The following is a 55,423-nucleotide window of genomic DNA, read 5'->3' as shown; positions in this document are numbered from 1 at the left end:
GGTTGGCGGCCTCGACCTGCTCGTCGGCCGCCATGCCGGCAAGGTGGTGCTGGTTGCGGCCGGCAAGCGCGGCGACTCCGGCCTCCACGGCTCGCGTGCCCAGCAGCGCGTCGGTCTCGATGGTGGCGGGTCCGTCTTCTGCAGCCATACCGGCATGGTCGCAGACGGTCCAGCGGGTCGCTCAGCCGGGCAAGCCCGCGTTCCGGGTCGGTTGGTGTCCCTCAAAGGGACACGGGACGCCCCGGACCGCTGTCGAACGCGCGCCGGTCCACGCTCGGCAGACGCGCTCGCGACGCCGCCCGGTCGGCCTCAGCCCGCGTAGATCTCTCGGGCACCCCGCAAGCGCGTGCGCAGCCGCGTCTGCGCCAGCCCGCTGTCCAGCGGGCAGTGGCGTGGACGGTCGGCAGGCGCGGCCGCGCCCCGCAACATCCCCACGTCCAAGCCCGCCGCCCCGACGACCAGCTGCGCAAGCTCCAAGCGGCTCAGGCCGTCCGCCCCACCGACGTGCAACGGACCACCACCATCCTGCGCCGCCAGCTCCAGCAGCGCCGCCGCGAGATCGTCGACCTGGATCGCGGAGCGGATCTCGTCGGTGAAGAACGTGACCTGCTCCTCTCCGCGCGCTGCGGCCAGCGCCAGCGCCTCGTGCGGCGACGGCGCGTGGCCGGGACCGCCGATGAGCAGCGAGGTCCGGACCATCAGGGCAGCGGGGTTCGCCGCCTCCACCGCGACCTCGGCCGCCGCCTTCGTCGCGCCGTAGGCGGTGACTGGCCGCACGATGTCGCCCTCACGCAGGGCGCGATCGCCGTCGCCGGCGAAGATCGCATCCGACGAGACGTGCACCAGCCGCGCGCCTGCCGTCCGCGCAGCCGCGGCGATGTGCCCGGCGCCGGCGGCGTTGACCGCCATCGCCTCCTCGCCGTGCTGGCGATAGGCGGTGTGGATGATCGCGTCGGGCGCGACCGCATCGACCACACCAACAACCGCGGCCGCGTCGCGCACGTCCAGCGCAACCCAGTCCGGATGCGTCAACGCCGTCCCCACCATCTCCCAGCCCGCCGCCGGCCCGGCGGCGACAACAGCCCTTCCGAGAAAGCCCGGGGCGCCGGTGACGAGGAGTCTGGGCACGCCCGACGGCCGCTCAGGCCGGATCGCCGTGGGCGACGCCGTCGCCCTGGCGTGACGCCGCGCCGAGCGTGAACAGCTCCAGCATGGAGGAGAACAGCTCGTCGGGCACCGCGGCGGGCTCGACGAAGCGCTCGAACGCGACGCCGTTGGCCATGGCGAAGATCATCGTCGCGAGCTGGTCGAACGGGACGCCAGGATCGAAGCCACCCGCCTCGGCGCGCGCGCGCAGCACGACGGCCATCCGCTCGCGCATCTGGGCGTAGCGCCGCTGCAGTTGCACGCGGAAGCCCTCGTCACGCGACGCGTGCAGCGCCGCCTCGAAGAACAGCCGGCCCCACTCCGGGTCGCCCGCCAGGTGGTCGATGAACTCGCGGCCGGCGGCACGCGCCTGGACCTCTGGCGACTCGCCGGTGCTCAGCGCGCGGTCCATCTCGTCAAGGCGATTGGCGAAGCGGACGTCGAGCATCGCGAGAAAGAGCTCCTCCTTGGAGCCGAAGTTCGCGTACACCGCCCCCTTGGTGAAGCCCGCATCAGCGGCGACCTCGTCGACCGACGCCTGCGTCAGCCCGCGGCGCGCGAAGACGCGCCCGGCGGCCTCTAGCAGGCAGGTCCGTGTGTGCTCCTGGCGTTGCTTGCGGGTGAGCCGCTCGGGGGCCGAGGTCATGTGGCGATAATCTCGCCACCGCGACCCGGAACGAGCGTGATGACCCGGCGGCCGACCTTCTCGTTCTCCGGACGCGACGGCTTCAAGCGCACGTTGGCCACGATCGCGCCCAGGACCGCGCGCATCTCGGTCTCGGCGAAGCTCGCGCCCAGGCAGCGGCGCACGCCGCCGCCGAACGGGAGGTAGGTGTAGGGGTTGGCCCGCACGCCGAGCCAGCGCTCCGGCTTGAACGCCGCCGCGTCGGGATAGATGTCCTCGCGCCGATGCATCAGATGGATCGACGGCGCCACGCGGGCGCCGGCCGGCAGGTCATAGCCGGCGATCGTCTGCGGCTCCATGAGCTTGCGGCCCACGAATGGGATCACCGGGCGCAGCCGCAGCGTCTCCTTGATCACGCCGTCGACGTACTCCTCGCCTTCGCCCGCGCGCACCTCATCGGTCAGACGCTCTAGCGCATCCGGATGGCGCACCAGCCGCTCGAGCGCCCACGCCAGCGCGGTCGCCGTCGTCTCGTGGCCGGCGACCAGGAGCGTGACGAGCTCGTCACGCAGCTCGACGTCGTCCATCGGCGAGCCGTCCTCATGACGCGCGAGCAACAACATCGACAACACGTCGTCGCGCGCTTCAAGGTCGTCGCGACGGCGGTGGTCGGCGATCACGGCGGCGATGATCTCGTCCACGGGGTCGAGCACGCGGGCGAAGACGCGGCGCCGGTCGGCGCGCTGAGGTCCGTAGATCAGCAGCTTGCGCATCTCGCGCTGGTCGGCGGTGGACTCCAGGAAGCTGCGCAGGCGGGTGCGCAGCTCGGCCAGGCGCGGGTCGCCCTCGTCCACGCCGAAGACGATCCGCATGATCACCTCGAGCGTCACGCTCTGCATGTGCGGGTGGACCGCAAACGGGACACCGCGCGGCCAGGACGCGACCTCGCGCTCGGCGATCTCGGTCATCAACTCGACGTGCCGGCGCATCTTCTCGCCGTGGAACGGCGGCAGCAGCAGCCGACGCTGGCTCAGGTGCGGCGCGCCATCGAGCAGCAAGACCGACTTGTGCCCCAAGAACGGGAGCAAGATGATGTTCGACGCGCCGGCGTGAAAGATGGCCGGGTCGCCGGTGAAGACCTGCTTGACGTCGGCCGGGTCGGAGAGCACGACGAACGTGTCGCGCGCGATGTGCATGGTGAACGTGTCGCCGTACTTGGCGCGGGCACGCTCGACGAACTGGAACGGCCGGCTGAGCCAGCCGACGGTCTGCACGACCCGCGGCATGCGCGGGCCGGGCGGCAGGGGCGAGCGCCGTGACAGGCGCGGAACGGGTGCGGTGGTGGCGGCCATCAGATACCCGATGGTATTCGGATACCGATCAGAATGTCAAATGCCGCTAGCCGCCGCCGGGGGCGCTCGGTGCGCCTGGCGCCGGCGCGGGCGCAGGCGGCACGAACTCGACAAGCACCTCGACGACGCGATGCCAATCGCGGCGCAGCGTGCGGTAGACGCGCCGGACGGTGTTCGCGCCCACCCCCGCCGGCTCGACGCGCACGAGCTCGATCAGCCCGGCTCGGTGGAGCGCCCGAACTGCGTACACGACCGTGTCCAGAGGCACATCAAGACGGTCGGCCAACTGCGACGGGCTGAGATGCTCATCGGCCAGCGCCACGAGGATGGGCAGGCGGACGGGATGGCGAATTTCCGCCAGCAGCGACCCCAAGCGCTCCGCCCCAGGATGGTCCACGAAGTGGCGACATTAGGGGAGAGAGACAGGAAAACGGGATTACGGCGCCGGAGTGAATTGCGCCATGTTTTGCAGACATGTCGCTTACGGTTTGCACACGAAAGCGTATTCTATTACGGTGCGGTCCATGCGCTGGGACCATCGACCCTCCGCATTCGCCGCCTGACCTTGCGCACGCGGGTCGGCGCGGCGACTCTTCCGCAGGCTTCGGCGCTCTAGGCCTCCTAGGGCGCCGAGGTCGTTAAGACCGATGTCTCGGTATCGGCGCCCCAGGGTCTCCTGGGGCGCCGATGCCGTTGAGCGGTCAGGCTCCTGCCACCGCCGAGACCGGGCGCGGCGCCGGCCCCACGTACTTCGCGGTCGGGCGGATCAGCCGCGCCTCCCGCTTCTGCTCGAGGATGTGCGCCGACCAGCCGGCGACCCGCGCACAGGTGAACATCGAGGTGAAGAGCTCCGGCGGGACCTGCGCCGTGTCGAGCACGACGGCCGACCAGAACTCCACGTTGGTGGCCAGCACACGATCGGGCCGGCGCGCCTTCAGCTCCGCCAGCGCCGCCTGCTCCAGCGCCTCGGCGACCTCAAAGCGCGCCGAGCCGATGTTCCGCGCCGTCCGACGCAGGACACGGGCACGCGGATCCTCGGCGCGGTAGACCCGGTGCCCGAAGCCCATCAGCCGCTCGCCGCGATCCAGCGCATCCTTGACCCACTTGTCGGCGTCGCCGAGTGCGTCGACCTCGTCGAGCATCTTGAGGACGCGCGACGGTGCGCCGCCGTGTAGCGGCCCGCTGAGCGCGCCGATCGCCGCCGACATCGAGGCCGCGACGTCCGCACCCGTGGAGGCCACGACGCGCGCGGTGAACGTCGAGGCGTTCATGCCGTGCTCGGCCGCGGAGATCCAGTAGGCGTCGACGGCCTTCGCATGATCCGGATGGGCCTCGCCGCGCCAGCGGATGAGGAAGCGCTCGGCAAGCGTGGAGCCCTGATCGACGTCGGCCTGCGGCACCCACGGCTTGCCGAGGCCACGCGCGCTCTGCGCCACGAAGCTCAGGGCCATGACCGACGCGCGGGCAAGGTCGTTGCGCGCCTGCTCGTCGGTGATGTCGATCAGCTGCTGCAGACCCCACTCCGGCGCCAGCGCGGCGATCGCCGCCTGGACGTCAACGCGCGGATCGCCCGAGCGGATCGTCAGCGGATGCTGCTCGGCCGGGCTGAGCCCGGGCGCGAAGCTGCCGTCGACGAGCAGGCCCCAGACCTTCTCGTAGGGCACGGTGCCGACGAGATCCTCGATGTCGACGCCGCGGTAGCGCAGCGCGCCACCCTCCTTGTCGGGCTCGGCGATCTCGGTCGCGAACGCGACCACACCCTCCAGCCCCGACTGCACCCCTTCGATCACGTTGGTCACTCTCTCGCTCCTGTTGCCGTGCTGGTTGAAGGACTTGTGAAGATCAGACGCTTTGGCGCTGACGCTGGCGATGGCGCCGGGCCTTGGCCTCGTTGCCGCAGGTGCGCATCGAGCACCAGCGGCGCCGGCCGGCCGGCGAGCGGTCGAAGAAGCGCCCGCTGCAGGTCTCGCTCGCGCAGATCCGGATCCGTGAGCGCTGGTCGGTGCCGAGCATCGTCGCGGCGTCCAGCGCAATCGTGCCCAGCGCGCGGCGCGGCGAGTCCGACGCGGCGCGCTCGGTCAGCAGCGGGACGCCGCCGGGATCAGCGACGAGCTGTGGGCGTACGCCGGCGAAGACGAGCCAGTCGTCGATCAAGGTGATGGCCTCGGTCGGCGCCGCTGCGCCGCCCTCGATCGCGCCGACCAGCAGCGCGTCGATCGCCTCGCGCAGGTCGATGGCCTGCGCCAGCACCTTCTGGGTCACCGGCGCCGATGCCTCCATCACGCCGGCCCGCACCAGCCAGGTGGCAAGGTCCTCCGGGGTCACCAGCGTCTCGACGCCGCGGCGCCAGCGCTCGCGGTGCGTGTTGACGAAGTCGACCGCCGGGCGCCCGCCGGACCAGTACCACCACGGCTCACCCGTGGCCAGCGGGAGGGCCAGCTCCTCGGGGAGATCGCGGTCATGCATAACCCCATGATAACGAGCCATGTGGTTACGGTCCGGCGCGCGGCATGTGCGTCGCGTTAAGGTCCGCTCCATGTCCACCGCTGCCGGCGCCGATCTCCTCTTTCGCCCCGTCCACGAGCTCGCCGCGCTCGTGCGGTCGGGTCAGCTCTCCGCGCGCGAGCTCGTGCAGGCCTCGCTGGATCGCATCGCCGAGCTCAACCCGACGCTCAACGCGTTCGTCGACGTCTTCGCCGACGAGGCACTGGCCGAGGCGGACGGGATCGGCGCCGACGATCCGCGCCCGTTCGCCGGCGTCCCGATCGCCATCAAGAACAACCGCGCGGTCAGCGGCAAGCGCCTCACGTTCGCGTCGGAGTTCATCGGCGACTTCCTGGCGCCCTACGACCACAACGTGGTCGCACGCCTGAAGGCCGCCGGCTTCATCATCGTCGGGACGACGACGCTGCCGGAGTGGGGCATCCTGCCGACGACCGAGACGCGCCGCTTCGGCGCGACGCGCAACCCGTGGGACCAGTCGCGCACGCCCGGCGGGTCGTCGGGCGGATCGGCGGCGGCCGTCGCGTCCGGGATGGTCCCGATCGCCCACGCCAACGACGGCGGCGGCTCGATCCGGATCCCGGCCGCCTGCTGCGGTCTCGTCGGCTTGAAGCCCCAGCGCGGCCGGGTCTCGATGGCGCCCGAGGTCGGACACACCTTCCTGGTCCAGGACGGTGTCCTGACGCGCAGCGTCCGCGAGACCGCCGAGGTGCTCGACATCCTCGCCGGCGTCGAGCTCGGCGACATGACGTGGGCGCCACCGCCGGCCGAGCCGTTTGCGACCTCGGCCGGCCGTACGCCGGGCCGCCTGCGAATCGCGATGTCGACGCTCTCGCCGGTGCTCGACGCGCCGATCGACCCGGTCGCGATCCAGGCCGTCCAGGACGCCGCGGCGCTCCTGGAGTCGCTCGGCCACGAGATCGTCGAGGCCGACCCGCCGTGGGCCCAGCCCGAGCTGTCGGCGGTCTTCACCGCGTCGTTCGGGCCGGCGGTGTCGACGCAGATCCGGCTGGCGGAGATGATCATCGGGCGCGAGGCGACCGCGCAGGACATGGAGCCGCTGAGCTGGGCGCTCTTCTCGCTGTGCAAGAACATCAACTCGGTCGACGCGCTGCTCGCCGAGTTCCAGCTGCACGGCGTCGGCCGCGCGCTGATCCAGTGGGTCGCGCAGTACGACGCGCTGCTGACGCCCGCGCTGGCCGAGGCGCCGGTGACGCTCGGCACGATCGATCCGCTGGACGAAGAAGACCCGATGGGCGCCTTCACGCGCTCGGGCGCCTTCACGCCCTACACCGCGCCGTGCAACATCAGCGGCCAGCCGGCGATCTCGGTGCCGCTCTACCAGCGCGACGACGGCCTGCCGCTCGCGGTCCAGCTCATCGGCCAGCCGGCCGAGGAGGGCGCGCTGCTCGCGCTGGCCGCCCAGCTCGAGGAGGCGCACGGCTGGGCCGAGCGCCGCCCCGACCTGTAGGCCTTCTTACTGGCCTTCGTCCTGGGCGTCGGGCCCGGCGACGGGCTCGCACTGCGGGTCGGCCTGCCCCGGCCCGGTGCCGGCGCGGCAGTCAGGGTCCTGGGTGGCCGTGGCGCCGCCGGCGTTGGTGGTGGTCTTGGTCGTCGACGTGGTCGTGGTACCGGTCGCGCCGTTGTCGTCGGGCGCCGCGTGGCCGCCGGGGTTGGCCGGGGTGGTGGAGGCCGAGCCGCCCGGGACCGTCGAGGAGGTCGTCTGGGCGCCACCCGAAGGGGTGGTGGAGGTCACGGTCGGCGCCGTGCCGCCGGGCGCGCTTGACGTCGCGGGCGCCGTCGTGGTCGTGTCGGTGATCGCCGGGGTCGTGGTCTCGCCAGCGGGCACCGTCGCCTCGACGCTGTTGGGCACCGTGGCCTCGCTGACGGGGTCCGAGCCGCCGCCGCAACCGACGGCCAAGCCGCCGGCGGTGCCGAGGGCGAGCACCGCGAGGAGAGCGCCGACCCGCGCCTTGGGGGAGGAAGGAAGGGACAACATCACCCTTACCGATAGCAGTTAGAGACCCAGAACCCTGCCCATGGGCTCCGGATCGACGCCGAGCAGGCGGGCGTCGGCGGTGCCGTTCGGGGTCACCATCGAGACCTCCATCAGCTCGGCCTCGTCCCAGGTGGCCGGGGCCTTGGACTTCAGGATCGCCTCGGTGGCGCGCAGGGCGCGGGAGACGATCGGGGTCGGCACGTGGATCAGGCGGCGCGGACGGCCGGCGGCGCGCAACAGCAGCGTGGTGATCTGGGTGTAGTCGAGCGTCTCGGGGCCGGCGAGCTCGTAGCGGACCTGTGGCGACTGCTCGTCGAGCAGCCCCGTCACGCAGCGGGCGACATCCTCGGCCCAAATCGGCTGATAGCGCGCACGGCCCGAGCCGCTGACCGGCACGACCGGCGCCAGCGCCAGCCGGCTCAGCAGCGTCATGAAGACGTCGCCGGGGGCGTAGACGATCGACGGCGCGACGACGACGTGCTCGAGGTCGGAGGCCAGAACGGCCTGCTCGGCCAGCGCCTTGGCGCGCAGAAAGCGCGTGCGGTCGTGCGCGCTGGCGCTCAAGGCGGAGAAGAAGACGAAGCGCCGGACGCCGGCGGCCTCGGCGGCCTGGACCATCCGCCATGTTGCGATTCCGTTGAGCTCCTCGATCGAGGCGCGCGGCTGATCGCGGATCGCGGCGGCGAGGTGGACGACGGTCGTCACGCCGCGCAGCGCGTTGCGAAACGACGGCGGGTCGGCGAGGTCGCCGAGCGCGATCTGCACGCGGACGCGCTCTGGCCCGAGGCGCCGCGGGTCGCGCACGAGGCAGCGGACGGGAACCTGCGCGGCCGTCAGGCGACGCAGCACCGCGGAGCCGACGAGGCCGGTGGCACCGGTGAGCAGCAGCATGCGGCCCGGAGACTACGGACCTGGCCGTCTCAGCCGTGCAGCGCCAGGACCGCGCAGACCGCGATGGCGACCAGGTCGGCCGCCAGCCAGGCCGTGCGGGTCAGAGACCCAGCGCCGTTGGCGCTCGACCTCGATCGTCTTGATGATGGATGGCGTCGACATGGAATCGGGACCGTCATCCTCAGCCACGCCCAGTGTGCGCAGAATCGACAGGGTTCAACCGTCACGTGCCGAAGTGCATGGCTTCTGTCCCCTAGACGCGTCGGAAGCTGCAGTTCAGGTGCCACAATCACCCCAGAGGCGGGCTTTGGCACAATGCCGCGTCCAACCCGTTTGAACCCGCACGAGGATCCCCTTTATGGCGTACGTCATCACCGAGCCCTGCATCGGCACCAAGGACAACTCCTGCGTCGAGGTCTGCCCGGTCGACTGCATTCACCCGACGCCGGACGAGCCCGACTACGACTCGGTCGAGATGCTCTACATCGACCCTGAAGAGTGCATCGACTGCGACGCCTGCGTCGAGGCGTGCCCGGTCGACGCCTGCTTCGCCGAGGACCAGGTCCCGGAGGAGTGGAACAAGTTCGTGCAGATCAACGCGGACTACTTCAAGAAGGTCTAGCCCGCAGCCCCGGTATCAGCCCGCCATCGGCAGGCTGATACCTGAGGGCTTGGCCGCCGGGATGACGTCGATGGTCGGTGCCGGAGCGGCAGCGAGGATCGGCAGCTCGACCGGCATCAGCGCCTGCAGGCCACGGGCGGCCTGACGGATCGCCTGCGACGCCGGATCGTCGGGGTCGGTGCCGACCAGCGGCGAGCCGGCATCGGCCTGCTCACGCAGCGGCATCGTCAGCGGGACCTTGCCCAGCAGTGGCACGTCGAGCTCGTCGGCCAGCTCCTGGCCGCCGCCCTCGCCGAAGATCGGGAAGCGCTCGCCGCTGGGCGTGGTGAAGACCGACATGTTCTCCACGACGCCGGCGACCTCCAGCGAGACCTTGTGGGCCATCTCGGCGGCGCGCCGCGCGACCTTCTGCGCGGTCGGCTGCGGCGTGGTGACGAGCAGGAACTTCGCGTCGGGCAGCAGCTGGGCCAGCGTCATCGAGACATCGCCGGTGCCCGGCGGCAGGTCGACCAGCAGGAAGTCGAGCTCGCCCCAGTCGACGTCCTCCAGGAACTGCGTGAGCGCCTTGTGGAGCATCGGGCCGCGCCAGACCACAGCGCTGTCCTCCTGCACGAAGAAGCCGATCGACATGATCTTCACGCCGTGGGACTCCAGCGGGAGGATCTTGCGCTCGGGCGAGACCGGCGGGCGGTCGCCGCCGAGACCGAACATGCGCGGGATCGAGTAGCCCCAGACGTCGGCGTCGAGGATGCCGACCTTCTTGCCGTCGGCGGCCAGCGCGGCGGCGAGGTTGGCCGTCAGCGTCGACTTGCCCACGCCGCCCTTGCCGGAGCCGATGCAGATGACGTTCTGGACTTGGGCGAGCGCGCCGGTGGGGAGCGCGCCGGCGCGGCCGAGCTTCTTCTGCAGCGCGCCCTTCTCGCTGTCTGAGAGGACGTCGAAGGCGACGCTGACCTTCGTTGCGCCCGCCTCCTGAGCGGCCTTGACGACGGCGGTCTGGAAGTGGTTGCGGATCGGGCAGCCGGCGGTCGTCAGCGAGATGGTGATCGCGACGGCGCCGTCGTCGGCGATGTCGATCGACCGGACCATGCCGAGCTCGACGATGTTCTCGCGCAGCTCGGGGTCGATGACGGCGGTCAGCGACTGGAGGATCTCGTCGCGGGAGGGGAGGGCCATGTGCACCATTGTCGCAAACCGGGTCGGGTCGTTAACGCACGACGGGCCGCACAAGGGCGGCCCGCGGTGGGAGGAGGTCCTGCAGGGGTCAGAGGACGCAGCGGGTGCTACGCGACGGAGGCGATGCGCTCCTGGACCGTCGTCGCAGCCTTCTGGCCGGCGGTGAGGCCGGTCTGCACCAGGTTCTCGACCCGGGCGGTGACGAACTCGGTCTGGAAGGTGACCGGCTTGATCTGCTTGGTGACGTCGGTGCGCAGCGACTTGACCTGCTTGGTGACGTCGGTGCGGGTCTTCTTGGCCTCGCGCTCGAAGCGCTTGACCTCGGTGGAGCCGCGACGCTCAAAGCGCTTGAGCTCAGCCTCGAGGCGGCGGCGACGGAGCTGCAGCTCCTTCTCGACCTTGTCGCGCGAGCTCAGCGAGGTGCGCAGGGAGTCGACGACCTCGGTCACGGCGTCACGGGCGACGAGGGCGGCGCCGACCTGCACGAGCGCGGCGCGCTCGGCGTACTCTTGCACGCGATCGGCGCGGGTCTTGGCGGCGGCAGCGCGAGCGTCGGCGGCCTTCTTGGCGCTGGCGGCGCGCGTCTCAGCAGCCTTCTTGGCGGCGGTGCTGGTGGTCTTGCGCGCCGTGGCGGCGGAGTTGGCGGAGCGCGTGGCGGCGGCCTTCTTGGCGGTCGTCGAGCGCTTCGTGGCGGCGGTCTTGCGGGCGGTGCTGGCGTTCGTGGCCATCTGTGTGGGGCTCCTCGGTCTAAGGAAGTTAGATCTAAGTCGGTGTTCGCCCTTCAGGCTAGCAGCGAACACACGTTTGTAAACCCGACCGTCGACAGGGTTACAGTTCGAACACCGGTTCGTGACAATCTCGGCCGCGAACACGAGATCCGTCACGTTCTCATTGAGCGCAGATGAAGGGTCTGACCCCTGGTGTGCCGGGCCTGTGCCGTTCGTGGATCAGGCGGCGGCCGGCGCGGTGCGGGCCAGCCAGACCAACGGCGCGGCGAGCTCGGCCGAGGTCGGTGCCAGCTCGGGCGCCGCCCAGGCGTCGCGCAAGCCATCCTCGCCACGGGCGGCGACGACCGTGTCGCAGAAGACGCGGCCCTGGGCGTACTGCTTGAGCTTGAGGTCGAAGCCGAGCAGGCGGTCGAGGATCCGCAGCAGCGGCGCGCGGCCCTCGCGGCGGCGGTCCATGGCGGCGCGCAGGCCGTCGACATCACGCAGGACCTCGCCGCCGGCGCGGTCCATCGCCCATTCGGCATGGCCCTCGACGAGGCCCATCGTCCCCTGAACGCGGTCGAGCACCGCCTTGCGCTCGGCGCCCATCACCACGCCGACCAGCCCGCCCTCGCGGACCGACTCGGCCAGCGCCTTGAGATCGTCCATGCCGAGGTTGAGCAGCGCGCGCGGGTCGACCTTGACGTCCATCGCGCCGAGCAGCTCGGTGAGCGCGCCGCCCAGGCGCGGACGCAGCCACTCCACCGCGCCGAACTGCACCGCGTGGGTGACCTCGTGCAGCGTCACCCAGGTGACCAACTCACCGCGGTCGGCGCCGAGCTCGCGCGCGGCGCGATCGAGGTTGGGGCCGACGAGCAGCAAGCGCGGCGGCGACTGCGGGTCGGTGAGGTTCAGCTCGTACTGGCCGAGGACGCGGCGGGCGAAGAGGCCGAGCAGCGCGCCGATCTCGGCGGCGACCACCGCGCCGCCGGCGTTCTGCAGCGCGCCGAGCGGTCCGGATGCATTGGCGCCGGCGCCGCCGGTCGCCTCCTCCAGCACGGGCCCCAGCGTGGAGCGCATCGTCGCGAGGTTCGCGTCGATCCAGGCGCCGCGGTCGACCCATTCGGCCGGCGGCAGCTCCGCGGTCGGCACGAGGCCGGTCGCCGCGACGATCTGCTCGCGGGCGGCCGCGGCGGTCTCGGGCAGGCCGGCAGGCGGCACGGAGGGCATAGCCTCGCCTGCCGCGCTGCGGGCGATCCGGGCCGCCAGTTCCCAATCAACTTGCATATGCGTCTATACCGCCGGCAGCGCGAGCAGCGCCTGCAGGGTCTCGGGCGAGCGCGCCGCCACGACGGGATAGCGCGGCACGAGGTCCAGCGGCGCGGCCAGCGGCCCGCCCTCGGCGCCGGCGAAGGCGACCTCACCGCCGGACTCGCGAACGATCAGCTGCGCCGCGGCGGCGTCGACCGCGCGGCAGCGGGCCAGCGACGCCATGGCATCGACGCGCGTGGCGGCGACCTGGCACATCGAGACGGCGATCGAGCCCATCGCGCGGATCCGGCGCGTCGCGGCGACGAGGTCGTCGGAGGCGAGCGCCAGCCAGCGCGGGTCGGCGGACTCGACCGCGAGCAGCTCCAGGCGGCCGTCGGGGGTGCGCCGCTCCGGCGGCGGGTGGTCGAGCGCGCGATCATTGAGGAACGCTCCCTGGCCGAGGGTCGCACGCCACTCCTCGCCCGGCCCGAGGTCGTAGACGAAGCCGAAGACGACGTCGGCCATCGTGGTCCCCGTCGCGACCGCGACCGACAGCGCGTGGTGCGGCAGCCCGCGCTTGGCGTTCAGCGAGCCATCGATCGGATCGACGACCACCAGCACCTCGTCGGAGCCGAAGTCGACGGTCCCACGCTCCTCGGAGACGACGGTGAAGCGCGCGCCCTCGTCGTGGAGCCGCGCCAGCGCGGAGAAGACGTGCTCCTCGGCCTCGGCGTCGATGACGAGCGTCTTGTCACCGCCCTCGCCGGTCACGCCGGTCTCGATCACGCGCTCCCTGCTGGTCGGATGCTCGCGCAGCACGGCACGCAGCCCTTGCGCCGCCGTACGACACGCGCCCAGCCAGTCATGGTCGAGGGCGGGATGCGACGTCATCAGGGCCATATCCTAGGGTCGTGCCCGCTTCGCCCGGTGCCATCACGCCGGAGGACCGTCCCATCGCCTCGCGCGAACGCGCTGCCAACCATCGCGGCGGGCCGCTGCTTGTCCTGGGCCGCGCGGGGAGCGGCCGGACGCAGTTGCTGGTCGATCGGTTCGCCGCGCTCGTGGCCGGCGGGACCGCGCCGGAGGAGATCCTGCTGCTCACGCGCACCGCGGCCGCCGCCGAGGCGCTGCGCGCTCGCGTGGAGGACGCGCTCGGCGACCGGCCGTTCGAGGAGCTGCCGGTCCTGCCGATCCACGGCATGTGCGCGCGGCTGCTGCGCGACGAGGCGCTGGAGGCCGGCATCGATCCGTTCGCGGTGACCGCCTCACCGGCCGACCGTCTGGCGCTGCTGCTGGATCGCGTCGATGAGCTGCGGCTGCGTCGCCATGATCTGCGCGGCCGGCCGGCGTCGGTCCTGGGCGCAGTCATCACGCGGATCGATGGCCTGAAGGAGGCCGGGATCCGGCCGCGGCGCTTCAGCGAGTGGGCGGCGTCGTTGCCCGAGGATGAGGAGCGTGGTGAGCGCGAGCGCGAGTTCGCGGGGCTTTTCGAGGCCCACGACCGGCTGTTGCTCGAGCAGGGGCTGCTGGACTTCGGTGAGCTGGTGCTGCGCACGCAAGAGCTGCTCGAGCAACGTCCGCATGTGCGCGCGCGTGTCGCGGGCCGCTGGCGCCATGTGCTGGTGGATGACCTGGAGGACGCGACGCCGGCGCAGGTGCGCGTCATCCGGCTGCTGGCCGCCGACCATGGCGATCTGGTCGCCACCGCCGACGACGACCAGGCGATCGACGAGCCGCGCGGCGCGGCGGGCCGGCTGCGCGCGCTGCTGGAGGCGCGGATCGGCGGGCGCACCGTCGAGGTCGTCCGGCTGGAGCGCAGCCTGCGCTGCCCGGAGCGCGTGGTGGTCGCCGCCGAGGCGGTCGTGGCGCCGATCGCCGGCCGGCTGGCGACCGACCCCGCGAGCACCGGCCAGGCCGCGGGCTCCGGCGCCGATGGCGACGTCCGGCTGTGGCGCTGCGCGAGCGAGCGAGCGCAGGCCCAGGGCGTGGCGGCCGCGGTCGAGCGGCTGGTGCGCGAGGGCGTCGCGCCGGGGCGCATCGGCGTGCTGGTGCGGTCGGTGCGCTCCGAGGGCCAGGAGCTGGCGGTCGCGCTGGAGGAGCGTGCGCTGCCGTTCCGGCTGGCGGGCGCCGCGGCGTTCTTCGGCCAGGCCGAGGTACGCGACGTGCTTGCGTGGCTGCGGCTCTTGGTGAACCCTGCTGACGCGGGCGCCGTGGTGCGTGCACTGGCACGGCCGCCGATCGAGCTGCACTCGGTCGATCTGGCCCGCTGCATCCAGATCGCCAAGCGCCGCAAGCTCGACATGGTCACCGGGCTGGTCGCGGCGACCGAGTCGCCCCAGTTGCCGCCGGAGGCGCGCGAGCGCGTCCTGGCGTTCCTCAAGCTCCATCGCGACGCCGCGGCCGTGCTGGACACGACGCGGCCGGATCTCTTCGTGCATCGGTTGATCGAGCGCCTGGGCCTGCGGCGCGCGCAGGTCTTCGCCGCGCAGGCCGATGTCGTCGAGCGGCTGGTGTCGCTGGCGCACGTCGGCGAGCTGGCCGCGTCCTACGTGCGGCGTGCGCCGCAGGCGACACCGCGCGAGTTCGCGCGCTGGTTTGCGGCGGTGGCCGAGGCGGGCGGGATCGGCGACCCCGAGGACGAGGACGGCACGCCGCCGCGCGACGACGCGGTCGCCGTGCTGCCGATGCACGCGGCCAAGGGGCTGGAGTTCGACCACGTCTTCGTCTGCGGGCTGCAGTCGTCGCGGATGCCCGGGGCGCGGCGGGTCTTGGTGGAGCCGATCCCGGCGGAGTTGTTGGAGGAGTCGAACGGCGCTTCGGATTCCCGCGAGGAGCACGTCGCAGAGATGCGGCGCGTGCTGCACGTCGGGATGACCCGTGCGCGCGTTGGGTTGGTGTTGGCCTACGCGGCGCACTCCGAGCGGGGCGCGCCGCAGCATCCGTCACCGTTTGCCGAAGAGGCGCGCGAGGCGCTGGGCGCCGAGTGGGAAGATCTTGAGGAGCAGCTCTTCGGACCGGACGAGGCGCTGCACGCCGCGATCGGCCAGCTGCGCGATGAACTGCTGAGCGATGTTCAGCAGATTGGGGCGCGACTGGGCGAGCTGCGGCTGGACACCGACCTCGACGTCGCCCACGGGGTGACGCGGTACCTGGAGCTGCTGAAGCTCGCCGCGCTGCACGCGCGGCCGGAAGGTCAAGATGTCGAAGATGCCCTGCCGGGCATCAACGCGGCGATCCTGCACGCGGCAACGGGCCAGCAGCGCGAGATCCTGCAGACGTCGTCGTTGGACGATGTCTTGCTGGACGGCGAGCGGGACGCGGGCGTGCGGGCCAAGGCGACCGCAGCACGCCACGAGCCGTCGCTGGCGCCGTTCCTGCCACGCCGCGGCGAGGGCCTGGCGCTGTCGGCCTCCGACATCGAGACCTACCGGGCCTGCCCGTTGAAGTACAAGTTCGCGCGCGTCTTCCGGGTGCCGCAGGAGCCGACGATCAACCAGCGCTTCGGGATCGTCGTCCACCAGGTGCTGGAGCGCTACCACCAATCCGGCGGCCAGTCGATCGACGAGTTGTTGGGGCTGTTGGAGGCCGGCTGGCGGCGCAGCGGCTTCGGACCGACCGACGAGGAGCGCCAGCTGCACGTCAAGGCCGAGAACGCGTTGAAGAAGTACCACGAGCGCTTCCAGGCCGACGACGCCGAGCCGATGTGGTTCGAGAAGTCCTTCAACTTCAAGATCGGCGCACACACGCTGCGCGGGCGCGTCGATCGCGTCGACCGGATGGCCGACGGGCGCTACGAGCTGATCGACTACAAGACCGGCCGCCCGAAGGCGCCGGCGCAGCTGCGCGACGACGTGCAGCTGGCGCTCTACGCGGTTGCCGCGACACAGGCCTGGAACCTCGACTCGTCGGTCCAGTCCTACTTGTACGTCTTGGACGACGAGAAGGTCCCGCTGCCCGACGACGCCAACGACGCCGAGTGGATCGCCGAGACCGTCCGCGAGGTCGCCGACGGCATCCTCGGCCAGGGCTTCGAGCCGACACCGTCCTACGCGGCCTGCTCGATCTGCGACTACCGCATCGCCTGCCCGGCGGCGGAGCACTGATCGGCGAGAGACGATGCTCGTCGCTTTGTGCGGTTATTTACCGCACAAAGCGTCGAGCGTTGCGATCTTGCTGTTGGCCTAGCCCAAGAGCAAGATGAGCAGGGCGAAGGCGAAGAGGACCAGCGCGCCAACGGCGATCCAGGGGCCGGGGCCGCGAGGGGTGGTGGTGTGTGGCGGGGTGCTCTGCGGCGGGACGGGCGCGATCGCCGCGGGCTCGGTGACCGCCGTGCGTGGGCGGCCGCGCTCCTCGGCGAGCTCCGCCCTGAGCACGTTGGTCCCCGACTCGGCGGCCCGCGCGGCCTTCTCGGCTCCCTGAGCGCGCGCCTCGGCGTCGGTGGCGCGCTGCTCAGCGGCGTCGGCGCGCGCTGTCACCTCGGTGAGGACCTGCTCATGGGCGGCGAGCGCCTCATCGCGCGCTGAGACAATCTGTTCGGCAGCTGTCCGGCGAGCCTCGGCGAGCTCCACCTCCAGCACGGTGATGCGGTCGGCGGACTCGGCGAGCGCGCTGTCGCGGGCCGCGAGGACGGCGGCGCCGAGCTCGGCGGAAGTCGCGTCGGCCTCGGCGCGGGCATGTCCGGTCTCGGCCTCGGCGGCCTCCAGCGCGCGGCGGAGGCTGTTGGCCTCGCGTGCGAGCGCGGTCAGGCGGTCGGTGGTGTCGGACTCGTCGGGCGGCGGGAGCTCGAGCAGCGTGCCGCGGAGGCCAAGGGCGAAGCTGGCGCCGGTCAGCGCCTCGGCCGGGATCGCATAGGCGCCGCGCCAGTAGGCGTCGCGCAGCTCCGCGCGGACCGGCGCGAGCTCCAGGCGTGGGCGATCGTCGGCGGCCTCGACCACGAGCACCGGCCGGCGGATGAAGCGTCCGTTCTGGGCGCTGGCCGCAAAGCGTCCCTCAAGCTCTATGACGACCAGCGCGCCGGCAGCCGGCGCCGCCGTGAACGCCAGCAACTCGAACGGCGCACGTTTGCGCGCCTCAGACGTCACGGGCGCTCCGCATCCTCCTCGTCGGGCAAGCCCGACAGCGGCTGCGTCCGCTCGAGGTCGGCGGCGTCGGGGCGCCCGGGCGCGGGCGTGTCGGCGTCCTCCTCCTCGGCGCCGCGGCGGCCGAGCCCGGCGAAGAGACTCGGCACCTCGCGCTCGGTCACCGGACCCTCCGCGTCGGCATCGAGATCGGCGGCCTCGGCGTCCTCACGGTCACGATCCCCACGGCGGTCAACCGCCGCCACCCGCCGGCGCACCTCGCGTTCGCGAAACTGCACGGTCACCGAGATCGCGGCCAGCGACAGTGCGGAGCCGGCGGCCATCAGGAACGCGCCGGCGAGCGCGATCCAGGCGCCGGCTGCCGGGTCGGCCTCACCGGCCGCAGGCGGGTTGTTGACCAGTTGGACGAAGACGATGAACACGGCCGCACCCGGCACGGCCGCCGCAGACCACGGCGGTGCGACGTCGGGCCGAACCGCAGCGACCATCCCGACAACCGACAGCGCAGCGAGCACGAGATCGAGCGCCTCGAACACCTGCCAGCCCGTGACGCCGGTTCCGCCGAGCTTGTACCAATCGGTAAACAGGGAGATCAGGAGCAGCGCAGAGCCGGCAAAGAGCACGGCGCGGCCAAGGTCGATGCGACGAGGCATGACCGACGTCTGCCCGGCGACCGGCCCGCCTAAGCGCCCGCGCCGATGGCGCGGTGGAGGTCATCGACCAAGTCCTCGGGGGCCTCGACACCACAGCTGAGGCGCACGAGGTCGGCAGGAACGGCGGCCGCTGAGCCTTCGACGGACTGGTGGGTCATCGCCTGCGGGACCTCGATCAGCGACTCGACGCCGCCGAGCGACTCGGCCAGCGTGAAGAGCTGCGTGCGCTGCGCGATGCCGATCGCGTCCGGATGCCGGAAGCTCACCATCCCGCTGAAGCCCGGCCAGCGGACGTCCGATACGCCGGGCGCGGAGCGCAGGAAGCCGGCGACCGCTTCGGCGCTGGCCGCGTGAGCCGCCATCCGCAGATGCAAGGTGCGCAGGCCGCGATGGACGAGGAAGCAGTCGAAAGGACCGGGCACGGCGCCGACCGAGTTCTGGATGAACCGCACCTGCTCGTGCACCGCCGGGTCGCGGACGACGACGGCGCCGCCGACCGTGTCGGAGTGGCCGCCGAGGTACTTGGTGACCGAGTGCACGGCGGCGTCGGCGCCGAGCTCCAGCGGGCGCTGGTTGACCGGCGTGGCGAAGGTGTTGTCGACGGCGACGAACGCCTTGGCACCGACACGTGCGATCGCGGCTCGGAGGTCCACGACGTTCAACAAGGGGTTGGTCGGCGTCTCGATCCACACCAACTTGGTCTTGTCCGTCACCGCCTCCGCAAGGGCCGCCACGTCCGTCTGGTCGACCAACGTGTAGGTGATGCCGAAGCGCGCCAGCACCTTGTCGACCAAACGGAAGGTCCCGCCGTAGAGGTCGGACGGCAGCACCAGGTGATCGCCGGCCGAGCAGACCGCGGTGATCAGCGCGTGCGTCGCGGCCATGCCTGAGGAGAACGACGACGCCAGCCCGCCCTCCAGCTCCCCCAGCGCGGCCTCCAAGGCCGAGCGCGTCGGGTTGGCGCTGCGCGCGTAGTCGTACTCCTCCACGAACTCGCCGACCGCGGGCTGCGCGAACGTCGAGGTCTGGTGGATCGCCGGGATGACCGACCGATAGGTCGGGTCCGGCTCGAGGCCGGCGTGGACGGCGCGGGTGGCGAACTTCATCGTGCCAGCGATTCGAGCAGGTCCGCGCGCGTCACGATGCCCGCAGGACGTCCGTCGGCCATGACGAGCAGCGCCTGGCGCTCACCGACGAGCAGCTCGACGGCCTCCCGCACCGGGTCCTCAGCCGAGACCGCGTGCAACGGTGGCTCCATCACCGCGACAATCTCAGCACCGAGCAGCGCGGGCTCGTCAACCGCGCGCGCCAGCAGGCCACGCTCGCCGACCGACCCGACGACGACGCCCGGGTCCTTCGCGCTGACGACCGGCAGCTGTGAGACGCCGTGCTCGTGCAGCAGCGCCACCGCGTCGCGCACCTTCTGGTGGGTCTGGACCGTGACCAGCGATGGCAGCTCGGAGGCGCCGTCGGCCTTGCGGCGCAAGACGTCGCCGACCGCCAGGTCACCCACGCGCTCCAGGAAGCCGTACTGGGTCATCCACGCGTCGTTGAAGATCTTCGACAGGTAACTGCGTCCGCCGTCGGGCAGCACGACGACGATCAGCGCGTTGGGGTCGTCGATCTCCCGTGCCGCCTCCAGCGCCGCCCACAGCGCGGTGCCGCACGAGCCGCCGGCGAGGATGCCCTCCTCCATCGCCAGCCGGCGCGTGGTCAAGAACGAGTCCTTGTCGGTCACGGCGATCCAGCGGTCCACGATCGAGCGGTCAAAGGTCTCCGGCCAGAAGTCCTCGCCGACGCCCTCGACCAAGTACCCCTTGATCTCATCGTCGGACGGCGCGCTGTAGATCGACCCCACCGGGTCGGCGCCGATGATCTGGATCTCTGGGTTGCGCTCCTTCAGGTAGCGCCCGATACCGGTGACGGTGCCGCCCGTCCCCACACCGGCGACCAAGTGCGTGATCTTGCCCTCGGTCTGCTCCCAGATCTCGGGCCCGGTGGTGTCGTAGTGGGCCTGCGGGTTGGCGGGGTTGAAGTACTGGTTGGGCTTGAAGGCGCCCGGGATCTCGGCGGCCAAACGGTCGGAGACCGAGTAATAGGACTCGGGCGAGTCGGGCTCGACGTTGGTCGGGCAGACCACGACCTCGGCGCCGTAGGCGCGCAGGAGGTCGATCTTCTCCTTGGACATCTTGTCCGGCATGACCGCGATCACGTGGTAGCCCTTCAGCCGCGCAGCCATGGCCAGGCCGGTGCCGGTGTTGCCCGACGTCGGCTCGACGAGCGTGCCGCCTGGGCGCAGGAGACCGTCGCGCTCAGCGGCCTCGATCATCCCGACCGCCGCGCGGTCCTTGATCGACCCGCCGGGGTTGAGCGCCTCGACCTTGGCGACCAGCTGCGGCGTGAGCCCCGCGCCTAAGCGCGAGAGGCGCACCAGCGGCGTGTCGCCGATCGCGTCGAGGATCGAGTCGCGGATCGCAGGGAGAGTCCGAACGGCGTGCTCCATAGCGTTCAGTGAAGCACCTGTCCGGCCGCGCCGGAAACGCAGCGCGTGACGCTACGCGCGCAGCGACGCCAGCGACGCGCGCTGGCGCCCCTGCGCGTCGAAGTTCTCCGGCGCCAGCCACGCGGCGAAGCCCGCGGCGACCGTCGGCCACTCGCCGTCGAGGATCGAGAACCACGCGGTGTCGCGGTTGCGCCCCTTGATGACCATGTGCTGGCGGAACACGCCCTCGGCGAGGAAGCCGAAGCGCACCGCGGCGGCCTTGGACCGCGCGTTGGCGTTGTTGCACTTCCACTCGAGCCGGCGATGACCCAGCACCTCGAAGGCGTGGCGCGCGAGCAGGAAGATCGCCTCGGTGGCCTGCGGCGTGCTCTGCAGCGGGCCGCCGAACCAGACGTGGCCGATCTCGATCACGCCGTGGGCAGGCTCGACGCGCAGGAAGCTCACGACACCGGCCGCGTGTGGGTGGGCGGGATCGGTCACATCGACGACGGCGTAGAAGTACGGGTCGGTCGACGCCGCCTGGGACTCCAGGTGCCGCGCAAAGCCGTCGCGATCGTCGGCGAACGGCCCGTAGGGCAGGTAGTGCCAGAGCCGCGGGTCGGAGCCCTCGCCCTGGGCGGCCGCGTAGAGCCCGTCACCGTGGCGGACGGCGTCGAGCCGTTCGAGCACCACGCGCACACCCACGATCGGGGTCGTATCCGGCACGCGCGCCGGCGGCGTGAAGCCGTGAAGGTCGTCGCTCACGTCCGTGCCGAGGCTGGTCGTCGCCGTCTACAGCCCCGCGACGTCAGGCCCCTCGGGCCCGCGCTGACGCAGGAAGCGCTGGAACTCCCGCGCGATGACATCGCCCGAGGGCAGGTCGGTCGGGTCGGCCTCGGCCTCCTCCTCGGCGGCAGTCTTCTCCAGCCGCTCGACGAAGGCCTGGACGTCAGGGTCGCTCTGCACCGCCAGCGACACCTGGCGCTCGTAGTCAGCTGACGCCAGTTCGAGCTCCTCGGCATCGACGGTCACGCCGACCAGCGACTCCAGCTTGCGCACCAGCGCGAGCGCCGCCTTCGGGTTCGGCGCGGCCGCGACGTAGTGCGGGACGCTGGCCCACAGCGAGGCGGTCGGAATGCCCGCCTCCTGGCAGGCGGCGTGCAGGACGCCGACGATCCCCGTCGGGCCCTCGTAGCTGGTGGGCGCCAGCTCGAGCCCGGTGATCAGCGTCTGGTCGCTCGACAGCCCCGTGATCCCCACCGGCCGGCTGTGCGGCACGTCGGCCAGTAAAGCGCCGAGCGAGACCACCATCTGCGTCCCGAGCGCCTCGGCGAGATCGACGACCAGCTGCGTGAACGTGCGCCAGCGAAAGCTCGGCTCCGGACCCGAGAGCAAGATGAGGTCGCGCGGAGCGCGCGGGACCCGCGCCTCGTAGATCTCGACCGACGGCCACTCGAGCTCGCGCGTGTCGCCGTCGACCAGCGTGACCCGCGGCCGCGTGGCCTGGAAGTCGAAGAACTCCTCGGGATCGATCTGCGCAAAGCGCGTGGCGCCGAGCGACGCGCCGAAGAAGCGCAGCGCTGCGGAGGCAGCGTCGCCGGCGTCGTTCCAGCCGGTGAACGCGCAGACCAGCGCCGGGGCTCGGAGGCCATCCGGCCGGCTCTCCCAGATGAGCGGCTGCATCAGCAGGACGGTAGCGTCATCCGCAGCGCCGCCCATCATGGATCCCATCGCCGCACTCCCCGACACCCCCGCACCGTCGGCGCCCTCGGCGCCGACGATCGCCACGCTGCGGGCCGGCGACGAGGTGCAGGGCGTCTACGCCTGCACCCGCAAGGAGCGCCTGATGTCGCGTGCGGGGACGCCCTATCTCGCGGTCGAGCTGCGCGACCGGACCGCCGCGATCCCGGCGCGGGTCTTCCGCGACGCCGACGTCGCCGCGGCGCGCTTCGAGCGCGGCGACCTCGTCCGGATCAGCGGCCGGGTCGAGCGCTTCCGCGAGGAGTTGCAACTCGATCTGCGCGCGATCGCCCGCGCCGCCGAGGGCGAGGCCGACCCCGCCGCATTCCTGCCCGTCGCCTACCGCGATCTCGACGAGCTCGACGGCTTCCTCGAGCACCTCGTGGGCGAGGTCCACGACCCCGGCTACAAGGGCCTGCTCGACCTCTTGCTCGGTGATGGCGCGCTGCGCGCCGCCTGGCGCCGCGCGCCGTGCACCCGCGGCGGCCACCACAGCTACCTCGGCGGCCTGCTGGAGCACACCGTCGCGGTCGGGACGCTCGCGCTCGAAGCGGGCCAGCTGCATCCGCGGCTGAACACGGACCTGCTGATGACCGCCGCGCTCGTGCACGACCTCGGCAAGACGCAGGAGTTCACGTACGGCGCCGAGATCGGCATCAGCGAGCCGGGGCGGCTGCTCGGCCACGTCGAGCTGGGGTTGCGGCTGCTGGACGAGCGCACCGCGCGGATCGGTGCGATGGACGCCGACCGGCGCCTCGCGCTCGGCCATTGCGTTCTGACCCACCACGGGCCGGAAGCGGCGCCGACGCGACGTTTCGGGTCACCGGAAGCGCTCGCGCTTTACCGCCTCAACGCGCTCGACGCCAGCGTGAAGGGCGCGCTCGAGCACGGGTTGGGTCTCGACGGCTAACCGTTCGGGGAGACCTGCCGGCCCACGGTTGCCCTGAGCAGCGCAAACCGATAAGTACCTCCGATGGCAAAGCGCTTTCCTGGGCCAACGCTCGTCGGCGGCCGCCCGCTGCGCAGCGCGCTGCACCTCTGCGCGGCGACGCTCGCGATCACCGCCACCGTTGCGGGCCCGGCGCGGGCGATCCGCCTGGACGCCTACGGCACGGGGGTCGAGGACACCGAGCAGGTCGTCATCGACGACCATGGCAATGCCTACGTGTCGGGAGCGGGGACCAAGATCGGCATCGTCTCGCCCTCCGGCGAGTCGCTCGGGCCGATGACCAACACGTTCGCCGAACACTGGCGCTATCCGGGCCTCTTCGCCGTCGGCAAAGACGGCGCCGTCTGGATGGCGTGCCCTTATGGCCTGTGCCGGATGCAGATGAACGAGCCGTCGACCTTCTGGCCGATCACAATCTCCGGACGGCCGGTCACCGGATCCGACGGCAACCTCTGGTGGATCTCCGCAGACGCGATCAGCCGGCTCGACCTCAAGAGCATGGTCATCACCCCCTTCCCCCTGCCCGCAGACGTCTCGTCGTCGCCCTACCAGCAGCTGTCGCCGGGGCCCGACGGCGCGCTCTGGTTCACGGGCGGCGACCACCTGCTCGGCCGTATCGGCATGGACGGCGTGATCTCCACCGTCGCCGTGCCGCCCACGGTGACGCTGCCTGCGGGGATCACCGTGGGGCACGACGGGGTCGTGTGGGTCATCGCCGACGACGCGGCGACCCGGCTCGACCTGACCGGCCGCGTGCTCGGGAGCGCGCCGCTCGACCCCGCTCCCGGCTGGAGCGGACCGTTCTCCCCGGCGGTTGGCCGCGACGGCAACGCCTGGGTCACCGGAAATCAACGCCTCATGCGGATCACGCCATCCGGTCAGATCAGCGAGTTCAACAGTGACGTCGACTTCAACAAATACCTGCTCGGGGCGGTGTCGGGCGCCGACGGCTCCGTGTGGTTCACCGACCTCGTCGACGGCATGGCCTGGCACGTCACCTTCGACCTGCCCGGCGCGCAGACGGGCGTCGCCGGCGACATCCACGCCGAGCGGGCCGAGCTCCAGGCCGTCGTCGACCCCAACGTCTCGCGCACGGCCGTGCACTTCGAGTACGGCACGACGGCCGGCTACGGGCAATCCACCTCGGCGCAGGACGTCGGCGACGGTGACTCGGCGCTCTTCACCTCCGCTGCGGTGAGCGACCTGCATCCGTCCACCACCTATCACTACCGCCTCGTGGCCACGAGCCTCGTGGGCACCACGGTGGGCGCCGATCAGACCTTCACCACCGACGCCGCCGCGCGGCCACCCCAGCCACCGGTCGTCGCACAATCCGAGCCCGACCAGGACGGAGATGGCTACCCCGACGCGATCGATTGCGATGCCGCCGGCAGCAGCATCCATCCCGGCGCCCGCGACATCCCAGACGACCGCGTCGACGAGGATTGCGACGGCTCCGACGCCGCCTGGCCGCGGCTGACGCCGCACGTCGACGCGCGGTGGAACGTCCGGCGCGGCGCGGTCGTCTTCAGCCGCCTGGCGCTGGATGCTCTGCCCGCGGGGGCGCGGCTGCGCTTGACCTGCCGCGGCCCCGGCTGTCGCGTCTCCAACTGGAGCGTCACCGGCCGCAAGGCCACGGGCGCTCCCAGCCTGCTCAAGCGCCTGCGCGGCTCGCGTCTCCGCCACGGCGCCGTCCTCGAGATCCGTGTTACCCAAGCCGGGCACATGGGTCGGGCGATCCGCTGGACCATCGGGCCGCCGCCGCGCCGGACGATCCTCTGCCTCCCACCGGGCACGGCGAAGACCGTGACCTGCTGAGGCGCCGCTCAGTCCACCGCGCGCCGCTCGAAGCCGCGAACACCGATCGCGCCGAAGACCAGGGTCCAGCCGACGAGCCCCAGCGCGATCCAGCCGTTGCCGAGGTGCGGCGCGTCGGTGACGGCCGCGCGCAGCCCCTCCGACACGTAGGTCAAGGGGTTGATGAGCGTGATCACCTGAAACCAGCGCAGGCTGTCGAGTGCCGCCCACGGGTAGAAGGTCGCGCCCGTGAAGAGCAGCGGCGTCAGCACGACCGCGAAGACCACGTTGATCTGCCGCGCCTCGACCGCGGTGCCGAGCACCAGCCCGACGGCGGCGCCCGCCAGCGAGCCGCACAGCATCACCGCCACGAAGCCGAACCAGCTGATGTCGCCGAACTGCACGCCGCCGGGCAGGATGATCGCGGCCAGCGGCAGGATGATCAGCGCGCCGATGATCCCGCGCACCGCCGCGACGACGACCTTCTGGATGCCGACGAGCGCCGCGGGCAGCGGCGCGAGCAGGCGGTCCTCGATCTCCTTGGTGAAGGAGAACTCGATGACGAGCGGCAGCGACGTGTTCTGCAACGCGGTCAGGAAGAGCGTGAGCGCGATGACGCCGGGCAGCAACTGGGAGCCGTAGCCGTGGCCCGCCGCGCCGATCTCGGGCAGCACGCGGCCGAAGATGAACAGGTAGAAGAGCGGCTGCAACAGCGTCTGGGCGAGAAAGCCGCCGAGCTGGCGGCGGAAGGACACCCAGAAGTCGCGTTCGCAGAGCGCGAGGAATGCGCGGGCCTGCGCTCCGCGGGTCGTGGTGGCCGCGGGCCGCGGCGGCGCGGCCTCGGTCTCGGTCGACGTGCTCATCGCAAGTCCCTCCCGGTCATGTGGACGAACACGTCCTCCAGCGTCCCCTCGATGCGGCGCAGATCCAGGACCCGCGCGCCCGCAGCCTCGGCCGCGCCGATCGCCGCGCCCGGCGCGATCTCGCCGTAGGCGCGCAGCTTCCACGTTCCCTCACCGGCCGCCTCGGACTCGACCTCACCACCAAGCGTGCGCAGCGCGTCGACCGGATCGGCGTCGGCGGCGAGCGTGAGCTCCAGCCCCTCGGCGCCGGGCAGCAGCTTGCGCAGCCCGCGCGGCGTATCGGAGGCAATCACCTTGCCATGGTCGACGATCGCGATGCGATCGCAGAGTCGGTCGGCCTCGGCCATGTCGTGGGTCGTGAGCAGCAGCGTCACGCCACGGGCCTTCAAGGCCTCCATCTGATCCCAGAGGAAGAGCCGCGACTGCGGGTCCAGTCCCGTCGTCGGCTCGTCAAGAAACAGCACGCGCGGGTCGTGCATCAGCGCGCGGGCGATGATCAGCCGCTGGGCCATCCCGCCCGAGTAGTTGTCGACGCGGTCGTCGCCGCGACCCTCGAGGCCGAAGCGCTCCAGCATCTCCCGCGCGCGGCGGTTGCGCTCGCGGCGCCCGAAGCCGAAGTACGCGGCGTGGAAGGTCAGGTTCTCCAACGCATTCAGCGAGCGATCGAGGTTGGGCCGCTGCGGCACGACCGCGATCCGCAGCTTGGCTGCGACGGGATCGGCCACAACGTCGATCCCGTCGACGACGACCCGGCCGCTCGTCGGCCGCACCCGCGTGGTCATCGTGCCGATGGTGGTGGTCTTGCCCGCGCCGTTGGGCCCGAGCAACCCGAAGACCTCGCCCTCGGCCACCTCGAAGCTCACACCGGCGACCGCCTCCTGCTTGGCCTGGGCGTAGCGCTTGTGCAGGTCGGCGACCTCGATCATCGGCACGGCGGTGCAGGATGTCAGATCAAGAAGAAGGTTCCGCCAGCGCGCGGCGCACCATCTGACCGGCGACGTAGAGCATCAACAACGCGAAGAGCACCTCGACCGTCCGCTCGGGGATCGCGTTGACGATCGCCACGCCGGCGACCGCGCCCGGGACCGCCAAGAGGCCGAGGACGATCGCATCGCGCAGCCGCAGGTTGCCGTAGCGCTGCTGGCGGGCCGCGCCCACGAAGGCCACCGGGATGATCGCCAGCAGCGACGTCGCCTCGGCGTCGACCTGCGCGAGCCCGAGGAACAGGACCAACGCGGGCACGAACAGGATCCCGCCGCCGACGCCGAGCATCCCCGCGACGACGCCCGCCAGGAACCCGACGATCAGCGCGCCCTCGGTCATGGGATCAGGAGGGATATCGCGGTGGCCACGAGCAGCGCCGCGAACAGCAGCGAGACCACACGCGGGTCGACGCGCTGCTGCAGCGATGTCCCGACGAGGACGCCGCCGACCGCGGGCACGCCAACCAGCACGCCGTCGCCGACGTGGAGGTTGCCGTAGGCGCCTTGGGCCAGCATCGCCGCGGCGGCGATCAGCACGATCGCGCCCAGCGACGTCCCGGTCGCCTCGCGCGTCCCGTAGCCCAGCCAGAGCACGAGCAGCGGCACGATCACCGTTCCCCCGCCAACCCCGAAGAGGCCGCTGAAGAGCCCGGCGCCGGTGCCGATGACGGCGAGGCGCAAGGTCCGTTGCGCGCCGCCGGCCGGCGGTGGGTCAGGGCGCGGCATGCTGCGATGATAAGTGCGTGACCCCCGCCGCGACCCTCGACGACGTCCTTGCGCCGTTGCTGGCCGATCCGACGCGTGCCGCGGTCCTGCTGGACATCGACGGAACGCTGGCGCCGATCGTCCGCCACGCCGACGATGCTCATGTCCCCGAGCCCACGCGGCTGCCGCTGATCGCCATCGCCAAGCGCTACGGCCTGGTCGCCTGCATCAGCGGACGGCGGGCGACGACCGCGCGCCGGATCGTCTCGCTGGGCTCGATCACCTACGTCGGCAACCACGGCGCCGAGATCCTGCGCGGCGGCCAGACGGTCGCCGAGGTCGAGCCGCAGATCGCGGAGTGGTCGCGTCGCGTGCGGAGCTTCGGCGAGAGCGAGTTGCGCGGCGAGGAGCTCCACCGCCTGCGCGTTCGCGGTGAGGACAAGGATGTGATCTTCGGCTTTCACTGGCGCGGTGCGCCGGACGAGGAGGCGGCCGAGGAGGCGGTGCGCGAGGTTGCTGCACGTGCCGAGGCCGCCGGCTTCGTGACCCACTGGGGCCGCAAGATCCTCGAGGTGCGTCCGGCCGTCGAGCTCAACAAGGGGCTGGGCGTGGCGCATCTGCTGAGCGAGGTCGACGTCGACGTCGCGCTGTACGCCGGCGACGACCGCACCGACCTCGACGCCTTCGACGCGCTGCGCGCCGCGGTCGCGCAGGGCACGCTGCGGGAAGCGATCTGCATCGGCGTCGCCTCCGACGAGACCCCGCCCGAGCTCGAGGAGTCCGCCGACCTGCTCGTCAACGGGCCGCTCGGCGTGCGCACGGTGCTCGAGACGCTGGCGAGCTCCGCGTAGTCGATGCGCTTCGTGGACTTCCTGCGGTCGACCGTGCTGCTCAGCGCCGGCGCCGCCACCACCCTCGGCGTGCTGACGCTCGTCGCCGCCACGCGCGACCAAGATGATCAAGTCGCGCTGTATGCCACCGGCTGGTGGGTCGTGGCGACGCTGATCGGCACCTGGGTCGGACGGCGCAACGCGATCAACCCGCCGATCGCACGTCTGCTGGCCGACGCCAAGGCGGCGACGATGATGCCCGACGTCCGGCCCGGCGCCACGATGATCAACCGGCTGTGGCCGATGCTGCTCGCCGTCATCGTGGCCGGCGCGCTGACGTTCCTGGGCCCGCAGATCCCGGGGATCGCGGCCGGCTTCACGATCATCTGGGCGCTGGCGTGGCGCCGCCAGGAGTCGGCCGTCTCGGCGATCGAGGAGCGCGACGGCGTGACGTTCTTCATCGAGAAGACCTCGCCGCTGCGGCCGATCCAGCTGATGCGGCTGCCGGGCTTCCGGCGCGAGCGCCCGACGATCAACGGCGTCGGGCCGCCGGCGTAGCCCCTGAACGCCTTGTACTTCAGGCGGCGCGGTAGCCCGCGGCCTTCAGCCTGGCAAGGTGCCGGCCGAAGGCCTGCTCGCGACGGCGGACCGTCGCCGACGCAGCGGCGTAGGCCGTCTTGTCCTCCCGGCCAGCCGCGGTGGCAAGTGCCGTATAGGCGCGCGCGATGCCCGCCAGGTCAGCGTGCAGCGCGTCGCGCAGGGCGACATCGGCGGGCCCGGGCGCGGTCGCGGCGAGCGCCTTGGCGGCACGCGTGTAGCCGGCTGCCGCAGCCGTCGCGGCCTGCGCCTGGCGTTGCGGACCGCCGGCGGCGGCGAGCCGTCGACGGGCGGCGTGTCGATCGACGTTGAGACGGCCCATCGCCCGGCCGAGCGCCTGCGCGTAGACCGGGTCTGCGCCGAGCGACATCGAGCGCCCCCGGCGCAACGCGATCGTCCCCGCGACACGCGCACACGCATCGGCCTGAGACGCCGCACCGCCGCAGGCGATCGTCAGGACGCCCTCCGTCGTCGGAGCGGCGAGGACGGTGACCGGACCGTCGACGCCGCGCAGACGAACGTCGCGATAGCGGTAGGCGGGCAGCGCGCCGATCCGCACGCGCTCGGGCGCCGGGAGCGCCCCGACCACCTCACCGGTCGCAGCCACGGCGAGCAGCCCCGGAGTCACCGGCGGCTTGGTGATGCCGGCGTCGAAGGTCGCGCCTGCGTCGGCGGTCGCGAGGCTGATCGGCTCGGTCAGCCGCAGCGCCTCGCCGACGGCGCTCTCGGCGCTCTCGCTCCAGGTCGCCGGGAACCGCACGCGCGCCGCGCCGTTCGATGCCGAGCGGGTGAGCGGGGACGCAGCGGCTGCAGGATGCTGGGCGCCGGAGCGGCCGAACGCCAGCCCCGCCCCGAGGACGGCGACGACCACGACCCCGGCCAGCGACCTGGTCGCGAGCCCGCGGACCGACGGCGCATGGACGGCCGGGGCGGGGACGGTGACCGGCGTCTGACCAGCACTGGCGCCGTCGGCGTTCACCGGCAGGTGGTCGGGAACGCTGAAGGAAGGATCGCTCTCCGGCGGGATCAGCCGACTGCCCGGCGTCATGGTCGGCGGGAACTCCTCGTCGAGCTGCGGCAACACCGGCGCGCTTCCGCCTCCTGCCCCGACGAGCCCGGGGTCCTCGTCTGCCGAAGGAGCGCGCCGCTGCCGCGACCCGCCGCTCTGAGCAGCCAACGCTGCGTAGGCCTGCTCCATCAGCGAGCCGGCGGTCGTGGGCCGCTGCGCCGGGTCCTTGTCCATCGCGCGCGCGATGACGTCGTCGAGGTCACGCGGCAGGTCGTCGCGGACGTCGCTGACCCGCGGGGGCGCACCGCTGACGTGGGCAAACAGGACGGCGGCCTCGGAGTCACGCGGGAACGGCACCCTTCCTGTGAGCGTCTCGTACAGGATCGCACCCAAGGCATAGATGTCGCTCGCCGACGTGGCTGGCGCCCCGCTAATCTGCTCGGGCGAGATGTAGTCGATGGTCCCGACGATCTGCCCGGTACGCGTATAGCCACCGGAGTTCGCCAGCGCCTTGGTCAGTCCGAAGTCCGCGAGGTACGCGTGATCACCCGGCCCGACGAGCACGTTCTGCGGCTTGACATCGCGATGGGTCAGCCCCGCCGCATGGGCGCCGTCCAGCGCCCCGGCGACCTGGGTGAGCAGCCGGATCGCCCGCTGCGCGTCGAGCTCTCCGGAGAGCGCCATGCGCTTGAGCGTCGGCCCGCGCACCAACTGCATGGCGATGAACAGATGACCGTCGACCTCCCCCGCCTCGTGCACGGTGACGATGTGCGGGTGGTTGATCCCGCCCTGGATCCGACCCTCCTGGCGAAAGCGCGCCTTGAAGGCGTCGTCGACGCTGAGCTCCTCGCCGAGGATCTTCAATGCGATGGTCCGGAGCAGCGAGAGCTGGGTCGCCTCGTAGACCGACCCCATCCCGCCGCGTCCGAGAACGCCCTCGATGCGGTAGCCCGCGATCTCGGTTCCGGGAGCGAGCATCCGCTAGCCGCCCAGGGAGTTGCCGCCGCTGGACACGTCGCCGCCGCCCGAGGGCGTGGTCTTCTTCGCCGTGGCCTTCTTGGGCGTCGTCGCCTTGGTCGAGCCCGAGGAGGTCCCGCTCGTCGCCGGCGCCAAGGAGGTGTCGGAAGGGACGCCGGTCACCGTGGTCGACGGGGTCTGCACCGTGTCTGCGGTCGACGCACTCGGCGTGCGCGCACGATGGCGGACGCGCAGGGCCGGGAGCCTGGCGACCTTGCCCAGCACAGGAACCGCGGCGGTCCTCGACACCGCCGGCAGCGTCTCGAGCGTCGCGCCAGCGCCTGCCTCGGCGGCCTGCGGGCGGCTGACGCGGCCGACGGCAAACGCCCCGGCGAAGATCGCAAGGACGCCGAGCAGCAACACCAGGACGAGGCGGGGTGATGACACTGGACTGCATTGGACCATCTCCGGGTGCGCCAGGCAAGCTTGTCACTAGACGATCAGCGAGGACCGTCACTATTTTCCTTGCGCTCACGGACTCCGATCGGTAGGTACCTCAACGCGATGATGATCGGATCCCATGCCCGGCGCCGAGGGCCGCTTCTAGCTGCTCGCGTAGCGCTCTCAGTGGCGGCACTCTTCTTGCTCATCGTTAGCCCCTGCAGTGCGATCATCATCACGGAGTTTCCGACCGCCGTCACCGAGACCGGCGGCATGGCGCTGAGCAGCGACGGCAACATCTGGATCGCCACGGCCACAGGCCTCACGCGGATGAACAAGAGCGGGACGATCACCGGGACGTTCTCTACAGCGACGCCGAGCCACCTGACGGCAGGGCCAGACGGCGCACTCTGGTTCGCCCAGCCCTCGTCGGTCGATCCGACCAAGAGCTCGCTCACGCGACTCCTGCCCTCCGGGCTTCGAACGGAGTACCCGATCGCGACCGGCCCGGCGACGATCGGCGGCATCAGCGCCGGAGCCGATGGGAGCCTCTGGTTCAGCCAGGGCTCTTCCTCACCCACCTCGTTCGAGCCTGTCCGCATGACGCTGCCTGACGGAGCCATCCAGCCGTGGGGAGGCACGACGCAGTCCGGGGCGCTCGCGCTCGGCTCCGACGGCAACATCTGGTTCTCCGACGGGCCGGGGCAGCTCCTTCGGACCGCCGCCGACGGCAACGTGGTCGTGCTGCCGCTGACCGGCTCGGCGCAAGCGCTGGCGTTCGCGCCCGGAAACCCCACCGGCTTCTACCTCTCGACGATGCCGTCCGGGAGCAAGGCGATCGGACGCATCGTCCTCGACGGCGCCGGCGCCGGCGCCGGCGCCGGCGGCGCCACCACAGCGGCCTTCACCGAGGGCATCTCCCTGGGCACGACGCTCGACAACATCGCCGTCGGCGCCGACGGCAACGGCTGGTTCACCGAGACCTCCGGCGGACGGATCGGACGCATCACCACGAGTGGTCGCATCAACGAGTACTTCACCGGCATCCCGTTGCACGGAACCCCATCGGCGATCATCCGCGGACCAGACAAGACGCTGTGGTTCTCCGACCCCTACAACAATCGCGTCGGCAAGATCACGCTGGACCCCCCGCAGGCGCTGACGGGCGAGACCAGCGCGATCACGACGACGGGCGCGACGCTGTCGGCCGCCGTGCTGCCACACGGTGCGGTGACCAGCGTTCACTTCGAGTACGGGACCACGACCGGCTACGACAGATCGACCAGCACCCAGGAGGTGGGCGACGGCGACACCGGCACGCTGGTGACCGAGGCGATCACTGGCCTGACGCCCGGCACCACCTATCACTACCGCGTCGTCGCGACCAACCCGGTTGACACAGCCAGCGGCATCGACCGGACGTTCGCCGCCCCGCTGCCCCTGGTCCAGCCGCCGGTCGACCCACCTCCGGCCCCGGCGCCAGACGGCGATGGCGACGGCTACCCCGACCCCATCGACTGCGGCCCCGGTGACGCGAAGATCCATCCCGGCGCGATCGAGATCCCCGGGAACAAGATCGACGAAGACTGCTCCAACGGCGCAGCGGATTACGAGCGTTTCTTCCCCCGCACGGACGTGAGCTTCGACAACCACGGCCACCGTTTCTCGATCTTCACCAAGATGACGATCAGCGACGTCCCGGCCGACGCGCGGTTCCAGTTGACGTGCACCGGCCGTGGATGCCGGTTCTCGACCTGGACGGGCGCTGCCGGCAAGGCGGTCAAGCGCCTCAACCTGCTTGCGCACCTCAAGCGCTCCCACCTCGCACGAGGGTCGACCGTCGAACTACACATGATGCGCCCCGGCCAGATCGCCACCGTCGTGCGCTGGACCGTCGGGCCGCCGCCGCGGCCGGCGATGAGCTGCCTGTTTCCGGGGACCAAGAAGACGCGACGGTGCCCGAGATGAGGGCACGATCGCTGGTCGCGGGGTCGGTGCTGGCGGTACTCCTCTGCGCCGCCATGGCCGGTCAGGCTGGCGCATTCAACGTGACGAGCTTCACCGGGATGTCGGAAAGCGGCTCCATCACCGCCGACCACGCCGGCAACGTTTACGTCTTAGCCGACGCTGGCGGCCTGCTGAGCTTCACGCCCAGCGGAGCACGCGCCTACGTCCCCTACGAGGGCTCACCAGAGGACGACCCCAACCAGGCACGCGATGTCATCTGGGGCCCGGACGACGCCCTGTGGTTTCGCTGCTCTCGGACGTGGGTCTGCCACATCCGGCCTGACGGCCAGACGATCGGCTTCCTGCGCCTGACGGCAGGTCCCATGGTCGCCGGACCCGACGGCAACGTCTGGTTTCCCGATTCGACGACCAACAGCATCGCGCGCGTCACACCGACCGGCGCGATCAGCCGCTTCGAGCTCCCCGGTGAGAGCCGCAACGCCGGCCGTCTTACAGTCGGAGCCGACGGGAACCTGTGGTTTCCCGAGCCGGGCGTCAACGCGGTCGGCCGGATCACCCCGGCCGGGATCGTCAAGGAGTTCCCGCTCCCGGCGGGCGTGAGCCTGCCGAGCACGAACTTCACCGGCTCGGTCACCGCCGGGCCGGATGGCAACCTCTGGATCATCCTGACTGGGGGCATCGGTCGCATGGACATAGCCGGCCAGCTCACGGGTCAGTACCACGGCGTGGCCGAGACGCCCTTTGCCATCGCCCCGGGCCCGGACGGCAACGTCTGGTTCACCGAACAGCTCGCAAACCGCTACGGGCGCATCACCCCGTCCGGCCGCATCACCGAGTACGACCGAAGCCTCTACTCGGCCAGCCTCCCCTCGGCCCTCGTCACCGCCGCCGACGGAGCGGTGTGGACGTTCGCGTGGAACGACACCAACGTGTGGCGCATCGACACAGACCGCCCTGAGGCCACCACCGGCGCCGCGACGAGCATCGAGACTGACCGTGCCTGGCTCACGGGCCTCGTCAGCCCGCGCGGCGGCCCGACCACCACAACCTTCCAGTACGGACCGACCACGGCCTATGGCTCCGAGACCTCAACCCAGGATGCCGGCGACGGCGACGACGGCGTCCTGGCCACGGCGACCGTCGCCGACCTACGTGCTGCGACGACCTACCACTACCGCCTGGTCGCCCACAACGGCATGCGCACCATCTACGGCGCTGACAAGACGCTAACTACCGCAGCGCCGCCGCCGGAGCCGCCTCCCATCGTCGAGAGCCCGATCGACACCGACCACGACGACTACGCCGACGCCATCGACTGCAACGACCACGACGCCACCGTCCACCCGGGCGCCACCGATCGACCCGGCGACCGCATCGACCAAGACTGCTCCGGCAGCCCCGCCACCTACACCCGCTTCTCACCGTCCACCGAGGCCGGCTGGAGCACCAACCAGCGTTGGACGCAGTTCACGAAGCTGACGATCGGCGCGACCCCCGCCGAGGCCACCGTCACCCTCACGTGCCGGGGCAAGGGCTGCAGGTTTCGGCGCGCCGTCCGCCATCTCAAGGCTGCCACCATGCACACCAACCTGCTCAGTCGGCTCAAGCACGCCCGCCTGCGCCACGGCGCCGTCCTCGAACTGCGCCTCGCGCACCCCGGCGAGATCACCACCATCATCCGCTGGACCATCGGCCCGCCGCCCAAGCGGACCACCGGCTGCCTCGCCCCGGGCGCCCGGAAAACCACGCCGTGCGCGTGAACGGCACGCGATCTCTTAGAAGATCGAGGCGATGCCGGCGATCGCCGGCGCGAAGATGAGGGCCGGCAGGAAGTTCCCCACCTTGACGTCCTGGATGTCCAGGAGCTTGAGCGCGAGGCCGATGATCAGGATCCCGCCGGCGCTGGTCATCGACAGCAGCGCGTCGCTGCCGTCGGTGAGGATGTTGTCGAACAACCCTGCGCCGAGCGTGAGCCCGCCCTGGTAGAGCAGGACGGTGATCGCCGACAGGCCGACGCCCCAACCGAGGCTGGCGGCCAGCGCGACCGAGGCGAAGCCGTCGAGCAAGGCCTTGGTGTAGAGCGTGTCGGGGTTGCCGGTCAGGCCGTCCTGGATCGAGCCAACGACCGCGAGCGCGCCGACGCAGAAGACGAGGCTGGCCGTGAAGAACCCCTCGCTGACGGTCGAGGTGCCGTCGCCACTGGAGAGCGCCTGCTGCGCGCGGTCGCCGACGGCCGAGAGGCGGTCCTCGATGTGCAGCGCCTCGCCGGCCAGACCGCCGAGCAGCACGCCGCCGAGGACGAAGAGCGCGTTGGTGTCGCGCCAGGCCAGCGCGTTGTCGATGCCGATGACCAGCACGACGAGCCCGAGGCCGTGCAGGATCCGGGTCTGCAGGCCCTTGGTGAGGCGGCCACCGACCAGCTCGCCGACGAGGGTGCCGAGCAAGATGGCGCCGACGTTGACGAAGGTTCCGGTCACGCGATCGGGACAATGGCAGGAGATGCCCTCTCTCGACGTCCTGATCGTCGGCCTCGGCGCGACGCACGGGCTGCATGCCGCCGAGGACGAGCTGGCCGGCGCGCTGCTGCGCGCGGGCGCCGACGTGATGCTCACGCGCGCCGTGGCACCGCGCGACGTCCGGACGCTGGCGCTGACCGATCTGGGCTGGGCGCGGGCGGCACGCCGGGCGGCAGTGGAGGCGCTGGCCGCCCACGAGCCGCGCGCGATCATCTACTCGACCACAACCGCGGCGCTGCTGTGGCCGACGCCGGGCGCGATCCGCTTCGACGCGCCGGCCGCGGCGAACCGGCCGGGGCGCCACGGGATCTGGCAGCGGCCGGTGGAGGCGCGGCGGCTGCGGCAGTCCCCGCTGCTGATCCCCCAGGATCCGGGCGCGCTGGTCGAGGCGGGGTCGCCGACGGTGCCGTCGCTGGTCGTGCCGATCCCGGTGGAGCCGTCGGCGGCGAGCACGACCGCCGTGCGCGATATCGCCGCCGTGACCTATGCGACCAACCCCTACAAGAAGGGGCTGGACCGGGTGCTCGCCGCTTGGGACGCGGTGCGCGCGCCCGGCGAGGAGCTCGTCGTCGCCGGCCTGCGCGGGCCCGACCGTGAGGGCCTGCGCTACACGGGGACGCTCGAGCACGAGGCGTTCCGGGCGCTGCTGCGGCAGACCAAGGTGTACGTGACGGCACCGCGACGCGAGGACTACGGGATCGCGCAGCTGGAGGCGCTGGCCGACGGCGCCCGCGTGGTGACGACACCGTCGCCCGGCCCGTACGCGGCGCTGCCGCTACTGCGCCGCGACGACCTCGGCTGGGTGGCCGAGCCGGACACCGCCGCGCTCGGGGGCGCCTTGCGGGCCGCGCTCGACGATCCGACCGACGACGCGATCTACGCCGAGCGCGCGCTGGACGCCATCGCGCCCTTCCGCCGCACCGCGGTCGACGCCATCGTGGCCGGCGACCTCCTCCCGCGCCTCCTCACTCCCTAACGCCTAACGGGGTCAGACCCTTCATCTGCGCTCAACAATCGGTTCGCTGCCAGGAGCAGGCGTTTCGTCGTCGCGGGGTCAGACCCCTTCATGGGGGCTCAATGTGGCGGACGCGTTAGGCTCGCGTCAATGAGCTCACCAGTGGTCCTGATCACCGGCGCGACGCGGGGCATCGGCGCGGCGGCGGCGGTCGAATTGGCGCGGCGCGGCGCCGAGGTGGCGATCGTCGGCCGCGATGCGGACCGGGTCCGGGAGACCGCGGAGGCGGCACGAGCCGCCGGTGGTGCCGCGGCGGTGCACGAGCACGTCGCTGACCTGGCGCGCGCCGACGAGGTGCGGCGGCTTGCCGCCGAGGTTCTGGAGACCCATCCGCGGCTCGACGTCCTGGCCAACAACGCCGGGGCGATGTTCACCGCGCGCCACGTGACGCCCGACGGCCACGAGCAGACCCTGGCGCTCAACCACCTCGCTCCGTTCCTGCTGACCGACCTGCTGCGCGAGCGCCTCGCGGCCGACGGCGGCGGCCGGGTCGTCACGACGGCCAGCGACGCCGCCAGCGCGGGCGAGCTCGACTTCGACGACCTCGAGTTCGAGCGGCGCTCGTTCAAGCCGATGCGCGTTTACGGCACAACGAAGTTGATGAACATCCTCTTCACCCGCGAGCTGGCCAAGCGCGCTGCCGGCGACGGCATCACCGCGACCTGCTTTCACCCCGGCGTCGTCCGGACCGGCTTCGGCAAGAACGACGGCCTCCTCTACCGGGCCGGGCTGACCATCGTCGGCCCGTTCCTGCGCTCGCCCGACAAGGGCGCACGATCGCTCGTCTGGCTCGCGCTCGACCCGGCCGCGGCCGAGCTGTCCGGCGTTTACGTCGTAGACCAGAAGGTCCGCGAGCCCACACCCGCCGGCCGCGACGACGCGCTTGCCGAAGGGCTCTGGGAGCGCTCGGCGGCGCTCACGGGCGTCACCGCGTAGGCGCGTCGAACGGGACGTGCCCTAGGCCCGGGCGCGCGCGTGCTTGCGCAGCGGCGCGAACTCCGCCCAGGGCAGCGTGTTGGCGACGTCGGCGGCGGCCAGGCCGGCGCGGCGCGCGGTGGCGATGCCCCAGCGCGAGATGCCCTGGGTCGAAACGCCGTGGGCGTCGGTGTTGATGATGATGGTGACGCCGGCCGCGTGGGCGGCGCGCGCGTGGACGTCTGAGAGGTCGCGGCGGTCGGGCGCGGAGTTGATCTCCAACATGGTCCCGGCGGCTGCGGCCGCGGCGAAGACCGCGTCGGTGTCGACCTCGTAGGGCTTGCGCCGCTCGATCTTGCGACCGGTGAGGTGGCCGATGCAGTCGATCCACGGATGCTCGATCGCCGCGATGATCCGCTTGGTCATCTCGGCCTGCGACATGCCGAAGCTCGTGTGGACCGAGCCCACGACCCAGTCGAGCTCGGCAAGCAGCTCATCGTCGTAGTCGGGCGAGCCGTCGGGCAAGATGTTGGTCTCGGTCCCGACCAGCACCTCGATGCCGTCGAGCTGCTCGTTGATCCCACGTACGAGCTCGATCTGGCGCTTGAGCGCGTCCGGGCTGACGTCGTTGCCGAAGCCGTGCGTGGCGGAGTGATCGGTGATCACCACGTACTCCAGCCCGCGCTCCAGCGCGCCGCGCGCCATCTCCAGCGCCGTGTTGCGCCCGTCGGAGGCGATGGTGTGGCAGTGCAGGTCGCCTTTGAGGTCGCGCTGCTCGATCAGCGTGGGCACGACGTAGCCGGGCTCCAGCTCACCACGGTCCTCGCGCAACTCCGGCGGGATCCAGGGAAGACCGAGGCGCGTGTAGACCTCCTCCTCGGTCGCGCAGCGCAGCGTGTCGCCGGTCGCGTCGTCGAGGATCCCGTACTCGGAGACGTGCAGCCCCTTGCGCACCGCGCGCTCGCGGATCTTGACGTTGTGCTGCTTGTTGCCGGTGAAGTGCTGCAGCAGGTTGCCGAACTGGTCGGGCGCGACGACGCGCAGGTCGATCGACGCGCCGTTGTGGGTCCGGGCGTGGGCCGCGTTCTCGCCCGAGGAGGAGGCGCTCTCGACGAGGTCGAGCCCGGCGAGGGCGGCAGCCAGTGCCGGCGGGTCGTCCGACGCGGCGACGATGTCGAGGTCCTTGACGCTGTCGGCCAGCCGTCGGACGCCGCCGGCGATCTCGACGCGCACCGCCGCCGGGTGGGCGCGCAGCGCCTCGACGATCGCGTCCCCGAGGTCGGTCGCCTTGTGCAACAGCAGCCGCGGCGCCGCCTTCTCGGCCACACCGGCGGCAAAGGCAGCCAGCACCGTCTCCTCGAACTTGGCCCCGAAGCCCTTGATGCCGCGCAGCTTCTGGCCCTCGGCCGCCTCGCGCAGCGCGTCGAGCGAGTCGACGCCCAGCTCGTCAAAGAGCTTGCGCGCCCGCTTGGGCCCGAGTCCGGGCAGGCGCGTGAGATCGATCAGCCCGGGCGGGAATTTGGCGCGCATCTTCTCGGCGGCCGGGATCGTCCCGGTGTTCAGCAGGGCGTGGAGCTTCTCCTCCAGCGTCTTGCCGATTCCGGGAAGGCTGGTGACGCGCCCTTCGCGCGTCAGGGCGCTCACCGATACCGACGCGTCACGAACGGCCTTGGCCGCGTTGCGGTAGGCGAGCACACGGTGCACGACGGCTCCATCGAGCTCGTAGAGGTCGCCGAGCTCGTCGAAGGCGGCGGCGATGGTCGCGTTGGAGGGGTCGGACATCGTGCTTGCAGCCTACGTCCCTAGGCTGTGCGATTCGCGTGTCCGGTCAGCCCTGGCTCATCCTGCCCACCTTCGACGAGGCCGAGAACATCGAGCTGATCGTCGACGCCGCGCTCGCGGTCCTGCGCACGGCCGCACCGGAGGGCTTTCACATCCTGGTCGTCGACGACGACTCGCCGGACGGGACCGGGCGCATCGCCGATCGTCTCGCGCTCGCGCACGACGAGGTCGAGGTGCTGCACCGCACGGTGCGTGAGGGGCTCGGCCCGGCCTACATCGCCGGCTTCCAGCATGCGCTCACCAACGACGCGGGCTTCGTGTTCGAGATGGACTCCGACTTCTCGCACGACCCCGCGGATCTCGCGCGTCTGCTGGCAGCCGTGCGCGACGGCGATGCCGACGTCGCGCTGGGCTCGCGCTACGTGGCCGGCGGTGCGGTGCGCGACTGGGGCATCGTGCGCCGGATCATCAGCCGCGGCGGCTCGCTGTATGCGGCGACCGTCCTCGGCCTGCCCGTCCGCGACCTGACCGGCGGCTTCAAGTGCTTTCGCGCCGAGGTGCTGCGCGCCATCGACCTGCCGAGCGTCCAGGCGCACGGCTACGCCTTCCAGGTCGAGCTGACCAACCGCACGATCCGCCGCGGCTTCCGGGTGGTCGAGGTGCCGATCACCTTCCGCGATCGCCTGCGCGGCAAGTCGAAGATGAGGGCGCGTATCGCTCTCGAGGCGATCCTGCTGGTCCCCCGGCTGCGTCGGCGAGATCGATAAGCGCTCCGAAGATTGCCTTGGAGGCGATGGTGCTCGTGCCGCGCCTGCGGCGCCGCGACCGCTGAGGTCGACGACCTGCGCGTTCAAGCGCGCACCCCGACCGGCCGATCTTCGAGGACGATGGCCCCCGAGCTCGTCGTCGTCCAAGGCCTGCGCGATACGCGCGGCACGCTGGAGCGCTGGAACGCGCGCCCGTGGGCGACGCTGGGACCGTGGTTCGGCCTCTCGCTGGCGATCTGCGCGGCGCTGCTGGGCTCCGTCCTGGTCGTCGCCCACTTCTCCACGCCGGACCCAAGCGGCATCCTGATGCCGGGCCTCAACGAGCCGTCCACGCTCGGCGGCGTTGGCCACATCCTCTTTCGCAACTCGCTCGTGCTCGCGCTGCACGCGATGGCCTGCGTGGCGGGCTTCATCGCCGGCAGCTCGCTGCCGCTGGCGGCCGAGCGCTACTCCGGCATCTGGCGCTGGGTCCACGACAAGGCGGGCCCGCTGGCGATCGCCTTCGTCATCGCCGCGACGAGCTTCTCGCTCTTCACCCAGGCCTACGCGCTCGGCCACGCCGCCGCGACGCTGTCGGCCCAGGGCCACATGTCGTCGGGCCTGCTGCTCGTCGGCATCCTCCCCCACGCGATCCTCGAGCTGACCGGGCTCTTCCTCCCGCTCGCCGCCTGGACGATCGCCAGCCGCCGCGGCGCCTGGGAGGAGCTGCTGGCCGCGACCTTCGTGACGGTCACGATCGCGATCCCAATGGTCGTGGCCGCCGCCTTCATCGAGGTGTACGTGTCGCCGCACCTCATTCTCGCGCTGCGCGGCTGAGCCGCCGGGTAGGCTCGCCGCAGCCGCAACGCCTGCGGCCTCGCCGAGACCGCACTTCACTTTGTATAGTGAAGGCACCACCCCTTCGAAGGAGCCAGACATGGCCGGAACCCTCTCCGACGTCACCGACACCAACTTCCAGGCAGAAGTCCTCGAATCCGACGTGCCCGTGCTCGTCGACTTCTGGGCGCCCTGGTGCGGTCCGTGCCGCGTCGTCGCCCCGGTTCTCGAGGAGATCGCCGCCGAGCGCTCCGATCTCAAGATCGTCAAGCTCAACGTCGACGAGAACCAGCAGACCGCCGCCAACTTCGAGGTCCTGAGCATCCCGACGCTCATCCTCTTCAAGAACGGCGCGGTCGCCAAGAAGGTCATCGGCGCGTACCCGAAGCGCAAGCTCGAAGCTGAGCTCGAGCCCGCGCTGACCGCTTAGTCACCGTGGGTTCCGCCCTCTGGGCGGACACCCGCAAGTGCTTCCGAGCCCTCCGGGCGAGGAAGCACCCTGGCCTCGGCGTCGGCCTTGCCGCCGTCGAAGGCCAAGCCCTCGGCCTCCAGGAGCCGCCGCACCCGCTCGGGATCCCCGAGCGCGGTGCCGGCGACAGAACCATCTGCCTTCAGGACGCGATGGGCGCCGTCACATTCCAGGCGCCTCAGCCGTGCGTTGAGTGCGCGCGCCTGCGCTGGATTGCCGCCCGCCGCCGCGACCACGTCGCCGTAGCTCATCCACCGCCCCGGCGGGATCGCGGTCACCACGGCTGCGAGGGTCTCGTCGGTCATGCACCCTTGAGGGCACAGCGACGAGAACCTCGCCCCCCGGCTGTCTGGCCTCAGACGCGCGCGACGCCGACGCGCAGCGTGTGCCCGTCGACCGTCGCCACGAACAAGCCCTCGTCTTCCGCGCCGTTGCCAAACGCCACGCTCGTCGCCAGGACCTCGTCGGCGACCAGCCGCTCGAACTCCTGAGCGACCGAGACGATCTCGACGTCGCCGGCCAGCGTCAGCGCGATCCGGTCCGAGACGTCCAGCCCCGCGTCCTTACGCGCGTTCTGCACGGCGCGCACGACCTCGCGCGCCCAGCCCTCACGGCGCAGCCCCTCGTCCATCGCGAGATCCAGGGCGACCGCGTGGCCGCCCTCGCGCTCGACCTGGAAGCCGTCCAGCGGCTGCAACCCCACCAACAAGTCGTCGGCGGTCAGCTCATGGTCGTGGCCGTCGACGTTGACGCCCACGGTCCGCCCCTCGCGCAGCGCCACCGCGACGCGATCGGCGTCCAGCGCCTCGACCGCCGCGGCGACCTGCGGCATGTTCTTGCCAAAGCGCGGGCCGAGCGTGCGGTAGTTGGGCTTGAGGTCATAGGAGCCCAGCTCGTCGGCCTCGTCGACGAAGCGCAGCGCCTTGACGTTGAGCTCCTCGCGGACGATGTCGGCCGTCGTCTCCAGCGCGGCGCGCTCGCGCCCCGCGGCCACCACGATCGCCTCGCGCAGCGGCCGGCGCAGGCCGACCTTGGCGCCTGCGCGTGCCCTCAGGCCGAGGGCCACCGCCTCGCGCGCCGTGGCCATCGCCTCCTCCAACGCAACGTCGCGCGGACCGGCCGTCGGCCAATCGGTGAGATGCACAGAGCCCGCCGAGCCATCCAAGTTGTCGTAGATCTCATCGGCGACAAACGGCGTGAACGGCGCCAGCAGCTGCGCGACCGTCACGAGGCACTCACGCAGCGTCGCGAACGCGCGCGCATCGCCCTCCCAGAAGCGCCGGCGCGAGCGTCGCACGTACCAGTTGGAGAGATCGTCGACGAAGGTCGCGATCTCACGCGCGCCGACCGTCGCGTCAAACGCGTCCAGGCGCTCGGTCACCGTCGCCACCGTCGCGCTGAGCCGCGAGAGCACCCAGCGGTCGAGGTCGGTGGGTGGGCCGGCCTCAGACCCCAGCACCTCATCGCCGTCAGCCGCGTTCTCGTACAACACCAAGAACCCGTAGGTGTTCCACAAGGTGTTGAGGAACAGCCGCACGCCTTCGGCGATCGTCTCCTCCGAGAAGCGATAACCGTCCCACGGCTGCTTGGAGGAGAAGAAGTACCAGCGCAGCGCGTCAGCGCCGAAGCGGTCGAGGATCTCGAAGGGATCGACCACGTTGCCCTTCGACTTGGACATCTTCTGCCCGTCCTCGTCGAGGATCAGCCCGAGGCAGACGACGTCCTTGTACGGCGACTCGTCGAACAGCAGCACCGACACCGCCAGCAGCGAGTAGAACCACCCGCGCGTCTGGTCCAGCGCCTCGCAGACGAAGTCCGCCGGCCAGGCGTTCTTGAAGCGGTCCTCGTGCTCAAACGGCGCGTGCCACTGGGCGAACTGCATCGCGCCCGAGTCAAACCACACGTCGATGACCTCGGGGACGCGGCGCATGACCTTGCCGGTCTGCGGATCGGTGTAGGTGATGTCGTCGACGTAGGGACGATGCGGGTCTTCTAGCTTGACCCCGGACAGCTCCTCCAGCTCGGAGAACGAGCCGATGACGTGGAAGTCCTCCCCATCCTCCGAACGCCAGACCGGCAGCGGCGTGCCCCAGTAACGCTCGCGCGACAGCGCCCAGTCGACGTTGTTCTCCAGCCAGCGGCCGAAGCGCCCGTGCTTGACGTGCTCGGGATGCCAGCCGACGGTCTCGTTGGCGGCCAAGAGCTTGTCCTTGACCTGCGACGTCGCGATGTACCAGGACGGCTTGGCGTAGTAGAGCAGCGGCGTGCCGCAGCGCCAGCAGTGCGGGTAGGAGTGCTCGTACTCCTGCGCTCGCAGCAGGCGGCCGCGGGCGCGCAGGTCCTCGACCAGGTCGGCGTCGGCGTCCTTGACGAAGCGCCCCTCGTACTCCTTGATGCGCTCGTCGTAGGTCCCGTCCAGCCGCACCGGGTTGACGACCTTCAGGCCGTACTGCGCGCCGAGGCGGAAGTCGTCCTCGCCAAAGGCGATCGCGGTATGCACCAGGCCGGTGCCGTCGTCGGCGGTGACGAAGTCGCCGAGCAGGACGGTGTGGCCGCGCTCGCCGTACTCCGAGCCCTTGATGTAGGAGAACGGGGGCTCGTAGCGGACGCCATCCAGCGCGGCGCCCGGGAACCTGGCAAGGATCTGGACGTCGGCGTCGCCACCGCCGAGCACGCGCTCCACCAATGCCTCGGCCAGCACAACCGGCGCCTCCAGCGCACCCGTCTTCGCGCGCACGTACGTCAGCTCCGGATCGACCGCCACCGCGGCGTTGGAGACCAGCGTCCACGGCGTCGTCGTCCACACCAACAACTCGTCGCCGGCCTGCACCGGACCGCCGTCCTCGGCCACCGGAAAACGCACGTAGACCGACGGGTCGGTGACGTCCTTGTACCCCAGCGCCAGCTCGTGCGACGACAGCGCCGTCCCGCAGCGCGGGCAGTAGGGCACCACCTTGTGGCCTTCGTAGAGCAGGCCCTTGTCGTGGATCTGGCGCAGTGCCCACCAGACCGACTCGACATAGGTGGCATCGAGCGTCCGGTAAGCGTTCTCCAAGTCCACCCAGAACCCGATCCGCTCGGTCAGCCGGTTCCAGTCCTCCAGGTACTCGAAGACCGACGCGCGGCACTTCGCGTTGAACTCCGCGATCCCGTAGGCCTCGATCTCGTGCTTGTTGTGGAGGCCGAGCTGCTGCTCGACGTTGATCTCCACTGGCAGGCCGTGCGTGTCCCAGCCGCCCTTGCGCTCGACGAGATGCCCGCGCATCGTCTTGTAGCGCGGGTAGATGTCCTTGAACGCCCTTGCGAGGACGTGGTGGACGCCGGGCTTGCCGTTGGCCGTCGGCGGCCCTTCCCAGAAGACCCAGCGATCAGCGCCCTCGCGGTTGCGCAGCGACTCGGCGAAGACGTCACGTTCGCGCCAGCGCGCAAGCACCTGCTCCTCGAGCGCGGGGAAGGACTGGTTCGAGTCGACGGGGCGGCGGGCCATTGAGCGGCCCAGGATATGCGCTGGGGCGCCGCGGGCTACGCCGGCGCGGCCGCGGGCTCGACCGCGAGCTTGCGGCAGATGTCGGCGAGCATGCGCTTCTCGGCCTCGTCGAGCACCGCAAAGGCGTCGGTGACGCGCTGGGTGTGCTCGGGCACGAGCCGATCGACGAGCTCGCGGCCCTGCGTGGTCAGCCGGACGGATGCCGCGCGGCGGTCGTGCGGCAGGCGGAAGCGCTGGACCATCCCGCGCGTCTCGAGCGTCGTGACGACCTCGGTCGCGTTGGCCTTCGAGGTGCGCAGCCGAGCACGTAGCGCGCGCAGCTCCAGCTCACCACCGCCACTGGACAGCACCATTAACACCGAGAAGCCCGAGGACGAGAGGCCCTCGCGCTCCAAGTCCGACGCCAGGCGCCGGCGGACGCTCGCCTCCGCGAGCAGGAGAGACTCCAGGGCGTCGTGCGCCAGGGGATCGTCAAGCTGGGTGAGCGTCATCGCGCGGGGATCATGTCGCCCCGCCCGGACGGCTCCGAACGATCGGGTGTTACAGACCGATGGCCGTCGACGCGCCGCGGGCGAAGCGCCCGCTGGCGTTGCGCGCATCGAGCCGCAGGAGGATCGCCTCGCGGGCGGCCAGCGGCATGTCGGGAAGCGCCTCGACCGTGCTGCTGCCCGCGTGCGGGATCGCGCCGCGATAGTCGAGGATCGCGACATCCTCGCCCGCCACGCGGCGGGCAGTGAAGACCAGGCGGCCCAGGGCATCGAGCGACGCGCCGTGGCCGGTGAGGACGACCGCGCGCGGGTCCAGCGCGGTGATCGCGTGGGCGAGGCGGCTCGGATCGGAGTCGGCCGTCAGCGTGAGCGTGCGCAGGCCGGAGCGGCGCAGCACCAGCTCCAACGCTTGGGCCTGCAGCGCCTCGGCCTCCGGGGCGCGGCTCGCATCGAAGACCAGGACACCCTCAGGACGCGCAGCAGGCGGCGCGAGGCGCTGGGTGGCAGCCAGCCAGCCGGTCGCGTAGCGCCAGGCGAAGCCGTACTCGGGCGTCGGCGGCGTGTTGTGCGCCGGGGCAAGCGCCTCGACCGACGGGAGCAGGACCTCCTCGATCGTGCGCTCCACCGAGCGGACCGTGAGGCTCTCCTCGATCAGACGGTTGGCGCCGTCCTCGTCGAAGCGACCGAAGGCGGACTGCAGCCGTGCCGGCGAGGCCGGGCCGGTGCCGCGCTCACGGGCGACCGAGACGGCCGAGGAGATGTTCTGCGTCTCCTCGAAGGCGGCGCGCAGCGCCTCGATCTCGGCGAGGTCGAACTGCCGGTGCCCACCGGCGGTGCGCTTGGGCTCCGGAAAGCCGAAACGGCGCTCCCAGGAGCGCAGCGTGTTCGGGCTGACGCCGAGCATGGCTGCCGCGGCGTTGGTTCGGATTGATCCACCCATGTCGAGACAGTCTTCGCCGTTTGGTGAGGTTCTGGCAACTAGCGCAAGGTCCGGTGCACGACGGGCAACGTCTTGCACCTGAAGGACCCTGTACCCGTGTGCCGACGGGTTACACCGTCCCGAGGATGATCAGCGCGCCTTCGGGCGGTCCGCAGCTCCCGACGCGGGCGGCGTAGCGCACGCCGTATTCGCCGGTGGGACGGACGACGATGTTGTGGGGCGGCGCGATGCCGATCGCGGCGCTGGCGACGATGCTCTGCAGGAGCTCGTCACCTTGGCCGGCCTCGGCGTCGGCGGGCTCGAGGAAGTCGGAGACGTGGCGATGGACCGCGTCGGGCTCGTCGACACCGAGGACGCGCTCGGCGCCGCGCGACAGGCCGCACAGCTTGAGCTGGCGATCGACGATGACGAACGCCTCGCCCTTTTGCGGCGCGAGGTCAGCGCTGGCGCTGATGACGACGCCGAGGCCGCAGAGTCCGCACACGCGCGCCAGCGCAGCCATCGGGGTGGGCGGCGCCTGGCCGCAGTGGCCGCAGAAGCTGACGAACGGAACCGGTTCGGACGTGGGGTCCGGAACGAGGCGGAGCAGTGGACGGTTGGAGCTCAAGCGGGATCCTCCTCAGCCTTAGGCGGACAGCCGGCGCCGGGGTGGCGTCGGGACCGCGAGATCGTCGAACTCCAGGTCATCGGCAATCGACTCGCGACTGCCGCCCTCTGCGAGGTCGGCCAGCTGGCCCGCGGCGATGGTCGGCGCGGAGGCGAGATGCCGCGCGCCGGTGGTGCGGGTGCGATCGTCGCGGCCGCCGCGACGGAACAGCAGGACCGGCAGCGCGCCGGACGAGGCACGCACGCGGTAGGCCCAGCGCGCGACGTCGTCGTCGAGCTCCTCGCCGCCGGCGATGACGACCACCCGCGGCTCGTAAGCCGAGAGCACGTCGCCGAGGCCGGCGAGGCCCGTGACCGGCAGCGTCAGGGTGCGCAGCCCGATCCGCGTGGTGCAGAGCTCGAGCGCCCGGAGCGCGAGGGCGTCGGGATCGAGCTGGTCGCGCGTGGCGTCGCCGAGCAGCACCGACGGCATGGCCGAGGGCGGCGGCGACAGGCGCTGAGCGCGCAGCAACCACTCGCCAGCCCAGCGGGCCGCGAGCGCCCAGGGCGCCGAGTCGGTCCCGTTGCGATCGCCGATCTCCTCCAGCGACGGCAGCAGCACCTCTTCCACCGAGCGCTCGACGGAGCGCAGCGCTAGCGCGCCCTCCATCGCCGCGTCGGCCCGCTCCAGTTCATAAGCGGCGAGCGCACCGACGAGCACATGCGTGTCGGCCGCGACCGACTCCCGCGCCCGCGAGATCGCCGACGAGATCGACAATCCCTCCTGGAGCGCGTCGCGCAGCGCGGCGATCTCCCCGTGGGTATAGAGGCGGTGCTTGCCGGGCGATCGCTGCGGCTTCGGGTAGCCGAAACGACGCTCCCACGCACGGAGCGTGTTCGGGCTGACGTTGAGAACGGCAGCCGCTTCTGAGGTCTTCAGCGTGCGCAAGTGCGTTCCACGGGATCACGGCGTACAGCTTTAGTCCCGCCTACTGCCCAAAGTGCATCGATTTTGCGCAACTTCCCGTGCAGAGCCACGGAGTCAGCTTACGCTCGCCGCCCCTTATCCGTCCACTGTCTTTCGGAGGCTTGCCATGAACAACCTGAAGCTGCGCGCCCTGCCCTACGCCGGCGTCCTCGTCGCCATCGCCTCCGTCGCCGGGTACGTCGGCGGCCGCTAGACCACCCGGACGTCTGGACCCGTGCGGAGGCGCCCTGTAGCGTCTCCGCCGTGAGCGGGTCGGACGTGGTGCAGCGCCCGCGCCTCGCAGCAGGAGTTGCTGCTGCGGGCCTCGTGGTCGCCGCCGGGCTGGCAATCGCCGAGCCCGGCACGATCGGTGATCCGCTCGCCGGCGTTCTGCTGGCGTGCGCCGTGGTGTCGCGGCTGCTCGCCGTCGACGTCTCCACGCAACGCATCTTCGTCTCGGGTGCGTTCCTCTGCGGCATCCTGGCGGCCTGCTTCCTCGGGCCCGCCGCCGCGTTTGCGGTGCCGGTCATCGCCGAGCTCGTCGGCTGGATGGTCGAGCGCTATCGCCGCGTCCCGCTGCTGATCAATCTCGCCGGCAGCGCGCTGCCGACCGTCGCTGCGGCGGTCGTGTTCCAGGCGCTCGACCTCACCCAGGACACGGCCGCCTTCGCCGTGGCGCTGGCGATCTCCAGCGGCGCGGTGCTGATCGTCAACTCCGAGCTGGTCGGGCTGGCGATGGCGATCCTGGACGGCCAGGCGCTGCGCAACCGCGTGCGTGCGCTGTCGGATCTGGCGCCGACCATCGCCATCAACATCGCGCTGGTCACCGCGATCGGCGCCGTCTACGCCCAGACGGGCTTCGCCGTGATCACGCTCGTGCTGGTCGCGCTGCTGGCGTTCAGCTACATGACGCGGCTGGTCATCGCCGCGCGCGAGCGCACCAAGGAGTACGCCAACCTCTCGTGGGGCGTGCTGAGCGGGCTGATCCGCACGCTCGATGCCCGCGACCATCGTGCCGCCCGCCATTGCGCCGCGGTCGCGCGGTTCGCGCGCGACATCGCCAGCCACGTCGGGATGACTGGGCGTGAGCAGGAGCTCGCGCACACCGCGGGCCTGCTGCACGACATCGGGCGCTTCGCGCTGAGCGACCGCGTCATGGAGCGCGGCGTCGTCCTGACCGAGGACGACTGGACGGCGATCCGCCGCCATCCCGAGCTCGGCGCCGACCTGCTGCGCGACATCGGCGTCTACGGCCCGCTGAGCGAGATCATCGTCGCCCACCACGAGCGGCCCGACGGCAAGGGCTATCCGCACCGGCTCACCGGCGAGGAGATTCCCGAGATCGCGAAGATCATCGCGGTCGCCGAGGTCTACGACACGCTGACGGCGCCCGATACGTACCGGACGCGGCTGTCGTCGTTTGAGGCGTTGACCGAGCTGCGGCGCGTGGCGGGCACACAGTTGGACGCCGGCTACGTGGAAGCGCTCGCCGAGCTGCTGGCGGGCCAGGGCACGGAGTACCGGCACGCCGATGCCGCCGACTACGACGAAGAGCTCGCGATCGAGCGGCGGATGAACGAGGCGGCCGGCGGCTGAGCCGACTGGCCTGGCCTACTGGTCGGTGTCGGTGGTGAGCGGCAGCTCGACGGCCTCGTCGGGCACCTGCTCGGATTCGCGCACGAAGCGGCCGGTGCCGGTCGTGCGCTCCTCCAGCGAGGTGACGAACTCGTCGAGCTCACCGACGGGGAAGCGGCGCTGACCGCCTGGCGTCCGGTAGCCGCGCAGGTAGCCCATGTCGGACCACCGGCGGACGGTGGAGAGGGAGACCCCGAGGTGACGTGCCGCCTCCGACGTGGTCAGGCCGAGGCGACTGGTGTGCGTGGACCGCGTCATGAACAGCAGTGTTAGGGCGCGAAGGCCTCTTCGGGGCGGTCCGCGTGGCTTTGCGCAGGTTTCGACGTCCGGGCCTGCCGGAATGGCATGGTCTGCGAGCATTGTTGGCGCGATGGGCCGGCTCGATGACCTCGATCTCTCACTGAAGCTCAAGCGTCGCGAGCAGGACGAGCGGCTCGCCGCAGGTGGGCGTCGGCTTGCTCAGCTGCGCCTGGCGCTCGGCGGCAAGCTGCATGACGGCGACCCGCTCGGGCCGCCGCTGGCCATCGTCGTGGAAGGCTGGGACGCGTCGGGCAAGGGCGGCGCGATCAAGCGCCTGCTCGCCCCACTGGACTCGCGCCACGTGCGCGTCGCGTCGTTCGCGGCGCCGACGCCCGACGAGAAGCGCCATCACTACCTGGAGCGCTTCTGGACGCCACAGCCGGGCTGGGGCGGCATGACCGTCTTTGACCGTTCTTGGTACGGCCGCGTCCTGGTTGAGCGCGTCGAGGGCTTCGCCACCGAGGAGCAGTGGCGGCGCGCCTACGACGAGATCGTGGAGTTCGAGGGCACGCTGGCGGCCGAGGGCACGATCTTCGCCAAGTTCTGGCTGCATGTCTCATCCGAGGAGCAGTTGGCGCGCTTCGAGCGCCGCCAGGCCGATCCGTTGAAGGCGTGGAAGATCACCGACGAGGATTGGCGCAACCGCGAGAAGCGCCCGCAGTACGTCGAGGCGGTCGAGGAGATGCTGGCCCGCACCGACGTCCACGCGGCGCCATGGATCCTGGTCGAGGGGGAGTCCAAGCGCTTTGCCCGCGTGAAGGTGATGGAGTCTGTGATCGAGCAGATCGAGCGTGGGTGCGCCGCGCGCGGGTTCGAGCTGCCAGAACCCCTCGAACCGGAGACGTCCGTATGAGCTACACCCACACCGAGCGCGTGCGCTTCGGCGACCTCGACGCGATGCGCCACCTCAACAACGTGGTCTTCCTGCGCTACTTCGAGACCGCCAGGATCGCCTACCTGCGCGCGATCGTCCCCGGCCACGACCCGGCCAACCCCGAGGCCGACGCGTTCGGGCTGATCTTCGCCGAGTGCCACATCAACTACCGCTCGCCCGTGCTCTTCGACGAGGAGGTCGCGGTCAAGTGCTCGATCGGCGCCGTCAAGCGCTCGTCGTTCCGGGTGGAGTTCGAGATGCGCGTCGGCACGCGACTGGCGGCGGAGGGCTACGGCGTCCTGGTCGGCTTCGACTACGGCGCCCAGCAGGCGGCGCAGTTGCCTGACGCGCTGCGCGAGACGCTGGAGGTCGAGGCGGGGGTCTCGACGGCCGGCGCCTCGTCCTCCTCCGACTAGGCCGGCACGCCGACGACGACCCAGCGGCGTCCGCGGTAGCGGGCGCCGGTCGTCACCAGCCGGGCGAGCATCAGCGCGTTGAGGCCCCACCAGACGCCGATGACGCCCCAGTGGAAGTGCAGGCTGAGGAGCGTGATCGGCACGAAGACGGCCAGCGCGCTGAAGGCCATCGCGTAGGCGAGAAAGCGCGTGTCGCCGGCGCCGAGCAGGATGCCGTCCAGCGCGAAGGTCAGCGCGCCTGCCGGCAGCATCAGCGCGAAGAGCGGCCAGAGCTCGCGCGCGCGGGCTCGCACGGCTGTGTCGGTGCTGAAGGCGTGCGGGATGACGTTGCGCGTGGCGAGCAGGCCCAGGCCCATGGCGCAGCCGCCGGCGAGCGACCACCCCAACATGCGCCGGGCGGCGGCGAGCGCACCCGCGGCATCACCCGCGCCGAGCATCCGGCCGACGAGGACCTGGCCGGCGATCGCGATCGCGTCGAGGATCAAGGCCAAGAAGATGAAGACCTGGAAGGCGATCTGGTGGGCGCCGAGGCTGTCGTCGCCGACGCGCGCCAGGACGGCGCCGGCGATCACGAAGGCCAGCAGCAGCGAGCCGGTGCGCACAACGATGTGGCCGCCCATGCGCGCAAGGCTCTTGAGCTGGTCGGGGTTCGGGCGGCGGGTGCGCGCCGGCGCTTTGAGCAAGTACATGGTGAACGCCGCGCCCATGCCCGCCTGGGCAACGACTGTTCCCGCGGCGCTGCCGTCCAGGCCCCAGTCCAACACGTACACGAACACCAGCTCGAGCACGATGTTGATGGCGTTGGCCACGACGACCACGATCAGCGGGGAACGCAGGTCGCCGACGCCGCGCAGGTAGCCCTGGGCCGCGAGGGCGATCAGCGCACACGGGAGGCCCAGCGCGCTGATGCGCAGGTAACGGGCCGCGAGGTCGGCGGTGTGGCCGTGACCGCCGACCAGGGTCATCAGCGGGTCGGCGAGCGTGACGACGGCGATGGTCAGCAGCAGGCCGATGCCGAGTGCGAGCCACAGCGCTTGGGCGGCGATCTCGCCGGCGCGCTGGGCTTCGCCGGCGCCGTGCAGCCGCGCGACCTGCGCGGTGGTGCCGTAGGTCAGGAAGTTGCAGAGCGTGACCGCTGCGCCGAGCACCGCGGCGGCGAGCGCCAACGCGGCGAGCTGAGGTGTTCCGAGATGGCCGACGATCGCGGTGTCGACCAACAGATAGAGCGGCTCGGCGGCCAGCGCGCCGAGGGCGGGGATCGCGAGCCGGAGGATCTCGCGGTCGTAGCTGCGGGCGGTCGACACGAGCGGCCACTCTACGATGGGGCCGATGAGGTGCCGTGCCGCCCTCGCCGTGAGCTTTGCGCTCGCCTTCGGGGCGTGCACGAAGGACGCGCCACCAATGCCCACCGCCTGCATCGACACCGACCGGGACGGGTACGAGCGCGCGCTGGCCGACGCGCCGGGCGCGGTCGTGCTGCCGGGCGCGACGCTGATCTCCACCTGCTCGCGGCGTGTGCGCACCGACGCCGAGTTGCAAAACCTCGGGTCGACCGTCCACGCGCTGGCCGAGGAGCTGGCGGCGCGGGCACGCGATGACGGCGACGCGCGCGCGGCGCTGCAGTTGGGGTTCCTGAGCGCGGCGGTCTCACGCGGCGCGTCGCACTCCAACGGAATCGCGTCGGAGCTGGGGCGGCGGGTTGAAACGGCGGGCGCGGGCGTGCGCGAGCGCTCGCCGGCGGTGGCGCGCGCGCTGGACGAGGGCCTTGCAGCGGGAGCGGCGCACGGATGAGACCGCGCCTCACGCGCGGCCGCGGCGGGCGCGCCTCAAGTCGGCGGTCCGGCGCATGAGGCTGCGCCTCTGGCACGCCGACGACGGCGCCCGGATCGCCTACCGCGAGGTGGGCACGGGGCCGCCCGTCGTGCTCGTCCACTCTGCTGGATTCAGCCATCGCGAGTTCGAGCCGGCGGTCGAGGATCTCGCGCACCGCTTTCGGCTGATCCTGCCCGACCTGCCGGCTCACGGGGACTCCGAGGACCGGCCGCGCCATCCGTACACGTTCGACTGGCTGGCCGGCGTGCTCGCAGCGTTCTGCATCGACGTCGCGGGGCGCCGGCCGCTGGTCGGCGGCCACGGGCTCGGTGCGGATCTGCTGATCCGCGCGATCGAGTTGGGGCAGCTGACGCCGGACCGGCTCGTGCTGATGCCCTGCCGTCTGCATCGGCCGCCCGAGCGCGCCAAGGCCCACGGTGCGTGGCTGGGCGCGGCGCGCGCGGCGGGGGTCCCGGGCCTTGACCGCGTGGCCGGCCACGCGGTGCGGCTCGCATTCCGGCCGGAGCGCGGGACGGGGCTGACCGCGCGCGGGGTGCCGGAGGCGGCGGATCTGGTGCGCCACGCGATGGCCGACGTCGGCGGTAACGCGAACCTCGCGCGCTCATGGGCGCGGCTGGCGCGGGAGCTGCCACGGTCGGCACGGCGCGAGGTCCTGGATCTCCTGCCGCTGCTCGACGTGCCGGTGCTACTGCTGTGGGCCGACGAGGATCGCCACCATCCGTTGCGCGGCGCCGAGGAGGCGCTCGATCTCCTGCCGGATGCGATCTTGCGGGTGCTGCCGGGCACCGGCTACCTGATTGCCTACGACGACCCGGTCGGGGTCGCACGGGAGTTGCTCTCCTTCTTGTCCTAGGCTCCCGGGCCATGCCCCCTTTGAAGAAGAAGCTCTACGGCGGCGAGACGACGAAGGCCGTCGACAACTTCCCGATCTCCGGTGAGACGGTCCCGGTCTCTGTCATCCGCTGGCTCGGTGCCATCAAGGGCACCGCCGCGCTGGTCAACGCGGAGCTCGGCAACCTCGATCCGAAGCTCGCGAAGGAGATCGCCGCCGCCGGTGCCGCCATCGCCGCCGGCGAGCATGACGACCAGTTCCCGATCGACGTCTTTCAGACCGGCTCGGGCACGTCGTCCAACATGAATGCCAACGAGGTGATCTCGTCGCTGACCGGCGGCAAGGCTCATCCCAATGACCATGTGAACTTCGGCCAGTCCTCCAACGACGTCTTCCCGTCGGCCGTGCACCTTGCCGCGCTGGACGAGGCCACCAACAAGCTGCTGCCCGCGTTGAAGCAGCTCGAGCGCTCGTTCGACCGCAAGGCCAAGAAGTTCAAGGACGTGGTCAAGTCCGGCCGCACGCACCTGATGGACGCGGTGCCGGTGACGCTCGGCGCGGAGTTCGCCGGCTACGCGGCGCAGATGCGTCTGGGCCAGGAGCGCGTGTCGAGCGCGCTGGTGCATGTCGGCCAGATCCCACTGGGTGGCACGGCGACGGGGACGGGCTTGAACACCCATCCGAAGTTCGCTGCCGAGGTGCGCAAGCGGTTGATCCGTGAGTCGAAGTTGAAGCTGATCGCGCCGCCGGCCGATCCGTTCGAGGCGCAGGCCAACCGCGATGCCTTGGTCGAGCTGTCGGGTGCTTTGAAGGTCGTCGCCGTCTCGCTGACGAAGATCGCCCAGGACATCGCGCTGATGGGCTCCGGCCCCCGCACGGGCATCGGCGAGATCTTCCTGCCGGAGCTCCAGAAGGGCTCCTCGATCATGCCGGGCAAGGTCAATCCCGTCCTGCCGGAGGTCGTTCTGCAGGTGGCCGCCCAGGTCATCGGCAACGACACCGCCATCACCATCGGCGGCATGCAGGGCCAGTTCGAGCTCAACGTCCGCATCCCGCTGATCGCGCGGAACCTGCTGCAGTCGATTCACCTGCTGTCGACGACGACGGTGGCGTTTGCGGAGAAGTGCGTGGACGGGATCGAGGTCAACAAGGCGGGGACGAAGGCCTCGGCGGAGAACACGCTCGCGGCGGCGACCGCTTTGAATGGCGCGATCGGCTACGACGCCGCGGCCGCGATCGTCAAGGAGGCGTCAGCGTCCGGGAAGCCGTTGCGCGACGTGGCCCTTGCAGCCGGCGTCGACGCGAAGCTCTACGACGCGACCATCAATCTGCGCAAGATCGCGGCGGGCAACCAGGCCTAAGGGCGCTGCCCGCGCGGTCCGCGCCGCCTCCGCACGGTCCGGCACCCCTCCGCGCGGGTCCGGGGCGTCTCGTGGGGAATTATTCACCACGAGACGCCCCCC

Annotated in this window: 55 protein-coding genes (1 of these 55 cut by a window edge); 20 read left to right on the top strand and 35 right to left on the bottom strand. The window is 71.4% G+C overall.

Annotated features, from left to right (window positions below; genetic code table 11):
- The 7 genes from VGO10_RS10345 to VGO10_RS10315 all read right to left on the bottom strand — a co-directional run.
- Positions 1–148, bottom strand: partial view of a hypothetical protein gene (locus tag VGO10_RS10345; RefSeq protein WP_327467905.1) — the 5' portion only. The gene continues 302 nt to the left of window position 1, outside the view; 148 of the gene's 450 nt are visible here — the first part of the coding sequence; it begins with the start codon at positions 146–148; the stop codon falls past the left edge of the window.
- 161 nt (positions 149–309) lie between these two features.
- Positions 310–1,128: a sugar nucleotide-binding protein gene (locus tag VGO10_RS10340; RefSeq protein ID WP_327467903.1), complete on the bottom strand. Its 819-nt coding sequence runs from the start codon at positions 1,126–1,128 to the stop codon at positions 310–312.
- Positions 1,129–1,141: 13 nt separating this feature from the next.
- Positions 1,142–1,792 (bottom strand): TetR/AcrR family transcriptional regulator, encoded by a 651-nt coding sequence (locus tag VGO10_RS10335; protein ID WP_327467900.1) that lies wholly within the window; start codon positions 1,790–1,792, stop codon positions 1,142–1,144.
- The gene (locus tag VGO10_RS10330; protein WP_327467898.1) at positions 1,789–3,123 is read right to left on the bottom strand and encodes a cytochrome P450; all 1,335 of its coding nucleotides are present in this window, start codon (positions 3,121–3,123) and stop codon (positions 1,789–1,791) included. Before VGO10_RS10330 ends, VGO10_RS10335 begins: the two co-directional genes overlap by 4 nt.
- Positions 3,124–3,169: 46 nt before the next feature.
- The gene (locus VGO10_RS10325) at positions 3,170–3,520 is read right to left on the bottom strand and encodes a helix-turn-helix domain-containing protein (RefSeq protein WP_327467896.1); all 351 of its coding nucleotides are present in this window, start codon (positions 3,518–3,520) and stop codon (positions 3,170–3,172) included.
- 304 nt (positions 3,521–3,824) lie between these two features.
- Positions 3,825–4,922, bottom strand: coding sequence for a citrate synthase 2 (locus tag VGO10_RS10320; RefSeq protein WP_327467894.1), 1,098 nt, complete (start codon positions 4,920–4,922; stop codon positions 3,825–3,827).
- Positions 4,923–4,965: 43 nt separating this feature from the next.
- Positions 4,966–5,589, bottom strand: a complete 624-nt coding sequence (locus VGO10_RS10315; protein ID WP_327467892.1) for a CGNR zinc finger domain-containing protein — start codon at positions 5,587–5,589, stop codon at positions 4,966–4,968.
- Positions 5,590–5,659: 70 nt separating this feature from the next.
- Between VGO10_RS10315 and VGO10_RS10310 the strand changes: the two genes are divergently transcribed.
- Positions 5,660–7,096: an amidase gene (locus VGO10_RS10310; RefSeq protein WP_327467890.1), complete on the top strand. Its 1,437-nt coding sequence runs from the start codon at positions 5,660–5,662 to the stop codon at positions 7,094–7,096.
- Between the two features lie 6 nt (positions 7,097–7,102).
- Here the strand turns inward: VGO10_RS10310 and VGO10_RS10305 are convergent, their stop codons facing one another.
- Together VGO10_RS10305 and VGO10_RS10300 are read right to left on the bottom strand one after the other, a co-directional pair.
- Entirely contained in the window at positions 7,103–7,624 is a 522-nt protein-coding gene (locus VGO10_RS10305) for a hypothetical protein (RefSeq protein WP_327467888.1), read from the bottom strand.
- 18 nt (positions 7,625–7,642) lie between these two features.
- Complete coding sequence (locus VGO10_RS10300; RefSeq protein WP_327467886.1) at positions 7,643–8,515, bottom strand: NAD(P)H-binding protein; 873 nt, start codon at positions 8,513–8,515, stop codon at positions 7,643–7,645.
- Positions 8,516–8,873: 358 nt separating this feature from the next.
- Here VGO10_RS10300 and VGO10_RS10295 point away from each other — a divergent pair, with 358 nt between their 5' ends.
- Positions 8,874–9,137, top strand: a complete 264-nt coding sequence (locus tag VGO10_RS10295) for a ferredoxin family protein (protein WP_327467884.1) — start codon at positions 8,874–8,876, stop codon at positions 9,135–9,137.
- Positions 9,138–9,152: 15 nt separating this feature from the next.
- Here VGO10_RS10295 and VGO10_RS10290 read toward each other — a convergent pair whose 3' ends face one another.
- The 4 genes from VGO10_RS10290 to VGO10_RS10275 form a co-directional block, all read right to left on the bottom strand.
- Complete coding sequence (locus VGO10_RS10290) at positions 9,153–10,313, bottom strand: Mrp/NBP35 family ATP-binding protein (protein WP_327467882.1); 1,161 nt, start codon at positions 10,311–10,313, stop codon at positions 9,153–9,155.
- A gap of 107 nt (positions 10,314–10,420) precedes the next feature.
- Positions 10,421–11,041: a hypothetical protein gene (locus VGO10_RS10285; RefSeq protein WP_327467880.1), complete on the bottom strand. Its 621-nt coding sequence runs from the start codon at positions 11,039–11,041 to the stop codon at positions 10,421–10,423.
- Positions 11,042–11,260: 219 nt separating this feature from the next.
- Positions 11,261–12,307, bottom strand: a complete 1,047-nt coding sequence (locus VGO10_RS10280) for a zinc-dependent metalloprotease (RefSeq protein WP_327467878.1) — start codon at positions 12,305–12,307, stop codon at positions 11,261–11,263.
- Positions 12,308–12,313: 6 nt separating this feature from the next.
- Positions 12,314–13,162 carry an inositol monophosphatase family protein gene (locus VGO10_RS10275; protein ID WP_327467876.1) on the bottom strand — a complete coding sequence of 283 codons (849 nt, stop codon included), beginning with the start codon at positions 13,160–13,162 and terminating at the stop codon, positions 12,314–12,316.
- Between the two features lie 20 nt (positions 13,163–13,182).
- On the opposite strand from VGO10_RS10275, the gene VGO10_RS10270 reads away from it, so the two are divergent.
- Positions 13,183–16,374 carry an ATP-dependent DNA helicase gene (locus VGO10_RS10270; protein ID WP_327467874.1) on the top strand — a complete coding sequence of 1,064 codons (3,192 nt, stop codon included), beginning with the start codon at positions 13,183–13,185 and terminating at the stop codon, positions 16,372–16,374.
- 78 nt (positions 16,375–16,452) lie between these two features.
- Here the strand turns inward: VGO10_RS10270 and VGO10_RS10265 are convergent, their stop codons facing one another.
- Genes VGO10_RS10265 through VGO10_RS10240 form a run of 6 tightly spaced genes read right to left on the bottom strand, consistent with a single transcriptional unit; the run spans position 16,453 to position 22,167 of the window.
- A complete protein-coding gene (locus tag VGO10_RS10265; protein WP_327467872.1) occupies positions 16,453–17,352 on the bottom strand; it encodes a hypothetical protein in 900 nt (299 codons plus the stop codon).
- On the bottom strand, positions 17,349–18,002 hold the full coding sequence (locus VGO10_RS10260) for a hypothetical protein (RefSeq protein WP_327467870.1): 654 nt from the start codon (positions 18,000–18,002) through the stop codon (positions 17,349–17,351). The genes VGO10_RS10265 and VGO10_RS10260 overlap by 4 nt, the downstream gene beginning before the upstream one ends.
- Before the next feature lie 29 nt (positions 18,003–18,031).
- Positions 18,032–19,108, bottom strand: a complete 1,077-nt coding sequence (locus VGO10_RS10255) for a trans-sulfuration enzyme family protein (protein ID WP_327467868.1) — start codon at positions 19,106–19,108, stop codon at positions 18,032–18,034.
- A complete protein-coding gene (locus VGO10_RS10250) occupies positions 19,105–20,505 on the bottom strand; it encodes a cystathionine beta-synthase (protein ID WP_327467866.1) in 1,401 nt (466 codons plus the stop codon). The genes VGO10_RS10255 and VGO10_RS10250 overlap by 4 nt, the downstream gene beginning before the upstream one ends.
- A gap of 51 nt (positions 20,506–20,556) precedes the next feature.
- Positions 20,557–21,249 (bottom strand): GNAT family N-acetyltransferase, encoded by a 693-nt coding sequence (locus VGO10_RS10245; protein WP_327467864.1) that lies wholly within the window; start codon positions 21,247–21,249, stop codon positions 20,557–20,559.
- A gap of 27 nt (positions 21,250–21,276) precedes the next feature.
- A complete protein-coding gene (locus VGO10_RS10240) occupies positions 21,277–22,167 on the bottom strand; it encodes a PAC2 family protein (RefSeq protein ID WP_327467862.1) in 891 nt (296 codons plus the stop codon).
- Positions 22,168–22,204: 37 nt separating this feature from the next.
- Between VGO10_RS10240 and VGO10_RS10235 the strand changes: the two genes are divergently transcribed.
- Positions 22,205–23,134 carry an HD domain-containing protein gene (locus VGO10_RS10235; RefSeq protein ID WP_327467860.1) on the top strand — a complete coding sequence of 310 codons (930 nt, stop codon included), beginning with the start codon at positions 22,205–22,207 and terminating at the stop codon, positions 23,132–23,134.
- Positions 23,135–23,197: 63 nt separating this feature from the next.
- Positions 23,198–24,991, top strand: a complete 1,794-nt coding sequence (locus VGO10_RS10230; protein WP_327467858.1) for a virginiamycin B lyase family protein — start codon at positions 23,198–23,200, stop codon at positions 24,989–24,991.
- An 8-nt stretch (positions 24,992–24,999) separates the two neighbouring features.
- Here VGO10_RS10230 and VGO10_RS10225 read toward each other — a convergent pair whose 3' ends face one another.
- From VGO10_RS10225 to VGO10_RS10210, 4 genes are read right to left on the bottom strand one after another with little or no spacing between them, the layout of a single operon-like run.
- Positions 25,000–25,833 (bottom strand): ABC transporter permease, encoded by an 834-nt coding sequence (locus tag VGO10_RS10225; RefSeq protein ID WP_327467856.1) that lies wholly within the window; start codon positions 25,831–25,833, stop codon positions 25,000–25,002.
- Positions 25,830–26,759 carry an ABC transporter ATP-binding protein gene (locus VGO10_RS10220; protein WP_327467921.1) on the bottom strand — a complete coding sequence of 310 codons (930 nt, stop codon included), beginning with the start codon at positions 26,757–26,759 and terminating at the stop codon, positions 25,830–25,832. The genes VGO10_RS10225 and VGO10_RS10220 overlap by 4 nt, the downstream gene beginning before the upstream one ends.
- 25 nt (positions 26,760–26,784) lie before the next feature.
- On the bottom strand, positions 26,785–27,156 hold the full coding sequence (locus VGO10_RS10215; RefSeq protein ID WP_327467854.1) for a sulfite exporter TauE/SafE family protein: 372 nt from the start codon (positions 27,154–27,156) through the stop codon (positions 26,785–26,787).
- Positions 27,153–27,542, bottom strand: coding sequence for a sulfite exporter TauE/SafE family protein (locus VGO10_RS10210; protein ID WP_327467852.1), 390 nt, complete (start codon positions 27,540–27,542; stop codon positions 27,153–27,155). The genes VGO10_RS10215 and VGO10_RS10210 overlap by 4 nt, the downstream gene beginning before the upstream one ends.
- Before the next feature lie 17 nt (positions 27,543–27,559).
- On the opposite strand from VGO10_RS10210, the gene otsB reads away from it, so the two are divergent.
- Positions 27,560–28,372 carry a trehalose-phosphatase gene (gene otsB, locus VGO10_RS10205; RefSeq protein ID WP_327467850.1) on the top strand — a complete coding sequence of 271 codons (813 nt, stop codon included), beginning with the start codon at positions 27,560–27,562 and terminating at the stop codon, positions 28,370–28,372.
- Between the two features lie 12 nt (positions 28,373–28,384).
- Positions 28,385–28,909 carry a hypothetical protein gene (locus tag VGO10_RS10200; protein WP_327467849.1) on the top strand — a complete coding sequence of 175 codons (525 nt, stop codon included), beginning with the start codon at positions 28,385–28,387 and terminating at the stop codon, positions 28,907–28,909.
- Between the two features lie 19 nt (positions 28,910–28,928).
- Here VGO10_RS10200 and VGO10_RS10195 read toward each other — a convergent pair whose 3' ends face one another.
- Positions 28,929–30,935 (bottom strand): serine/threonine-protein kinase, encoded by a 2,007-nt coding sequence (locus tag VGO10_RS10195; RefSeq protein ID WP_327467847.1) that lies wholly within the window; start codon positions 30,933–30,935, stop codon positions 28,929–28,931.
- A gap of 3 nt (positions 30,936–30,938) precedes the next feature.
- A complete protein-coding gene (locus VGO10_RS10190; RefSeq protein ID WP_327467845.1) occupies positions 30,939–31,361 on the bottom strand; it encodes a hypothetical protein in 423 nt (140 codons plus the stop codon).
- A gap of 195 nt (positions 31,362–31,556) precedes the next feature.
- Here VGO10_RS10190 and VGO10_RS10185 point away from each other — a divergent pair, with 195 nt between their 5' ends.
- Complete coding sequence (locus tag VGO10_RS10185) at positions 31,557–33,323, top strand: virginiamycin B lyase family protein (RefSeq protein WP_327467843.1); 1,767 nt, start codon at positions 31,557–31,559, stop codon at positions 33,321–33,323.
- Positions 33,320–35,083 carry a virginiamycin B lyase family protein gene (locus tag VGO10_RS10180; protein ID WP_327467841.1) on the top strand — a complete coding sequence of 588 codons (1,764 nt, stop codon included), beginning with the start codon at positions 33,320–33,322 and terminating at the stop codon, positions 35,081–35,083. The genes VGO10_RS10185 and VGO10_RS10180 overlap by 4 nt, the downstream gene beginning before the upstream one ends.
- 15 nt (positions 35,084–35,098) lie before the next feature.
- On the opposite strand, the gene VGO10_RS10175 is transcribed toward VGO10_RS10180, so the two are convergent.
- Positions 35,099–35,800 (bottom strand): DUF554 domain-containing protein, encoded by a 702-nt coding sequence (locus VGO10_RS10175; RefSeq protein WP_327467839.1) that lies wholly within the window; start codon positions 35,798–35,800, stop codon positions 35,099–35,101.
- Between the two features lie 22 nt (positions 35,801–35,822).
- On the opposite strand from VGO10_RS10175, the gene VGO10_RS10170 reads away from it, so the two are divergent.
- Positions 35,823–36,815 (top strand): glycosyltransferase, encoded by a 993-nt coding sequence (locus tag VGO10_RS10170; protein WP_327467837.1) that lies wholly within the window; start codon positions 35,823–35,825, stop codon positions 36,813–36,815.
- Positions 36,816–36,944: 129 nt separating this feature from the next.
- On the top strand, positions 36,945–37,790 hold the full coding sequence (locus tag VGO10_RS10165) for an SDR family NAD(P)-dependent oxidoreductase (RefSeq protein ID WP_327467835.1): 846 nt from the start codon (positions 36,945–36,947) through the stop codon (positions 37,788–37,790).
- A gap of 21 nt (positions 37,791–37,811) precedes the next feature.
- Here VGO10_RS10165 and polX read toward each other — a convergent pair whose 3' ends face one another.
- A complete protein-coding gene (polX, locus tag VGO10_RS10160) occupies positions 37,812–39,551 on the bottom strand; it encodes a DNA polymerase/3'-5' exonuclease PolX (protein WP_327467833.1) in 1,740 nt (579 codons plus the stop codon).
- 38 nt (positions 39,552–39,589) lie between these two features.
- On the opposite strand from polX, the gene VGO10_RS10155 reads away from it, so the two are divergent.
- From VGO10_RS10155 to trxA, 3 genes are all read left to right on the top strand, one after another.
- A complete protein-coding gene (locus tag VGO10_RS10155; RefSeq protein ID WP_327467831.1) occupies positions 39,590–40,318 on the top strand; it encodes a polyprenol monophosphomannose synthase in 729 nt (242 codons plus the stop codon).
- Between the two features lie 120 nt (positions 40,319–40,438).
- The gene (locus VGO10_RS10150; RefSeq protein WP_327467829.1) at positions 40,439–41,134 is read left to right on the top strand and encodes a stage II sporulation protein M; all 696 of its coding nucleotides are present in this window, start codon (positions 40,439–40,441) and stop codon (positions 41,132–41,134) included.
- 100 nt (positions 41,135–41,234) lie between these two features.
- Positions 41,235–41,564, top strand: a complete 330-nt coding sequence (trxA, locus tag VGO10_RS10145) for a thioredoxin (protein WP_327467827.1) — start codon at positions 41,235–41,237, stop codon at positions 41,562–41,564.
- Here the strand turns inward: trxA and VGO10_RS10140 are convergent.
- From VGO10_RS10140 to VGO10_RS10115, 6 genes are all read right to left on the bottom strand, one after another.
- Positions 41,561–41,908, bottom strand: a complete 348-nt coding sequence (locus VGO10_RS10140) for an MGMT family protein (protein ID WP_327467826.1) — start codon at positions 41,906–41,908, stop codon at positions 41,561–41,563. The genes trxA and VGO10_RS10140 overlap by 4 nt on opposite strands.
- A 50-nt stretch (positions 41,909–41,958) precedes the next feature.
- The gene (gene ileS / locus VGO10_RS10135; protein WP_327467824.1) at positions 41,959–45,090 is read right to left on the bottom strand and encodes an isoleucine--tRNA ligase; all 3,132 of its coding nucleotides are present in this window, start codon (positions 45,088–45,090) and stop codon (positions 41,959–41,961) included.
- 35 nt (positions 45,091–45,125) lie between these two features.
- Positions 45,126–45,581 carry a MarR family winged helix-turn-helix transcriptional regulator gene (locus VGO10_RS10130; protein WP_327467822.1) on the bottom strand — a complete coding sequence of 152 codons (456 nt, stop codon included), beginning with the start codon at positions 45,579–45,581 and terminating at the stop codon, positions 45,126–45,128.
- A gap of 49 nt (positions 45,582–45,630) precedes the next feature.
- The gene (locus VGO10_RS10125; protein WP_327467820.1) at positions 45,631–46,518 is read right to left on the bottom strand and encodes a MerR family transcriptional regulator; all 888 of its coding nucleotides are present in this window, start codon (positions 46,516–46,518) and stop codon (positions 45,631–45,633) included.
- Positions 46,519–46,627: 109 nt separating this feature from the next.
- Positions 46,628–47,125: a PAS domain-containing protein gene (locus VGO10_RS10120; protein ID WP_327467818.1), complete on the bottom strand. Its 498-nt coding sequence runs from the start codon at positions 47,123–47,125 to the stop codon at positions 46,628–46,630.
- Between the two features lie 18 nt (positions 47,126–47,143).
- The gene (locus VGO10_RS10115; RefSeq protein WP_327467816.1) at positions 47,144–48,052 is read right to left on the bottom strand and encodes a MerR family transcriptional regulator; all 909 of its coding nucleotides are present in this window, start codon (positions 48,050–48,052) and stop codon (positions 47,144–47,146) included.
- Between the two features lie 282 nt (positions 48,053–48,334).
- Here VGO10_RS10115 and VGO10_RS10110 point away from each other — a divergent pair, with 282 nt between their 5' ends.
- Positions 48,335–49,666, top strand: coding sequence for an HD-GYP domain-containing protein (locus VGO10_RS10110; RefSeq protein WP_327467814.1), 1,332 nt, complete (start codon positions 48,335–48,337; stop codon positions 49,664–49,666).
- A gap of 15 nt (positions 49,667–49,681) precedes the next feature.
- Here VGO10_RS10110 and VGO10_RS10105 read toward each other — a convergent pair whose 3' ends face one another.
- Positions 49,682–49,963: a helix-turn-helix domain-containing protein gene (locus VGO10_RS10105; RefSeq protein WP_327467812.1), complete on the bottom strand. Its 282-nt coding sequence runs from the start codon at positions 49,961–49,963 to the stop codon at positions 49,682–49,684.
- Between the two features lie 112 nt (positions 49,964–50,075).
- Between VGO10_RS10105 and VGO10_RS10100 the strand changes: the two genes are divergently transcribed.
- Together VGO10_RS10100 and VGO10_RS10095 are read left to right on the top strand one after the other, a co-directional pair.
- Positions 50,076–50,858 (top strand): UDP-galactose-lipid carrier transferase, encoded by a 783-nt coding sequence (locus VGO10_RS10100; RefSeq protein WP_327467810.1) that lies wholly within the window; start codon positions 50,076–50,078, stop codon positions 50,856–50,858.
- Entirely contained in the window at positions 50,855–51,295 is a 441-nt protein-coding gene (locus tag VGO10_RS10095) for a thioesterase family protein (protein ID WP_327467808.1), read from the top strand. The genes VGO10_RS10100 and VGO10_RS10095 overlap by 4 nt, the downstream gene beginning before the upstream one ends.
- Here the strand turns inward: VGO10_RS10095 and VGO10_RS10090 are convergent.
- The gene (locus VGO10_RS10090) at positions 51,292–52,599 is read right to left on the bottom strand and encodes an MATE family efflux transporter (RefSeq protein ID WP_327467806.1); all 1,308 of its coding nucleotides are present in this window, start codon (positions 52,597–52,599) and stop codon (positions 51,292–51,294) included. The genes VGO10_RS10095 and VGO10_RS10090 overlap by 4 nt on opposite strands.
- Positions 52,600–52,624: 25 nt before the next feature.
- Here VGO10_RS10090 and VGO10_RS10085 point away from each other — a divergent pair, with 25 nt between their 5' ends.
- The 3 genes from VGO10_RS10085 to VGO10_RS10075 are packed head-to-tail and all read left to right on the top strand — an operon-like array spanning position 52,625 to position 55,321.
- Positions 52,625–53,086, top strand: a complete 462-nt coding sequence (locus VGO10_RS10085) for a hypothetical protein (RefSeq protein ID WP_327467804.1) — start codon at positions 52,625–52,627, stop codon at positions 53,084–53,086.
- Between the two features lie 55 nt (positions 53,087–53,141).
- Complete coding sequence (locus tag VGO10_RS10080; protein WP_327467802.1) at positions 53,142–53,981, top strand: alpha/beta hydrolase; 840 nt, start codon at positions 53,142–53,144, stop codon at positions 53,979–53,981.
- 11 nt (positions 53,982–53,992) lie between these two features.
- On the top strand, positions 53,993–55,321 hold the full coding sequence (locus VGO10_RS10075; RefSeq protein WP_327467800.1) for a class II fumarate hydratase: 1,329 nt from the start codon (positions 53,993–53,995) through the stop codon (positions 55,319–55,321).
- The last annotated feature ends 102 nt before the right edge of the window (positions 55,322–55,423 follow it).

The sequence above is a fragment of the Baekduia sp. genome (genome assembly GCF_035996765.1).
GTDB lineage: Bacteria > Actinomycetota > Thermoleophilia > Solirubrobacterales > Solirubrobacteraceae > Baekduia.
Note: the sequence above shows the minus strand (reverse complement) of the source record. Positions and strands in the feature narration are given on the sequence as shown.

What these genes read in the sequence shown, in the direction of transcription:
- VGO10_RS10305 (WP_327467888.1), bottom strand. Translation starts at nt 7,624, where the DNA reads ATGTTGTCCCTTCCTTCCTCCCCCAAGGCGCGGGTCGGCGCTCTCCTC.
- VGO10_RS10170 (WP_327467837.1), top strand. Translation starts at nt 35,823, where the DNA reads ATGCCCTCTCTCGACGTCCTGATCGTCGGCCTCGGCGCGACGCACGGG.
- VGO10_RS10330 (WP_327467898.1), bottom strand. Translation starts at nt 3,123, where the DNA reads ATGGCCGCCACCACCGCACCCGTTCCGCGCCTGTCACGGCGCTCGCCC.
- VGO10_RS10260 (WP_327467870.1), bottom strand. Translation starts at nt 18,002, where the DNA reads ATGCCTCGTCGCATCGACCTTGGCCGCGCCGTGCTCTTTGCCGGCTCT.
- VGO10_RS10300 (WP_327467886.1), bottom strand. Translation starts at nt 8,515, where the DNA reads ATGCTGCTGCTCACCGGTGCCACCGGCCTCGTCGGCTCCGCGGTGCTG.
- VGO10_RS10280 (WP_327467878.1), bottom strand. Translation starts at nt 12,307, where the DNA reads ATGCAAGTTGATTGGGAACTGGCGGCCCGGATCGCCCGCAGCGCGGCA.
- VGO10_RS10100 (WP_327467810.1), top strand. Translation starts at nt 50,076, where the DNA reads ATGGGCCGGCTCGATGACCTCGATCTCTCACTGAAGCTCAAGCGTCGC.
- VGO10_RS10180 (WP_327467841.1), top strand. Translation starts at nt 33,320, where the DNA reads ATGAGGGCACGATCGCTGGTCGCGGGGTCGGTGCTGGCGGTACTCCTC.
- VGO10_RS10275 (WP_327467876.1), bottom strand. Translation starts at nt 13,162, where the DNA reads ATGACGTCGCATCCCGCCCTCGACCATGACTGGCTGGGCGCGTGTCGT.
- VGO10_RS10255 (WP_327467868.1), bottom strand. Translation starts at nt 19,108, where the DNA reads ATGAAGTTCGCCACCCGCGCCGTCCACGCCGGCCTCGAGCCGGACCCG.
- trxA (WP_327467827.1), top strand. Translation starts at nt 41,235, where the DNA reads ATGGCCGGAACCCTCTCCGACGTCACCGACACCAACTTCCAGGCAGAA.
- VGO10_RS10105 (WP_327467812.1), bottom strand. Translation starts at nt 49,963, where the DNA reads ATGACGCGGTCCACGCACACCAGTCGCCTCGGCCTGACCACGTCGGAG.
- VGO10_RS10125 (WP_327467820.1), bottom strand. Translation starts at nt 46,518, where the DNA reads ATGGGTGGATCAATCCGAACCAACGCCGCGGCAGCCATGCTCGGCGTC.
- VGO10_RS10195 (WP_327467847.1), bottom strand. Translation starts at nt 30,935, where the DNA reads ATGCTCGCTCCCGGAACCGAGATCGCGGGCTACCGCATCGAGGGCGTT.
- VGO10_RS10225 (WP_327467856.1), bottom strand. Translation starts at nt 25,833, where the DNA reads ATGAGCACGTCGACCGAGACCGAGGCCGCGCCGCCGCGGCCCGCGGCC.
- VGO10_RS10230 (WP_327467858.1), top strand. Translation starts at nt 23,198, where the DNA reads ATGGCAAAGCGCTTTCCTGGGCCAACGCTCGTCGGCGGCCGCCCGCTG.
- VGO10_RS10315 (WP_327467892.1), bottom strand. Translation starts at nt 5,589, where the DNA reads ATGCATGACCGCGATCTCCCCGAGGAGCTGGCCCTCCCGCTGGCCACG.
- VGO10_RS10235 (WP_327467860.1), top strand. Translation starts at nt 22,205, where the DNA reads ATGGATCCCATCGCCGCACTCCCCGACACCCCCGCACCGTCGGCGCCC.
- VGO10_RS10140 (WP_327467826.1), bottom strand. Translation starts at nt 41,908, where the DNA reads ATGACCGACGAGACCCTCGCAGCCGTGGTGACCGCGATCCCGCCGGGG.
- VGO10_RS10290 (WP_327467882.1), bottom strand. Translation starts at nt 10,313, where the DNA reads ATGGCCCTCCCCTCCCGCGACGAGATCCTCCAGTCGCTGACCGCCGTC.
- VGO10_RS10080 (WP_327467802.1), top strand. Translation starts at nt 53,142, where the DNA reads ATGAGGCTGCGCCTCTGGCACGCCGACGACGGCGCCCGGATCGCCTAC.
- VGO10_RS10335 (WP_327467900.1), bottom strand. Translation starts at nt 1,792, where the DNA reads ATGACCTCGGCCCCCGAGCGGCTCACCCGCAAGCAACGCCAGGAGCAC.
- VGO10_RS10310 (WP_327467890.1), top strand. Translation starts at nt 5,660, where the DNA reads ATGTCCACCGCTGCCGGCGCCGATCTCCTCTTTCGCCCCGTCCACGAG.
- VGO10_RS10075 (WP_327467800.1), top strand. Translation starts at nt 53,993, where the DNA reads ATGCCCCCTTTGAAGAAGAAGCTCTACGGCGGCGAGACGACGAAGGCC.
- VGO10_RS10295 (WP_327467884.1), top strand. Translation starts at nt 8,874, where the DNA reads ATGGCGTACGTCATCACCGAGCCCTGCATCGGCACCAAGGACAACTCC.
- VGO10_RS10165 (WP_327467835.1), top strand. Translation starts at nt 36,945, where the DNA reads ATGAGCTCACCAGTGGTCCTGATCACCGGCGCGACGCGGGGCATCGGC.
- VGO10_RS10285 (WP_327467880.1), bottom strand. Translation starts at nt 11,041, where the DNA reads ATGGCCACGAACGCCAGCACCGCCCGCAAGACCGCCGCCACGAAGCGC.
- VGO10_RS10150 (WP_327467829.1), top strand. Translation starts at nt 40,439, where the DNA reads ATGGCCCCCGAGCTCGTCGTCGTCCAAGGCCTGCGCGATACGCGCGGC.
- VGO10_RS10215 (WP_327467854.1), bottom strand. Translation starts at nt 27,156, where the DNA reads ATGACCGAGGGCGCGCTGATCGTCGGGTTCCTGGCGGGCGTCGTCGCG.
- VGO10_RS10130 (WP_327467822.1), bottom strand. Translation starts at nt 45,581, where the DNA reads ATGACGCTCACCCAGCTTGACGATCCCCTGGCGCACGACGCCCTGGAG.
- VGO10_RS10240 (WP_327467862.1), bottom strand. Translation starts at nt 22,167, where the DNA reads ATGCAGCCGCTCATCTGGGAGAGCCGGCCGGATGGCCTCCGAGCCCCG.
- polX (WP_327467833.1), bottom strand. Translation starts at nt 39,551, where the DNA reads ATGTCCGACCCCTCCAACGCGACCATCGCCGCCGCCTTCGACGAGCTC.
- VGO10_RS10220 (WP_327467921.1), bottom strand. Translation starts at nt 26,759, where the DNA reads ATGATCGAGGTCGCCGACCTGCACAAGCGCTACGCCCAGGCCAAGCAG.
- ileS (WP_327467824.1), bottom strand. Translation starts at nt 45,090, where the DNA reads ATGGCCCGCCGCCCCGTCGACTCGAACCAGTCCTTCCCCGCGCTCGAG.
- VGO10_RS10085 (WP_327467804.1), top strand. Translation starts at nt 52,625, where the DNA reads ATGAGGTGCCGTGCCGCCCTCGCCGTGAGCTTTGCGCTCGCCTTCGGG.
- VGO10_RS10250 (WP_327467866.1), bottom strand. Translation starts at nt 20,505, where the DNA reads ATGGAGCACGCCGTTCGGACTCTCCCTGCGATCCGCGACTCGATCCTC.
- VGO10_RS10095 (WP_327467808.1), top strand. Translation starts at nt 50,855, where the DNA reads ATGAGCTACACCCACACCGAGCGCGTGCGCTTCGGCGACCTCGACGCG.
- VGO10_RS10210 (WP_327467852.1), bottom strand. Translation starts at nt 27,542, where the DNA reads ATGCCGCGCCCTGACCCACCGCCGGCCGGCGGCGCGCAACGGACCTTG.